The sequence below is a fragment of the Rhodococcus sp. BL-253-APC-6A1W genome, from assembly GCF_012843405.1.
Lineage (GTDB): Bacteria > Actinomycetota > Actinomycetes > Mycobacteriales > Mycobacteriaceae > Rhodococcus.
Genome location: NZ_JABAFB010000002.1, coordinates 287561 through 343922, shown reverse-complemented (window position 1 = coordinate 343922; position 56362 = coordinate 287561). Strand labels below are relative to the sequence as shown.

Here is a 56362-nt window from a genome sequence, read left to right as displayed (position 1 = left end):
GAATGTTCGAATACGAATTCGCGCTGGGCCACGTCTTCCCCGTGGTCGGCCGGTCGTGTGCAACGCGGCGGGCGGATGACAGGGGTGCAAGGTGGGCGAGGTAGCCGAATTTCCGATCGGTGACGAAGAAGCAGGGCTGGAGCGGGCGCAGCAGATAGAGACGCTGCGACGACGGATCGCCGCTGTCCCCTCGCGCGGTGAGGTCTCCCGCCCGACACCGGTGGCGGAGCCTGCCGAGGTCCCGTCCCGTGGAGTGCTTCCGGTACCCGGGCCGCTCGCCGAGTTGCTGCCGCACGGTGGTCTCGTCCGCGGCACCGTCGTCTCGGTTTCCGGTGCGGCCTCCCTGTTGCTGGGGGTGCTGGCCTCCGTGACCTCCTCCGGGGGGCACGCCGCGGTCATAGGTCAGCGGCGGCTGGGATTGCTCGCTGCGGCGGAAATGGGAGCGCATCTGCAACGCCTCGCGATGGTTCCGGATCCCGGGCCCGATCCCGTCGAGGTTGCGGCGGTGCTTCTCGATGGGATGGATCTCGTCGTCCTCGGGCTGGGCGGTGTCTCCGTCCCGCCGACCCGGGCACGTGCTGTCGCGGCCAGGGCCCGGAGCAAAGGGGCTGTCCTGATCGTCACCGACGGGAGATGGGAGGGGGCGCAGGTCCGGCTCGAGGCGCAGGTCAGTGGTTATGACGGAGTGGACGGGCCCGGCCTCGGGAGGCTGTGCGGAACGCGACTGTCGGTACGGGCGCACGGGCGGGCTTTTCCTCCACGCACCACCCAGATCGATGTGTGCGCCGAGCGCAGCAGAGTGCTGTGGGAGTCCGGTGGACCCCGTCGCATCGGTGACGGTGCCGGGCGGGTGGCGCAATGAACGTGCCCGCGCAAGCTCCGGCTCGGGTGGTCGCGGTGTGGTGCCCGGACTGGCCGGCGGTGGCGGCCGCGGCGTCCGCAGAGCTGCCCGCGACCACCCCGATCGCGGTGATCGCTGCCAATCGGGTGATTGCATGTTCTGCTACCGCACGCGCCGCAGGAGTACGACGCGGCCTGCGCCGTCGGGAAGCACAAGCACGATGCCCGGAACTGTATGTGGCACAGTCGGACCCCGATCGTGATGCAATCAGGTTCGAGTCGGTGGTGTCCGCGATCGATGCGGTCACCCCGGGGGTGGAGGTGCTGCGCCCCGGTCTGGTGGTGCTGGCTGCCCGCGGTGTCGTCCGATGGTTCGGCTCGGAGGAGACGGCAGCGGAAAGCTTGGTCGACGCCGTTGCCGCAGTCGGAGTCGAGTGCCAGGTCGGCATCGCCGACGAGTTGTCCACCGCGGTGCTCGCGGCCCGGCGCGGCACCCTCGTTCCCGTCGGTGCCGGTGCCGGATTCCTGGCGCCCCTGCCCATTTCGGAACTGGCGGTGGAACCGGCACTGGCAGCTCCCGAGCGTACGGAAACGGTGGACCTGCTGCGTCGGCTGGGAATGCGCACGATCGGAACGTTCGCCGCACTGACCCCGGCCGAAGTGGCCTCCAGGTTCGGTTCCGATGCGGTCGCCGCGCACCGGAGTGCGCGAGGCTTGCCGGAACGCCCACCGTCGGGCCGGGCGATCCCTCCCGACCTGGTGGTGGAATATCCGTGCGATCCGCCGATCGATCGGGTGGACGCGGCCGCGTTCGCCGGTCGCACGCTGGCCGGGCTACTGCATGTCCGCCTTGCCGCGGCGGGGGTGGCATGCACGCGATTGCTTGTCGCCGCGCGCACCGGAAACGGCGAGGAGCACTCCCGGACCTGGCGCTGCGCCGAACCGTTGACTCCGGACGGGACCGCCGATCGGGTGCGCTGGCAACTCGACGGATGGCTCACCGGCCGCAGCGTTTCCCGCCCCACCGCGGGGATCGTGATGCTGCGTCTGGAACCGGTGGAAGTGGTGGCCTCGGGTGCGTTGCAATTGGGATTGTGGGGTGGGGTAGGAGACGAGGACGAACGGGCCAGACGAGCGCTGGTCCGCGTCCAAGGGCTTCTCGGCGGCGATGCGGTGCAGGTGGGAGTGCTCAGCGGCGGTCGCGGACCGGGCGAACGCGTCGTCCTCGTGCCCGTGGGGGACGAAGCGGTGCCGGCGTCCGACCCGAACGCTCCCTGGCCCGGTCGGCTCCCCCCGCCCGCGCCCGCCATGGTCCTGCACGAACCGCCCGTCGTGGCACTGGACGACGAGTCCGGTGCGCCGGTGACCGTCACGGAGCGGGGTGTGCTCGACGGGCGGCCGGTCCGGTTGCGATGGGGAAGTCGCAGCTGGACGGTGATCGGATGGGCGGGCCCGTGGCCGGTGGACGAGTACTGGTGGGATCCGGCGTCGGCTCGGCACGTCGCCAGGCTCCAGGTGCTGCTCGACGGCTCGCGTGCACTGCTCGTCATCTACGGCGCGGACGGCTGGCGGGTGGAGGGCGTCTACGACTGAGTAGGCTCGGCGGTCGTGGACAGTCTCGTGCGTACGGCCGAACCGAACGGTGTCGTGGTCTCGTATCGCGAGACCGCGCCGACCGGTCGCGCGCACCCGGTGCCGGTCGTGCTGGTGCACGGACTCGGCGGTGACGGTCGCACGTGGGCGCGTTTCTCCCGGATTCTGGCAAAGGCGGGGCGACGTGTCGTCGCCGTCGACCTGCGCGGCCACGGCCGTAGTGGTCGCGCCCAGTCGTATCGGTTCGACGATTTCGCCGCAGATGTCGCGGGTGTGTGTACCCACCTGGGATTCGACACGATCGATCTGGTCGGCCACTCACTCGGGGGGCACACCGGCTCGTTGATCGCACAGCGGCACCCGGAGCTCATCCGGCGGCTGGTACTCGAGGAAGCCCCGTTGCCCTCGAGAGCGGGTGATCCGGTTCCGCAGATTCCGGCCGGCCGTCCGACGCCCGCCGAACTGTGGCATGCCACCAGCAGCATGATCCTCAATCCGCGCGCCCTCTTCACTTTCGATCGGTCCATGACCGAGACCGTGGTGAGCCAATTCCATACCCCGAATCCTTTGTGGTGGGAACAACTTTCACACGTCCGGTCGTCGACCCTGTTGCTGCGTGGCGTCCGCCGCGGCAGTATGGTCGACCCGACGCTGCTCGCTGCGGCGCTGTCGTCGCTACCGGACGGAACGGTGCAGGAGATCGGGTGCGGCCACAGCATCCACCGCGATCGCGCCGGAGATTTCGCGGCCGCGGTCCTGCCGTTCCTCATGGACTGACCTTCGGTCCCTACACTGGTACTCCGTGCGTATCGCGACCTTCAACATCAACGGAATCCGTGCGGCGCAGCGACGCGGATTCGAAGAGTGGCTACGTGAGCGCCAGCCCGACGTGGTTGCACTGCAAGAGGTGCGTGCTCCTGCTGCGGCGGTTCCGCCCGGAGTATTCGGCAAGTACCACTTCAGTTACGAAGAGGGTGTGCTCCCGGGCCGCAACGGTGTGGGGATCCTGACGATGCATCCTCCCGCGGCGGTGCGCACATGGAGCGGTAGGGCTTTGGTGCGGGCACCCGGTGAAGATCACAGCGAGCCGATCGAACTCGAGCGAGTGCCGTTGGCGCGCGGACTGAAAGAATTCGCAGACGAAGGCCGCTATATCGAAGTCGATCTCGCAGATGCGCCGATCACTGTCGCGTCGCTGTATCTGCCGAAAGGTGGCGTCCCGGCGCACCTGCAGAAGCCTGGCCGCATGCGAGACGAACCCGACGGCGGGCTCCGGTACGCGCGCAAGATGCGTTTTCTGGACGCATTCGCACGACAACTGGGGAGGTCGCGTCGCGCGGCACGCGCGCAGGGCAGAGAACTGCTGCTGATGGGCGACCTCAACATCGCACACACCCGCTACGACGTCCGGAACTGGCGGCGCAGCAATCAGGCCGAGGGGTTCCTCCCCGAGGAACGTGAATGGCTCGATTCACTACTCTCGCCGCGCACCCTCGTCGACGTCGTCCGCCGGCACTACCCGGGTGTCGACGGACCGTACTCGTGGTGGTCGTGGATCCCTGGATCGTTCTCACGCGATGTCGGGTGGCGGATCGACTACCACCTTGCGACCCCGGGCCTCGCCCGAACCGCCGTCGCTGCGGGCACCGATCGGGAACCCGCGGAGGATCGACGGATGAGTGATCACGCACCGGTCGTCGTGGATTACGACATCTGATCTATCAATCCGTTTCACGGACCATCGACGCGCTGAGGCCAGCCGGGAGCGGAAAGCTGGACAGCGGGAGGAGCGTCGAGAATATCGCCGTAGCGGAAATCGTCGTTGGTGGACGGATGGCGAGGAGATATGGCGCTGCCTCGGCGAAGGTGAATTCACGGAACAGTTGGGATTCTCCGAACGCCCGTACAACGAGAAGTTCTGGGCCTCCAGGCGATGCCAGGAACGTCGTCCACAGGACCGGAACGTCCTCGGTTGCCACCCATTCGTAGGGTGGGGTGGGGTGGCTCGACCACAGACGCGCTGTCGAAGTGTTTTGTCGGCGTGGTGCCGTACCCTGCCGAAAGTACTTGGGGTCGCGGCGATTGTCGCTGTTGTCCGCCGCATCGTCTCGGTTCGAAGAAGCAAATGAAGAGCAGTGATCACCGATAGGCAAACGAAGAAAGTGAGCCGTCATGCTTTACACATGGGTCAGGTCCGCTGGAGGCCCCTTTCTGGTCGCCCCCGAATCAGAACTTGGTCACTGGGGCGGCGTAGATGACGACATGGAGGGACCCGTAGAGACATGGGGCGACTACGGCCGAGCCTGCTCGGTTGAGCGATCCATCGGCCTGGTCACAATCGGCTCCCAGCAGGCATTGGTCCTTGCAGACGAACCGGCTCGCACGACGTATCTCCCCGCCGAGCGGACGTTCCTGCGATGCTTAGCCGCAGACTCCGAAGACGAACTCGTCGCCGCAGCGCGGCAAGCGTTACAAGAACACATCACATGGGAGCCAGACGAAGACCTCGTCTGGGAAATACGTGAGCCTGTTTTGCTATTCGACTCGGCCTGGGCGGGAACTGAGATAGAACTCGACAACAGGCTCCACATCGCCCTCGATCCAGGGCTTTACCGAGTCCGGGCAACCTACATCGAAACCGGGGGCAACTGGATGATCCTCGTTCAACTCCAGCCGACCGGCGACAAGCACCGAACGGCGGCGAGTATCGCTGTCGTCTGACCCATCGTCTCAGTCCGAAGAGTGAAATGACTGGTGGGGCCCCGTTGTGGGCTTTGCTTGTCAGGGACCATCGACGCGCTGTGGCCATCCGGGAACGGAAGGCTGGGCAACGGGAGGAGCGTCGAGAATATCGCCGTAGCGGAAGTTTCCGTTGCTGGGTGGGTACCCGCGATGACAGTAATCGAGAAGCGCGCGATCCTCGGGTCGACTAGCGGAGAAGAAGTCATTGTCCTTGCTCGTACTGAGACGTAACTCCCAGCCCTCGAAGACATTCCAGGGCGGGTGCACAGTGCGGACCGCGAGGTTCACCTGAGGAGCCGGAACATTCCAACCGGTGCGGGTAATGGCCAGAACGCGGGGACGGCTGCTCGTGTAGTTGCTCGTTTTCCAAGTGTCGCCGATGGGCACCGCCGTACCGGACTCGTCGGCGCAGTAGATGACCCGGTAGGACGGGCGGCCAAGTTTATCCGGGAGTGCGCGCGCCTCGATGACGTGGTTGTTCACCGTCCCTGTGCGGGGATAGGTTCGCCAATTATCGGCAATGGGATACGGCACTGCCTCGGCGAAGCCTTCGTAGGTTGATTCGAATCGGCCGGTGATTTCGTAGAACAGTTCGGATTCTCCGAACGCTCGAGCGACGAGGAGTTCGGGAGCGTCGAGGTCGATGCCAGGAACTGCGGTCCAACGGACGGACACGTCGTCGACTGCGACCCACTCGTGGGGTGGTGGCGTTTCGGTCACGGGCGTGTTATCGACGTGTTCTGTCTGCTGTGTGCCGCACCCTGCCGAGAGAACCAGCATGGTCGCGGCGAGTATTGCTAGTGCTGGGCGCATCTTCTCAGTTCGTCGAAGTGAAGTGAACGGTAGGGGCGACGTCGTGATAACTCCGTCGGTATTCGTCGGTGTAGCCATACAAACGGTCAGATCCGAACTCGGTCTTCACGGCATTCCTTACGAGTTCGTGCACGCTCTGAGGGCTTCGGTTCGACAGCGGATCGGGTTCGGGTGAGAGCGTACTGTTTTCTGCCAGCACGCCCGCCGCTGTCAGATCGTCTGTCGCGCTAGGACTCTGGGGCGTCCATCCCGTGCCGACCAGCAACCGTGCGATCCGAACATCGTTTTCTGCGGTTATCTGCGACTCGTTCATGGTGAACGCGAAATTTTCCGCCGGTGATTCCGGAATCGTGAAGGTGTCGCGAACACTCGGGTTGAGCATGTCCATGGTCATGCCGACCGTGAAGTTGGCGGGAACGAACGACGCGACCGCGTTGCGCATCATCGTGTAGCCGGTGTCGTAAGCCTGGTTGCGGCGTTCGGCAACCGTGTTCGCGATGTTCTCCTGGTCCCGCGACTGTTCGACGGCCGCGCCGTAGATGCCGGTATCGACCAGAGCCTGGATGTGGGCCGCATTTCCGGCGGCCGCCGTGTCGGGGGATATCTCACCCCACTTGTCGGGCTCGACGAGGCTGCGGACGAACGCGCGATCGTAGGTCTCGTGGAACGCGAGGGCACCTCCCATGAACGTGGTGTTCGCGTCGGTTCCCGTCGACATGAGGGCGAACACACGCTGAGCATGGGCGAAACGCTTGTCGCCGGCGTCACTGGATTCTGCTGCGCGGTAACCCCACTCGCGGCTATCGGTGTCGACGCCTGCGAGATGCGGGATGTACCCGACGAGGCCCTGGCTCGTCGCATGCAGCAGCGCAGGATTCACCTCGCCGAGGCTCGAGGTGTCGGGCCCGCTCATGTCCATGAAACGTGAGTAGTTCTCTCCGTGCGAAAGGTATTGCACGAGGCCGAGAGCCGCTCGATCCGCGCGGTCGCGGCGTTCGGTGTCGAGAGAGCCGGCATCACCGGGTCCCTGCACGGCGAGGCTCTCCTCCGTCATCCACGATGTCAACCGGCCGAGCGACGCGCCGTCGTCCTCCCACTCGTGCACGAACAACGGGGTGAGGACGGCGTCGCGTCGTGTCTCGGGACTGCCGTCGCCGTCGAGGTCGCCGGTGAGGATCCGCGCGTTGGTTTCGTTGTTCCGGGTGCCGACGTCGAGCATGGCTTCGCCGAGCCCGTTCGGGAACGCGTACGACGCGGAGGCGATTGCGGAACGGCCGGTGGAGTCGGAGAGGCCCACCTGTGTCGCTGCGGATTCGACGAGTTCGATTCCGAGTCGAGTGCCGGGGATACCGTCGGAGTCGGCTACGCGTCCCCAGAACTCGTTTTGGACGCCGAGGCGCTGGGCGTAGTGGCTGCCCGGATCCCGCAGCATCTCGGCGTGCGCGCGGGCGGCCGCGCCCGGATCGGTTTCCAGCCGGGATCGCTCGAACGGCGAGAGGGAGCGCAGGTAGTCGTCGAGAGTCGCCGGTGCGGAGTCGGCCGGATTCAACTGCACGAGGGCGCGCACGTCCGGCGGAAGTCTGTCCCAGCCGCCGCTGTGTCCGCCGTCGTCGACGATGCTCTCGTTCGACAGGGTGAGGATCCCGGCGCTCAGCGCCCGCCCCGCTGCAACAGCCTGCGGGCTGCCGTCCTCATCGAGCGCGTTCTGTAAGCGAAGGAATTGTCCGACTCCGCCCCGGTGATACAACTCTTCGAGGTATCGGATGGCCCCGGCGGGCAGGTGTGTGACCTGTCTGCCCGCCGCGAGATCGGCGAGGGAGTTGGTGTCGAGGCCGGCAGCGGTCAGGTTGGCCAGCAATCGCCCGACCTCGTCGCGGTCGAGTTTTCCGTCGTCGAGTATGGAACGGTCGCGGACCGCCTCGTCAGGGGAGAGCGGCGCAGGTTTCGGAGTGCTCGCTGCGAGATCCGCAACGATCTCCCGGAGGATGTGTGCGTAGTGATCGTCCAGTTCTCCGAGAGTGGCCAGTGCGCGTCGGATCGACTCGGCGTGCTCGGCGGCAGCGTCCTGGGTTGCAGCGGCCGAGTCGTCCGCGTGGCGGCGGGGTTTCACGCCGCTGTCGTCGACAGTGAAACCTGCCCGTTCGGCGTTCGCGATTGCATTGCGCACCGCCAGAACCGACCAGGTGAGCGCGGTATCGGCGCGGCGGAGTTGGTCCCCGACATGTCGCAGATGCTCGACGACCGCCACGACGGAGCGACGTTCCCTGTCCAGGTGTTTCTCCGCCGCGTCTGCTGCACGTCCATGCCAGGACTGCCACAGCGTGAGTGCGGTGTCCGTCAGAGCGCCGCGCTCGCTATCGAGGTGTGCGGCAACCGTGTCGACGGCTTGTGCTCTGTCGTGGAGGACGGCGGGCTTCCAGTTGCGAACATCGGTGATCGTGGGGATCACTCGGGAACTGCCCGCGCCAATCCGGCGGCGAAGTACTCGTCGGTGTTCTCGTAGTCCGCGGCGACCAGGTCGATGGTGTCGGACGTCGACCAGGCACGGTCGGCGAGGAGTGAGACCGAGCGTCGCGACGCGGACTCGACTGCTGCAAGTGCCTCGACGATCGCAGCACCGCCGGAAAATCCCTCGACGGACCCCGCCGAGATCGCGCGGGTGTCGATACGGGCGATACGCCCTGCAATTCCACGGAAAGCCGTTGACAAAGAGAATAATTCGTCGATATCGGCCCTGATCGTATCCGCCATCGTCCCCCCAGACGTTCGGTAGCGCGGACACCATAACGCACAAATCCGACACCCGGGAAGTGGGCGCTACCATCATGGGCATGGCACTGACCGAATCGGATCGTCGGCTCATCGGATCGTCGCTGTTGTTCCTGGCGTCCCAGGCAAACATGGGCCGCGTCCTCGGCCCCACCGCGCTTACCGTCGGCACGATTCAGGCCACCTTTTCGGCGGACAAGTATCGGAAGATCCTCGACAACCTGGGTCCGGACGAGATCAGCCGGTACCGGCAGCACTACTACTGGGACATGGTGCATCCGTTGACGTTCGCCATCGCGCTCCGGGACGGTGCCCGGGCCCTCGACCACCACCGCCCGCTGACACCCCGCACGCGCAGGCTTCTCGCTGCCGCGCCTGTGATCGCTGCGGCCGGGGATTACGCAGAGAACATCACCGGGCTGTACCTGCTCGACCATCGCAGTCGCATCGACGACACGACCGTTCGTGCCGCGACGACGATCAGCCTCACCAAATGGGTGCTGGCCCTCGGTTGCTTGGGCTACCTGACGCAAGGTTTCCTACGGGTGTGGGGGAGAGCCGGACTGCGGCGGATACGAGGAAAACGGCGCTGACCGGGGAAACTCGCGAGGGCGCCGATTCCGTGAATGATCCGAGCGGCGACAATGAACCGGTGACGATCGCTGCGACAACCTGCTCCGCGCTGTCCGCTCTCGACGAGCCGTTGCCCGGCACCGCCGCAACGGCGCCCGGGTACGTGTGCCTGGAGTTCCCCTCGGGCTGGGGGCGGGACGTTCTCGACGGCACGGCACTCGGCCCGGAACTCGCTGCCGAACTCTCGGCCCGCGCAGATGCGGCGGGGGTCCGGTTCATGTTCATCCGCCGCCCGGGGCGCGACGTGGTGCGTGCGACCCGGACGGTTCTGCTCGCACGCACCGAACCGGGCGCTACGTGGTGCGAGCGCCTCGAGATCACACACCCGGCAGAACTGCTCGACATCGTGCCGCAGGTGGTGGCCGGGCCCGCCCTCGGTCTCGGCACCCCGGTCGGCGAACCGGTCGTGCTCGTCTGCGCCCACGGCAAGCGGGACCAATGCTGCGCGGTGCTGGGCCGTCCGGTCGCTGCGGCGCTCGCCGCCGAATTCGGTGACGCGGTGTGGGAGTGCTCTCACACCGGAGGACATCGCTTCGCCCCGTCGATGATTCTCCTGCCGACCGGTTACACCTATGGGCGCCTCGATGCCGCACAGAGCGCAGACGCAGTGCGCGCCGCGACAGCCGGCCGGGTATATCTCCCGGGTCTTCGTGGACGCAGCACGTGGGATGCGTCGGGCCAGGTTGCAGAGATCGTGGTGCGCGCGCTCACCGGCGCCGACGAACTCGACGACTTCACCGTCGATGAGGCCGCTGTCCCGGTCGTGCGTCACCGCGACGGCCGGGCATGGCGAGTCGAGATGGACAAACGCGACCTACCGCCGCGGCCGGCGAGCTGCGGTGCCGCACCCAAACCGGTGTATCCGGTGGTGGCAACCCGGGTGACGCCGATCGTTGGAGGGTTCGACCGGAGCTGATCCCGGCCACGCGGGCGAGAACGTGCAGTCCGCGCCGGCATCTATCGAACTCACGCGAATGCGTAGCCAATCGGTTACGCTTTTCGGTGTGGAGGGAGCGCGAGCGATAGCGGACCCGGTACGCCGGGAGATTCTCGAGTTGCTTCGCGCTGCACCGCTGTCGGCCGGGGGGATCGCGCAGCGCTTTGCGATCAGCCGGCCCGCCGTCAGCAAACACCTCCGGGTCCTGATCGAGTGTGGCGTGGTCGAGGTGACCGTCGACGGTCGCCGGCGCATCTACACACTCCGTACGGAGCCGCTGGTGGAAGTTGCCGACTATCTCGACAGGCTCATCGGGCCTGCTCTGCCGCAACGGTTCGATGCCTTGGCCACCGAGGTTGCGAGAACCCGGCGTGAACGAAAAGCGGCATCGAACATGCCGAAGTTCGAGAACGGAAGGAAGAGAGCATGACAACTCCGAAACCGACCGGAAAGCTCGTGAACGGTTCCGAAGGGCTCGACCTCGTAGTGACGCGCACACTGCCCGGCTCTGTCTACGACGCCTGGGCAAGCATCACCGAACCCGAGCGCACCGCGCGGTGGGTCGGACGATGGGAAGGTACCGGCGCCGTCGGCGAAACGATCAGGGTGCAGATGGGTTTCGAGGAAGGTGCGCCCTGGGAGGACGTCGAGATCACCGAATGCGATGCCCCACATCGACTCGGCCTCCGGACGATCTCCGAGCAGGGCGCGTGGGACGTCTCGTTCGAACTGTCCGAAGACGGGGAGCGATCCGAGATCCGCTTCGTGCACCACCGCGTCGCGGCGGCAGAAGTCGGTGATGTCGGTCCTGGCTGGGAGTACTACCTGGACCAACTTGTGGCGTCGGTCTCCGGGGCACCGTTGCGGTCCTTCGACGACTACTTCCCCGCTCAGCGCGAGTACTTCGAGGAACAGACGCGATAACGCACGGAGGAGTGTCGGCGGGAGGCGCGGTGGGCTCGTCGGCCGCTCGTCTCTACCAGTGCACGCCCGGCAGCAGTCGTCCGATCCGCCGCAAGGTTGCGCCTCCGGTCAGTGCCGGAAGCACGCCGAAAGGCGCGGGTGGAGTCGGTTTCCGTTCTTCGGTCTCACCAACGGGTGTACCGGAATCCGATGACGCGTGATGCAACCGGGATCGGACGAGATTCGCGATCGACGGGGCGAAGAGGCTACCGAACTCGGCGAGGGTCGAGACCGGGACGTCGATGCGCGTGGGTCTTTCGATCAGGGCGCGCACGATCATCGCCGCCGCAGCCTCCGGGCTGGCTGCCGGTGCGTCGGTGTACTCGTCGGTGGGTGCGATCATCGGTGTGCGCACGAGCGGCATCCGGACTGTGGTGAAGGTGATTCCGTCGCTCAGGGTTTCTCCTGCGGCGACCTCCGCGAATGCTTCGAGGGCTGATTTGGAGGCCAGGTAGGCCGCGAACCGAGGCGTGCGGGCGGGCACACCCGCGCTGGTGATGTTCACGATGTGCCCGAAGCGTCGCCGGCGCATCTGCGGAAGGAGCGCGAGCACCAGACGCACTGCGCCGAAATAGTTGACCGCCATGGTTCGTTCGAAATCGTGCATCCGGTCCGTCGAGTCGTACAGCCCGCGACGGATCGATCGACCGGCATTGTTGACGAGCATGTCCACGTGCCCGTGGTCCGTGAGGATGGCCGCGACGGTGTGTTCGACGGAGTCGGGGTCGGTGAGATCGCAGGGGTAGGCGTGGCCCCGCCCGCCTCCGGCACAGATCTGCGCGACGACGGCGGCGAGTTCCTCGTCGCGGCGAGCCAGGAGAATCACCCGCGCCCCCTCCTGTGCCACTGCGAGTGCGGCGGCTCGGCCGATCCCCGACGAGGCGCCGGTGATGACTACATTCCGGCCGGCAAGCGGTCCGGGCCCGTCCCCGCGTCGCGCGCGGTTCGGATCCAGATTCTCTTCCCAGTACCGCCAGAGCGCCGGTGCGTACGTCGAGAGATCCGGAACCGTGATACCGCTGTCGCGCAACACTTCCCAGGTTCGCGCGTCGTCGAACACGGTCGGCAGGGCGAGATGGTCGAGCATCACCGGTGGGATTCCGAGACGGTGCAGTGCGAAACGGCGAACAGCGTCGAGCCCGGGCAAAGCTGTCGACGACAAGAGCGTGCGCACGAAACCGCCGGGAACGGTGGCGACCGGAAGCGGGGCTCCCGCCGCGGAAGCGAACGCGGCGAAGACTTCACGCAGCGGTTGCGGCCGGGGAGCGACGAGGTGGAAGACCCGGCCGTCGAGGTGCGGGCGATGCACGAGTTCGACGATCGCAGCGGCGACATAGTCCACGGGCACCAGGTTGGTGTCGCCCAGATCGGGTACGACGAGGGGCAACCCGGAGGGCAGCGCTCCGAGGCGCGCCACCGCGGGGAAGAAGAAGTACGGCCCGTCGATCTTGTCGATGGCACCGGTGACGGAATCGCCGACGATCGCGGACGGGCGGTACGTGCGCCAGCGGATGTCGCTTCGGCGCACCGCCTTCTCGGCCTCGAACTTGGTGCGGTGGTATGGCGTCGGGAAGTGCTGCCCGAGGTCGAAATCGTTCTCGGTGAAGGTCCCGCGGTGGTCGCCGGCGACCGCGATCGACGAGACGTGGTGCAACGTCGCGTCGAGTTGCCGTGCCAGCGCGATGACGGCGTGGGTGCCGTCGATATTGGTGGCGGTCTGCTCGTCACCGGCGGTCAGGTCGTAGATGGCGCCGAGGTGCAGAATGTGCTCGGCCTGCGGGATCGTCCCCGGTTCGAGGCCGAGCTCGCTCGCCGTCAGGTCTCCGATCAGGGCGTGCAGCCGCGCGCCACCCGGCAGGGAGTCGGCGAGCGCCTCGAGCTTGGTGACGGAGCCCCGCCGCACCAGCACATGCACTTCGGCGTCGGGCCGGGTGGCGAGCAGTCGTGCGAGGACCTGCCGACCGAGAAATCCTGTTCCACCCGTGACCAGGTAGGTTGCCATGCCCGAGAACTTACTCTGAGGTAAGTATCGCGGGCCGGAAATCGGGGTCGCGCCCTAGTGGCCCAGCCCGACCTTCTCGTGAATTCGCTTCATCCATGCCGGCGCCCACCAGTTCGCCTCACCCATCAGCTTCACCAGCGACGGCACCAGAAGCATCCGGATGATCGTCGCGTCGATGATGAGCGCGATGATCATGCCGATGCCCAGGAACCGCATGATCGACAGACCGGAGATCGTGAACGCACCGGTCACCACGATCAGCAGCAGGGCAGCCGCAGTGACGACCCGGCCGGTCCGCGCGGTGCCGTATTCCACGGCTTCGACCGTGGTGGCGCCCGCTGCGCGGGCCTCGACCATCCGGGACATGAGGAACACCTCGTAGTCCGTGGAGAGGCCGAACACGACCGCCAGGATCAGGACGACGAATGTCGGCTCGAGCGCACTGGGTACGACACCGATCCACGATGCGCCGTGCCCGAGCTGGAACACCCAAGTCAGCACGCCGAACGTGGCTGCCAGGCTCAATCCGGCCATCAGGACCGCCTTGATCGGCAGCACCACGGAGCCGAACGCGAGGAACAACAGCACCAGCGTCGAGGCCACCATGATCGCGATCATCCACGGCAGAGCGTCGGCGATCGCGGCATTGGCGTCGTCGACGAGCGCGCGTCCGCCACCGACGAGCACCTCCGTTCCGGCGGGTTCGGGCACGGCACGCAGTTCGTCGGTGATGGCACTCGCCCGGGGTGTGCCGTCGACCCCCTGCCCGTACAGCGCTTGCAACACTGCGACGTCGCCCTGGGAACCGACGGTGACGGTCTGCTCGATGCCGTCGAGGGCGGTCGCCGCGCGCGACACCTCACGAACTGCCTCGGCCGACGGGGTCTGTCCGTTGTCGCCGCGCACCACCAGGGTGGCGCCGTTCCCGCTGCTGGAGAAGTCGTCGAGAAGTTTCTGCGTTGCGGCCCGTGCGGGACTGTCTTCCGGGAGTGCCGTGTACTCGATCTCGCCGAAACCGGCCTTGAAGACCGGTGTGGCAAGCACGAGCAACCCAGCGGTGATGACGATCGCGATGGTCGCGGGTCGCCGCATCACGTTCCGCACCACACGACCCCAGAAGCGCACGGCGCGGGCCTCGCTGCGAGCGGACGCCTCCCTGTCCCAGGTCCAGGCGTTGATTCGGTGACCGAGCAGTGCGAGCACGGCCGGCACAGCGGTCAGGGACAGCAGGGCAGCGCTGAACACGGACGCCATCGCGCCCAGGCCGAGCGACCGCAGCACCGACTGCGGGAAGACGAGCATGCCCGCGAATGCGCAGATCAACAGGGCCGCGGAGAACATCACCGTGCGCCCCGCAGTGAACATGGTGCGTTTCGTGGCGGCGATGACCTCGGCTCCGGCGTTGAGTTCTTCGCGGAACCTACTGACGATGAACAGGCCGTAATCGATCGCCAGGCCGAGCCCGATCAACGAGGTGATGTTCAGCGCGTACGAGGACACGTCGGTGAACATCGTGAGGAATCGCAGCGTCGCGAGCGAGGAGAAGATCGCAAGGACACCGACGAACACCGGCACCGCTGCGGCGACCACCCCACCGAAGATGAACACCAGCAGGAGGAGTGTCACCGGAATCGCGATCGCCTCCGAGACGATCAGGTCGTGTTCGAGGGTTCCGGTGAATTCCACTCCGACGACGGTCCCGCCGGCGAACTGCGAATCGACTCCGGGAACCTCGAGCATCTCGAGGACCGCCGGGAAAGTAGCGTTCGTGACCCCCGATTCCTCTCCGAGGATGATCGAGGCCGCGACACTGCGCTGGTCTGTGGAGACCAGCAGCTGGTTCATCGGCGGCGGTGCCGTCCAGTAGGTCGAAATGGACGTGACCGTCACCTCGTCGGAGAACTTCCCGAGGGTTTGCTCGACGTCGTCTCGGATGTCGTCGATGGTCTGGCCTTCGGGAGCGGTGTACATCGCGATGATGTCTGCCGTCTGCGGACCGAAGGTGTCGTAGATGATCTTCTGGGCCTGCACGGATTCGCTGCCCGCCACGTAGTAGCCGGTGCCGGAGAGTTTTCCGAACACCCCCACTCCCCAGATTCCGGCAGCCAGGACCACCAACAGGACCGCGGCGAGAACCCACCGACTTCTGGTCACCACGATGTCGGCCCAGCGGTTCATGCACACTCCCGTTTCGGTTGCCTCGGTTACCGAACGGCAACTGTACTGGCGGGAGAATCGAGCGCCACAGCGATACCGGTCATAACGGAAATGGGAGCGCAATCCACCCGGCAGTCACAGCACGGGAGGGCGAAGAGAGAGGCGGACCGACGCGCCCGATGCCTCACGGCGTCTCGCGCAACGTGGCTCCAGCCGGACGGTATTCCACGAAGGCCGTTCATACTGGCTCCGGGGCGTACTGACGCGCCGATCCATGCGGTTCCAACACAGCCACCCCGGGATGTATTCCCCGGATATTTCCGCTGGTTATCAGCCGTGCGTGCCGTGCCCACCGGTGGATGAGTGATCGGTGACGCCGTCCACCCGGGCCGCATCGTCCGGACCCACGACGACGAACTGTCCCATCATCCCGCTGTCCTCGTGCCACAACAGGTGGCAGTGATACATGTAGGGCATCGCGGGGTTGCTGTGCTCACCGAACCGCACGAGAAGGCGCACCGTCGAGTTCGGGGGTACGAACACCGTGTCCTTGCGTCCGGCGAGGAGGGGACGGTCGTTTCGGGTGCCCGTCGCATCGACAACCTTGAATTGAACGTCGTGAATATGGAAGTTGTGGTGGGTGGACGACGCGTTGCGGACCTCCCACATCTCGGTGGCGCCGGCGGGAACCACGTCGTCGATGCGGGTCATGTCCACGGTCCTGCCGTTGATCATGTTCGTCCCGTTCAGATCGATGCGGCGGGTGGTGCTCGGCTCGCCGAACTCGTCGAATGTGGTGAGCCGGTCGGGCAGCGCCGTCGAAGGTGCGAGTTCCGGGGCCGCGCGCATCTCGAGGATGTCGAAGCTGTCGTCGCCGCCGGAGAAGCGGCTCTGGAAGAAATCGGAACCGAGCGCCGGCGGGGTGCTGCGCAGGACATCCCGAGACCCGGGCACAGGACGCACGACGATCTCGGCGCGCTCGCCGGGAGAGAGCTGAACGTTGCGTACGGGGGTGGGACGTTCGAGCAGGCCGCCGTCGGTGCCTACGAGAGCGAACTCCTGACCGGACTCGAACGAGAAGTCGAAAACCCGTGCGTTCGACGCATTGAGCAGTCGCAACCGCACTGCTTCGGTCGTGACATCGAGAAACGGCCCGGGCGTGCCGTTGACCAGGATCTCGTCTCCGACCGTCCCGGAGATCCCGAAAACGCCGGGGTTCTCGTCGAGCTGGTCACCGTCGAACTTCTTGTCCTGGACGATCAGCGGAATGTCGTCGACCCCATACGTCTGGGGCAGGGCCCGAGCGCCGGGGGTGGTCGGGTCGGCCGGATCATCCACCAGGAACATCCCCGCGAGGCCTCGGTACACGTGTTGCGCGGTGGCGCCGTGGAGGTGCGGGTGATACCAGAGCGAGGCAGCGGGCTGGTCGATGGTCCACGTCGGGGACCACGTGTCGCCGGCGTCCACAACCTGATGGGGGCCACCGTCCATCGCCGCGGGAAGACGCATGCCGTGCCAGTGCACGGTGCTGGTTTCGCCGAGCTGATTGGTGACATCGACGCGAACCTTGTCGCCGCGCGCGGCGCGGAGGGTCGGGCCGAGATAGGAGCCGTCGAAGCCCCACGTCCGAGTCGCCGGGCCGTGGCCGAGATCGCTCGTGCCACCCTGCAGCGTCAGATCGAATACGCGGGTGCCGTCGGCGGTCACGGTGCCGGTCTCCAGCGGAGGGATCTGCAGTGGCCGGTCGAAGTCGACCCGGCCGAGCGTGTCCACGTCGGCCGTCGTCCACGTATAGGCCACCACGGAGGCGCCGGTCGCAGCCGCCACCAGGACGAGGGCGAGTGCCGCCACGACCAGCCGCACCAGAAGTTTCATACTCACCATGCTCGTCCGCGGCACGACGCGGCACCTCCGGTGTGATACCCGATCTTGCCCTCGGGGGAGAACCCCGAAGATCACCCGCTGCGCAGGCGCAGCCGTCCGTTTTCCCGCGGCGGCACTAGGGTTTTCGTCATGCGAATTCATCTCGGCCCGGACCACGACGACTACCTCGCTGCGGCGATCACCGACGGTGGCGCCACGGTGTCGTCGCTCGAGGACGCCGACGCCGTCGTCTGGTACGGCAGTGCGGAGGACTTCCCCGCCCTGCCCGAACGGGTGCGCTGGGTGCAACTCGCCTACGCGGGCATCGAACCGTTCTTCCGTGCCGGCCTGGTAGACCGCACCAGGGTGTGGACGAACGCGTCCGGGGTCTATGCCGACAACGTGGCCGAGTACGCGGTCGGAGCCCTGCTGGTCGGCCTACGGCAATTCCACACCGCCGTCGCGGCGAACCGGTGGAGCAAAGATCGCATCGATCCCCTCGTCCGCCCGCTGCACGGATCGACCGTGGCGATCGTGGGATGCGGGGGAATCGGCCGGGCGATGATTCCGAGACTCCGTGCCTTCGGGGTGGAGGTCGTCGCGGTCACCCGTTCCGGACGTCCGGTCGACGGAGCGTCGGTGACGTTGCCGGCACACCGCACCTCTGAGGTGTGGACGATGGCCGACCACTTCGTCGTTGCGGCGCCCGCGACCGCCGACACCGACCGGATGGTCGGCGCTGCGGCGTTCGATGCCATGCCGGATACGGCGTGGCTGGTGAATGTGGCGCGCGGCAACCTGGTCGACACCGATGCGCTGGTCGATGCATTGCGCGCGGGCACGATCGCCGGGGCGGTGCTCGACGTGACCGAACCCGAACCGCTGCCGGACGGGCATCCGCTGTGGGCACTCGACAATTGCGTGATCACCCCGCACGTCGCGAACACTCGGAGCGGTTTGACCGCCACCTTTGCGCCGACGCTCCGTGAGAACGTGCGGAGGTTCATCGCCGGGGAGGACCTCGTCGCGCGCGTCGATCCGTCGGCAGGCTACTGAGCTCCCGTGTCGCGCAGGTCTTCGACGGTCTGACAGCATTCCGTTCTCACACGGAGCGTTCCGCAGCCTTCTTGATGGCGTCGAGCCGTCGGTCCCATCCCGAGCCCACCGCTTCCAGCGCCCTGCCCACCGCGCTCAGCCTGGAACCGGCTGCGGAGAAACGGAGTTCGCGGCCGACACGTTCGGACGTCACCAGACCGCAGTCTTCCAGTATCGACAAATGCTTGGCGATCGCTTGACGCGAGACCGTGAATTCCCCCGCCAGACCCGACGCGGACGCCGGGAATCGGGCGAGTCGTTGCAGCAGTTGCCACCTCGTGTCGTCCGCGAGTGCCGCGAATACGCGAGTCGGGTCGGTTACTGTGCCCGCGTCGGAGCCGCCGTCGTCGAACGTTCCCGTTTTACTGTGCGGCAACGATTTTCCTGCCCTCCAGGTGCTGTCGTGCGAGATCGAGTTCGATGGTCCACCCTTCGACGTTCCCCTCGTACTTCGCGCGACGCTCGGCGGCGTCTCCGGGAAGCGACTCGAAGCCGGTTTCCGTCACATGCAGGACGGTGGAGGAGTCGGAGACGGCATCGACCCGGAATTCGACGAGCGTGGACGGGCTGTCGGGGTCGGTGCTGTCGGCCAACCAGCGGAACGCCGCGTAGTGCGGTTTATCCAGCGCAACCGTGCGGAACAGGAAGGCGCCGTGGACGGGATCGTGGACGACGGTGAGGTCGCCGTCGCGTTCGAGTCGGTGTTCGGTGATCGTGTGGTCGTTGATGTACCACCCGGGTTCGGCTACGAGTTCCCAGACCCGTGCGGCCGGTGCTTCGATGGCGATCTGTCGTTCGATGCGGTCGAGTTCGTCGGTCATGACGTCTCCTCGTTCGATGCGATCGGGGTGCAACCCCATGGTTGCACCCCGATCGTCTATCGGCAACCCCTTGGTTGCAGTTGAGTCGACGCACCCCAACTCAGGACGCGGGAAGTACGTCGATGGTGCCCTGGCACACGGCGTTCTGTGGATTGACGAACCACCACCCCGCGCCGGTCTGGAGCGTGACGGTGAAGTTGATCGTTCCGGACCCGGTGAGGGTGCGGTTCACCGGGACGCTCGGCTTCTGTTTCCACGCCTCCTGATCGCTGACGCTCCGTCCGGACTGACCGGTGCTGGTGTTGTGCCAGTCGACCAGCACCTGCGTGCCGTACCAGTTCGGTCCGATACTCGGGATGAGACCACCAGGAGGAGTGGGCAAGTCGTTGTTGCCGCTGAGCAGGAGAGATGGCAAGAACTCGCCCTCGCCGCCGGGACGGGACGCCCCCGACGAGGCGGTGACGGTCCAGGTGAACGGCGGCGCCCAAAATAGCGGGTTGGCGCTTCCGCACGTCATGGTGGTGGAAGTCGGCGCGGCGTGTGCTGCCCCGACGTTTCCGACAGTCATCGCAACACCCAACCCCGCTGCCATGACTGCCGCCGCACCCACGCGGCGAAATGTTCGTTCGGCCATGTACATACTCCGTTCGATCGCAGGAAACAGAACACGCCATTCCTATCGAATATGCGAGGCGTCCGGTCGCATTCCGTACAAATCGACCTGCGCTGAACCGTGCGCGCGGGATTGTCGACGGGAGCGGCAGTCGCGTAACTTCGCGAAACCTGGCCCAGTTGTCCGGTGGGATCGGTCTTTTCGATCCGCACACTTTCTATGCCAGGATGGCCCCACCAATGCCACCGCAATCCTGCATGGGAGGGATCATCGCATGCCGACCATCGAAGAGCGCTTAGCGAGACTCGAAGCCCTCGAAGAGATCCGGATGCTGAAGCACCGCTACTTCCGCGCGAGTGATGCGAAGGATCCGGTGGCGATGCGTGCCTGTTTCGTCGCCGACGGCGCCGACATCTACTACGGGCCCGCGCTCGGGAGGTTCGACGACGCGGACGGACTGGTGGACGCGTATTCCCGGATCGCGCTTCGGCGCGTCGACGATCGCTACGTCATCCTCGATATGCATCACGGGATGCACCCCAGCATCCGACTCATCGGCCCGGGCGCGGCGACCGGCGCCTGGACACTGCGATTCCGGCAGGTGGACGTGCAGGCCCGGACCGAGCGGGTCACCGCGCTGGACTACGACGACGGCTATGTGGTCGAGGACGCCGAGTGGAAGATCGCGAAATGTCATGTGCGCGTCCTGTGGTCCATCGAACGCACCCTCGCCGACGACGTGAAAGTGATTGTGTGACATGACCGAAAGCGCACCGGAGCGGAAAGTAGCCCTTGTCACCGGCGGGAGTCGCAGCGTCGGTAAGGGGATCGCCTGCGCACTCGGTTCCGACGGGTGGACCGTCTATGTCACCGGTCGTGGGCCTGTCGGTGCCGGTGGACCGCTCGATCACACGGCCGACATCGTCACCGAGCGCGGCGGTCGCGGCATCGCGGTGCAGTGCGATCACCGTGACGACGGGCAGATCCACGACCTCTTCACCCGCATCACGGACGAGCAGAACGGCAGGCTCGACGCGCTCGTGAACAATGTGTGGGCGGCTCCGAAAGGCTTCGCAGGTTTCACCGAGCCGTTCTGGAAGCGACCCATCGACGACTGGGACAGCCTGATCGGTGTGGGTCTGCGCGCGCACTACGTTGCTTCGGTGGAGGCCGCCCGGATGATGGTGCCGCGCAGCAGCGGCATGATCGTCAACATCTCGTCGTTCGGCACTCGTGCTCACCTGCATTCGGTGCTGTACGGCATGTCGAAAGCCGGCCTCGACAAGATGGCCGCCGACATGGCCGTGGAACTGCACGGCACCGGGGTCACCACGCTGTCGCTCTGGCCGGGCCTGGTCGAGAACGAGGCCATGCAGGCGCGCGGGCTCGACAACTTTCAAGGCTTCCCGTTGGCCAACGCCGAGACACCCGAATTCATCGGCCGTGTCGTCGTCGCCCTGGCGGGCGATCGCGAGGTGAACGGCCGGAGTGGATCGACCCTCATCACCGCAGAGGTGGCGCTGGAGTACGGGGTCGTGGATATCGAAGGAAACCAACCGGATTCACATCGCGCCGTGTTCGGTGGCGGACCGGTATTCGGCAGTTGAACACGAAGTGCGTCACCCCGGCGTGCACGTCGCTCAGCGCGGTCGGCTTCAGTCCAGAGTCCAGACGGCGAGGGGAGTGGAGGCGTCGGTGCCGACGAGCACGATTTCGGTGAGGTTCGTGCCGGAGGGGATCTCGAAGAGGAGACTTCCGTGGCGTCTCTCGCCCGAGGACAGGGTCCCTGAGCCGAGATCGTCCTCGAGTCCCACGGTGGAGGCAACGTAGATGTCTCCCCCAGGGGTCCGAACCGAGAAGTACACGGTGCTGTAGGAGAACTCGCCCGATCGAGTATCGATCTCGACCCACACGGTGTAGCCGGCGCCGTGGAGGGGCACGGGCGTTGCCGGATATTTCTCTATTCGGGGGTATGGGAGGGCTGCGAAGTTGGACACGGTGACCCCTGCGGTGCCCGTGACCCCTTCGGTGGGTCCGTTCATCTCTTGGGAGACCGTGACAGTGCCCCCGATCGATACGGTCGGAACGCCGGAGTCGGGGAGGGGCTTCCGGTCGGCGCGATCTTCGATCGAGGGGGAGGACTGGGCCGGTGCGGATGACTCGGACCGAGTGTTTGCGCAGGCTGTGAGGGGTAGAAGTGCAACGAGCGTGGCGGCGACGACGAGGAGGTGCTTTCTCATTGTTCGGACCTTCTTTCCGGTTTACCTCAGCGCACGAGGACCACTGACCCGCGACTCCAGCGAGGACCACAGGCGAAATCGATATCCCGGTGCTTCCCCCCATTCTGGCCCTGATGTTCTCCGGACCGATAGGGGCTACGGCCGTAATTCTGGGCTTCGACGGTGGGCTCGCACCGTATCGATTGAGGAATTGCCCGCTCGACCCGGCGCCTTTCTGCGGGGCGGCTGGATAGTATCGCCGGGTGGCCGGATCGAAGAAAGCTGCCGTGCTGACCTCGCAGGACGAGGATTTCCCGCGCTGGTATCAGGACGTTCTGAACAAGGCCGAAATGGCCGACAACGGGCCGGTTCGCGGGACGATGGTGATCCGGCCGTATGCGTATGCCCTGTGGGAGCACATGCAGTCCGCAGTGGACGCGAGGATCAAGGCTGCCGATGCCGAGAACTGTCTATCTGCCGTTGCTGATTCCGCAGTCCTACCTCGAGCGAGAATCCGAGCACGTCGAAGCGTTCAGTCCGGAGCTTGCGGTGGTCACCCACGTGGGCGGTAAGGACCTCGCCGAACCCTTCAATTTGAGTCTGCGCCCGTCCGAGTGGGCGCCGAGGCACCGATCACTGCCATAATCGGGCGATGCCGAATCTCGAGATCTCGCCCGAGCTGGAGGCGGCCATCGCTGCCGGCTTCGACGCACGAGACCGCGCGAACATGGGGCCGACGATCGAGTATTTCGCGGCACTTCTCGAAGCCAACCCCGGAAATGCGGCAGTACCGTACGAACTTGCCGGGGCGTACGACACTGCGGGACAAGAGGGTAAGGCCGAGAGGTACTATCTGGAGGTTTTCGGTGCTGGGCTCTCCGGGGATCGACACCGGAGAGCGTTGCTCCAGTACGGCAGCACATTGCGAAACCTGGGACGGTTCGAGGAATCCCTGAGCGTGTTCGCCGACGCTCGACAACGCTGATTCCTTCCACGGTGCCGAACCCGTGTTGCGGGTGCTCGGGACACCTCGGTACCTGGGCGCCGATATCCGGCTCGCCCAGCTCTTCTACCTGGCGAACCTGGACGTCTTCCTGACTGCACTCGCAGCGGTCCTGCATGCGGCGGCCCTCATCGAGTCGGTCGGCGGTCCGGTCGACCACGCGCTCGAGGACCTGTACGAACACCTCACGCTGATACCGGACATGATCGGGCCGAGCGGCAAACTTGCCGCGGACCTGGCCACGAGCCGGCATCCGGGAGATCTGAGCACTGTCACCATGATGGGTGCCATCGCCGACCATCTGGTGCAGGCCAGTATCGATACCGGTTCTGCGCAAGAGCTGCCGGCAGCAGTCGAACACCTCTACGACGCCGCGATCGTCGCCGGGCACGGGAAAGACAACTGGACCGGCTTGTTCGAGGTGATCAAAGCCGGTCGTGAGACGCGCGGACGCTGATCCGGCCGCTCGGAGGGTTCGCACCGGCCATCTCGGTACCCGCGACGAGGCCGCCCGCTACCGACACGTAGGCACGAACAGCACCTGAATCACGCACGGGGTTGCACAACTATCGAACATACGTGCGATAATTGTGGTGAATACGTGCAGTTGGAGGTGCGGAATGGGATGGGGAAACGGCCCGCCGACCTGGTCGGAGATGGAGCGTGTCCTGTCCGGCAGGCCTCCGTCCGGCGCATCCCGCCGCGATCCCGTCCACCCCGGCGACGGCAACGACAGCCCGGCGTGGAGCCGCACCCGAGGCGAGTACGAAAGTCGGGCCCGGCCACCCGACGGCCCGGTGGTGCCGTATGCCGAGCTGCACACGCACTCGGCGTTCAGCTTCCTCGACGGTGCCTCGACCCCGGAGGAACTCGTCGAAGAAGCGGTGTGTCTCGGCCTCGAGGCTCTCGCGATCACCGATCACGACGGCCTGTACGGCGCCGTGCGCTTCGCCGAAGCCGCGCGGGAACTCGATATGCGGACGGTGTTCGGTGCGGAGTTGACGCTCGACGATGCGCATCTGCTGGTGCTCGCCCGCGGACAGGAAGGGTACCGCCGGTTGTCTCGGCAGATCGCCGATGCACACCTGGTCGGAGGGGAGAAGAACGAACCTCGTTACGACTACGACGCGCTCACCGATGCGGCGGGCGGCCACTGGCAGATCCTCACCGGGTGCCGTAACGGACACGTGCGCCGTGCCCTCGACAACGGTGGTCCGGGAGCCGCCGAAGCGGCTCTGCTCGATCTCGTCGACCGGTTCGGGCCCGACCGCGTCACCGTCGAACTCACGTGGCAGGGAACTCCCGACGATTACGAACGCAATGTCGCACTGTTCGGACTCGCGGAGCGCCACGGAATTTCGTCTGTCGCCGGTACCGCCGCACACTTCGCCCGGCCGGAGCGCCGACGACTCGCCATGGCCATGGCGGCCATATCCGATCGACAGAGCCTCGACGACGCAGCGAGTCGCCTCCCTCCCGCCGGTGGCGGCCATCTCCGCTCCGGAGCCGAGATGGCCCGGCTGTTCACGGCCTTTCCCGGTGCCGTGCACACCGCGGCGGAACTCGGCCGCGAATGTGCTTTCGACCTGCGGCTCATCGCCCCGAAGCTACCTCCGTTCGACGTGCCCGACGGGCACACGGAGTTCACGTGGCTGCGTGCCCTCACCTACGCGGGCGCACTCCGCCGGTACGGACCGGTCGAGCACAACCGGGATGCGTACCGGCAGATCGAGCACGAACTCGGCATCATCGGCAGTCTCGGCTTTCCCGGTTACTTCCTGGTCGTCCACGACATCGTCGAGTTCTGCAGGGACAACGACATCCTTTGCCAGGGAAGAGGTTCGGCTGCCAACTCTGCTGTCTGTTACGCCATCGGCATCACCAACGTCGACCCCGTGCGCAACCGACTACTGTTCGAACGGTTCCTGTCACCGGAGCGCGACGGACCTCCCGATATCGACCTCGACATCGAATCCGATCGGCGCGAAGAAGCAATCCAGCACGTCTATGCGAAATACGGCCGGACCCACGCCGCGCAGGTCGCCAACGTCATCACCTACCGCGGAAGGTCGGCGGTTCGCGACATGGCGCGCGCGCTCGGTTACTCGCAGGGGCAGCAGGATGCGTGGAGCAAACAGATCAGCAGATGGGGAGGGGTGAGCGTCGAAACCGACGCAGACATCCCCACTGCCGTTCTCGATCTCGCCGAGCAGATCGAAGGCCTGCCACGACATCTCGGAATCCATTCGGGCGGCATGGTGATCTGCGACCGGCCCGTCTCCGATGTGTGCCCTGTCGAATGGGCGCGAATGCCGGGCCGCACCGTCCTGCAATGGGACAAGGACGATTGTGCCGCCGCGGGACTCGTGAAGTTCGACCTACTCGGACTGGGAATGCTCTCCGCGCTGCATTACATGATCGATCTCGTCGCCGAACATGAAGGTGTCCGGGTCGATCTCGCGCAACTCGACCTGACCGAGGACGGCGTGTACGAAATGCTGCGCCGCGCCGACTCGGTGGGTGTGTTCCAGGTGGAGTCACGCGCGCAGATGGCAACCTTGCCGCGTCTGAAACCCCGGAACTTCTACGACCTCGTCATCGAAGTGGCGCTCATCCGGCCCGGACCCATCCAGGGCGGGTCCGTGCATCCGTACATCCGCCGTCGCAACGGACTCGAACCGGTCACCTACGACCATCCGTGTCTCGAGAAGTCGCTCGAACGCACCCTCGGTGTCCCGCTGTTCCAGGAACAGTTGATGCAGATGGCAGTCGATGCCGCCGGGTTCAGCGCAGCCGAGGCCGATCAGTTGCGACGGGCGATGGGATCGAAGCGATCGCCCGAGAAGATGGAGCGCCTGCGCGACCGCCTCTACGACGGGATGCGCGAGTTGCACGGCATCACCGGCGCCGTCGCCGACGGCATCTACGAGAAACTGCATGCGTTCGCGAATTTCGGTTTCCCCGAAAGCCATTCGCAGAGTTTCGCGTCGCTCGTCTTCTATTCCGCCTGGTTCAAACTGCATCATCCCGCCGCATTCTGTGCGGGTCTGCTCCGGGCGCAGCCGATGGGCTTCTACTCTCCGCAGTCGCTCGTCGCCGACGCACGCCGGCACGGGGTGATCGTGCACGGTCCCGACATCGGTGCGAGCCTCGCGCAGGCGACGGTGGAGAACGCGGGGAAGGAAGTGCGGCTCGGTCTTGCGTCGGTGCGGCACATCGGCGAGGACCTTGCCGAACGGATCGTCACCGAACGGCAGGAACACGGCCCGTACACCTCGTTCCTGGACCTCACCGCGCGTATCGAATTCACCACTGCGCAGGCCGAGGCACTCGCGACCGCCGGAGCGCTCGGCGGGTTCGGCGTCACCCGGCGTGAGGCGCTGTGGGCTGCTGCCCCCGCTGCCACTCAGCGCCCGGGGCGACTGCCCGGTGTGGGGGCGACCGCCGTGGCGCCGGCACTGCCGGGCATGAGCGCCCTCGAGCTGGCCGCCGCCGATGTCTGGGCCACGGGGGTGTCCCCGGACAGTTACCCGACGCAGTTCCTGCGTGCACGGCTCGACGCGCTCGGCGTGGTTCCGGCGTCGCGACTGCTCGACGTGCCGGACGGAACGAGGGTGCTCGTCGGAGGGGCGGTGACGCACCGGCAGCGACCCGCAACGGCCGCAGGCGTCACCTTCCTCAACCTGGAGGACGAAACCGGCATGGTGAACGTGGTGTGTTCGGTCGGGCTGTGGGCGCGGTACCGCACCCTCGCGCACACCGCCTCGGCGTTACTCGTCCGGGGACGGCTCCAGAACGCCGACGGGGTGGTGACGCTGCTCGCCGACCACCTGGAACCTCTGGACCTGCGGATGCCGGGCAAGTCGCGCGACTTTCACTGATACCCGCGACTGTCGGTGGTCTGCATCGGGTGCCTGGATGGTGGCGTGCGGGGTCGCGCTACCGTGGGACGTTCCCGATCGTGTGCCCCCGGAATCGTCAACCTGGTCGTGTGGCTCGTCACGCGACTGCGATGCTCGTCCGGAGTACCCGACGAAACCCTTGATCGAGAGGACCCACACCGATGCGTGAGGTCGACCTGGTTGCCTTCGAGACCGCACTCGCCGACGGAGCACCCGTCATCGATGTACGCGAACGCGACGAATACGCCCAGGTGCGCGTGCCCGGCGTGACCAACATCCCGCTCAGCGAGTTCGTCGCCCGGATCGACGAGATTCCCACGACCGGGACCGTGTACGTGATCTGCGCCGTCGGTGGACGCAGCCTCCAGGCTGCCAACTATCTCGCGGGCCGGGGAATCGACGCGGTGTCCGTCGCCGCAGGCACCGACGGGTGGGCGCGTTCGGGCAGGCCCACCGAGAGCGGCGAGTAGCGGCAGCGGCCGCGGGGCTGCAGCACTCAGTGAGCGGCAGCGGTGCCGAGGAGTGCTGCGGCTCCCGCGACCAACCCGTCGCGCCAATGAACGTTGTCGTGACCGCCGCAGAATTCGCGGTAGTCGACGTCGAAACCCTTTACGTGGAGCAGGCGCCGAACGTCGCGATTCTCTTCGATCAACCGCGTCTCCAGAACTCCGGCACGCATCCAGAATCGTGACTCGTGCGGCTCGAGGTCGTCGAGTTGCCGTTGTATGGACCGGGCTGTCGCGTCGGGTTGTCCCGGCATGCCCGGCCGCGGCCACCAGAACGAGCCGGACAAGCTCACGGCGCCACCGAAATGCCGCGGAGCCTGCAGTGCCGCATAGCTCGCTGCCAGTCCGCCGTAGCTCGACCCGCCCGCGAGGACGGAACGCGCGTCGCCGGTGGCATTCCACTCCGCTCGCAGGTAGGGGAGAAGCTCATCGGTCAATGCGCCGAGAAACTCTGCACTGCACGGAAGTTCACGGGATCGAACAACGGAATCGATACTGTCGATCATCACCACCAGCGGAACCCGGACGCCGCGTTCGGTGAAGAGGTCGAAGGCCGCCGCGATGGGAACCTCCACTGCCGCAACCTGGCCGTCGAACACCACGAACACCGGACGGTCGCGCTCGGGCAGTCCGGGCGGTTCGTAGATCCAGATCCGGCGTCGCACCCCGGCTATCGTTCGGAACTCTTCGGTCATCGTCCCGCGCGCCCTCATCGCGGAATGGTCCCACCAGAGTTGCGGCGGAGCGCTCGGCATCACGGCTTCCGAGCGAGCCCGGCCACCCATGAACGAGAAAGTGGGGAGGCGGCTGGCAGGGTCCGTCACCAGGCCGGCAAGAATTCCTCGCCACCATTCCCACTCGGTTTCACCCAGGGCCGGACGCGTGATCGGCTCGGTACGCGGTAGGAACCCGTAGCTTCCCCGCCATGCCTCGGGCAGCACCACGGGCAGCGTCCACAGGTCGCTGTCGCCGAGTCGGTGCAGTGCCTGGGACTCGGGATTGTGGCGATCGGTGATGCCGTGGGCATCCAGATAGACGTGACGAATACCGGAACCGGCGGGAACCCGGAAGACGAACGTCGCGGTGACGTGGCCCGCAGGACCGGGATCGATGAGCGGGGCACCTTCGCGGTGTAAACGGCGCTCGAGCAGATCCACGGCGTGGATGTCCCACCCGATTTCTCCGACACCACGCACAGGCACCCCTCTACTTAGGACATGCTTACCTAACAGTATGGTGCGTATCGTACCGCTATTGCTACGCAGGAGGATTCCGTTGTCCCCGAAAATGCCTCGTCGCCGAGCGTTCGCCACCCGATTCGTGGCGGCGCTCGGCGTACTCGCGGTCGGCACCGCGGCCGTCGCGTGTTCATCCGAGGAAGTTGCAGAAGAGGCGTCGCAGCCGTCGGTCGTGTCCGGCGAATGGCCACGCACCGTCGACACCGCCGACGGCCCCATCACTCTCGATGCACCGCCGGAGCGCATCGTGTCGACGAGCGTGACCCTCACCGGATCACTGCTCGCACTGGACGCCCCGCTGATCGGCACCGGCGCCCAGCCCACGAGCAACACCACCGACGAGCAGGGCCGGTTCAGTCAGTGGGCCGATGCCGCGGACGAGCGCGGGGTCGAAACCCTGTACCAGGGTGAGCCGAACATCGAGCGGATCACCGCTGCCGCACCGGATCTGATCGTCGTCTCGGCCGGCGGGGCCGATTCTGCCAAGGAGAGGTATGACGTCCTGTCGCAGATCGCGCCCACACTCGTGTTCGACTACACCGACAAATCCTGGCAGGAAATGACCACGGCTCTTGCCGCTGCGGTCGGCGCGGAGGAGCGCGCAGAAGAACTGATCTCCGAATTCGACACCAAGGTCGATGAAGCCCGCGCAGCGATCGCGCCGGCACTGTCGGACTCCTCCGAGGTCAACATCCTCACCTACAACTCCCCGCAAGATTCTCGGATTTTCACTGCAGTGTCCGCTCAGGGACAGCTCGCGGAACGGCTCGGCCTGACCACTGCGGCGCTGCCCGACGACATCGCGAACGCGGACAAGGGCGTCATGGCAGGTCGCGCCGACGTTGTACCCGTCGGCGTCGAGAACCTTTCGCGGGCACTGCCCGGCGCCATCACATTCGTCATCAGTGCGGAACACCCTGCCGCCGGCGCGATGCGGGCCGATCCGCTGCTCGCGGAGATTCCCTCGGTGCGTACCGGCAAGGTCTACGCGCTGGGCTACGACAGCTTCCGTCTCGACTACTACAGCGCGAACAATGTCGTCGACCGTATCGTGGATGCACTCGCATAGTCGTCACCGCGATCCGACGGCAGTGGCCGGGCATCCCAGCGACGCCCGGCCACTGCCGTGTCGAGAGGGAAGCGAATCAGACGGCGCCCTCGAAGCCGTTCTGGCGCCAGGCTTCGTAGCTGACCACCGCGGCGGCGTTCGACAGATTCAGCGAGCGCCGGCCCGGCAGCATCGGGATGCGGACCTGCGCGGTGACGTGCGGGTCGGACAAGACCTCTTCCGAGAGCCCCGTCGGCTCCGGTCCGAACAGCAGCACGTCGCCCGGCCGGTACTCGATCTCTGCGTAACCGGTGGTGCCGTGAGCGGTGAAGGCGTACACGCGCTCGGGGCGCAGTGCCTCCCACGCGGCAGCAAGATCGGCGTGAATCGTGACCGACGCGAGGTCGTGGTAGTCGAGACCCGCCCGGCGCAGTTTCGGCTCCGAGAGGTCGAACCCGAGTGGTTCCACGAGGTGCAGTTCGGCACCCGTCGCCGCAACCATTCGAATGGCGTTGCCGGTGTTGGGCGGAATGCGTGGTTCGTGGAACATCACTCTGAACATAACCAGAGAAAGATAGCACCACGACGGTAAACGCCCTGGGCCTGGGAGGTCGCGCCCCGATGGTGGCCGGGGTGCGACCGGCTCCGAGTCGCCCGCAGAAGACGGATGTTTCCGGACGGCGAGCACATGCGCTGCCGACTAGAAGGATCCCCCCAGCAGGAGGTGGATCACCGCGAACGGCATCCCGAGGAAAGCAATAGCGGTGAAGAGCGCGGACTGTATCGGCTCTCCTGCGACGTACCCGTCGCCGATCCATTGCAAGATTTCGACCGAGCCCATGGTGTGCCTCCTGTTTTCGGTTGTGTGTCAACGGGATTGTCGCGCGCACACGACAATCCGTTACTGATTGTGTATCGGCTTCGGCGAGGTTCGCGACGGCAGATGTGGCCCGGCGGTCTCGATGCCGCGGCAAGGTTGTGAAAAGTCTTCTACGTCAATGGGTTCGAATGACAGACTGCCGAGCTGTGTTGATGGTGGTGGACCGGTTGTGTCCATTTCGCGCACGCTCCGTCATCGAATGTTGTTGTGCGAAAGCAACATCTTGCGGTTTTGTTCCGATCCGTGTCGGCCGCGCAACAACCCCTTGGCGCGCACGCTGACAAGTGACACCGCGGTGGTGCCGGTGGATGTTCCGGAATGGAGTCGCCCGGGAGTATCCGGCCCGAGTTCTGCCGGGCCTGCTCACGCTGCAACAGCCCCGAGGCGGCAACGTGGGTGAGCCGGGCACCGCTCATGACATGACCCCGCCCCGGGCTCTACACGGCGGACGGCAACCGGAATCGGCAGACCGCGACCCGCGCACGCGGGCTGACGATCCGCGGCGCGCAGTCGCCTGGAACAATGGAACCGTGACTGCGACGATCCTGGACGGCAAAGCAACCCGCGACGAGATTTTCGAGGACCTGAAGGCACGAGTGGCCGTGCTGAGGGAGCAGGGCATCACGCCCGGCCTCGGCACCATCCTCGTGGGCGACGACCCGGGATCGGCAGCGTACGTGCGGGGCAAGCACAACGACTGCGCGAAGGTCGGCATCACGTCGATCCGCAAGGACCTGCCCGCCGACATCACCCAGGAACAGCTCGAGCAGGCGATCGACGAGCTCAATGCGGATCCGGCCTGCACCGGATACATCGTGCAGTTGCCGTTGCCCCGGCACCTCGACGAGAACGCTGCCCTCGAGCGGATCGACGCAGACAAGGACGCCGACGGGCTGCATCCGATCAATCTCGGTCGTCTGGTGCTCGGCAAAGAGGCGGCACTGCCCTGCACGCCGCGAGGAATCCTGCACCTCCTGCGGCGCTACGACGTGCCGATCGCGGGATCGCACGTGACGGTCGTGGGCCGCGGTGTCACCGTCGGCCGCCCGATCGGGCTGCTGTTCACGCGCCGCAGCGAGAACGCCACCGTCACGCTGTGCCACACCGGCACCCGGGACCTCGCCGCGGAGGTGCGCCGGGCCGACATCGTGATTGCGGCGGCCGGCGTACCCGGACTCGTCACCGCCGACATGGTCAAGCCGGGCGCGGCAGTCCTGGATGTGGGCGTCTCGCGCACTCCGGACGGGCTGCGCGGCGACGTCGCCGACGATGTGCGCGAGGTCGCGGGTTTCGTCTCCCCGAACCCCGGCGGCGTCGGACCGCTCACCCGCGCCTTCCTGCTCACCAACGTGGTGGAGCGGGCAGAGCAACTCGCGGCGCGCTGACCGGGCACGGGCACACAGTCATGGGCCGGGCCTTGCGGTTCGCACGTCTGAATCTGCCGCTCATTGCCGTCACTCTGGTGATCGCGATCGCGGTGGCGCTCGTTCTCGCGGACCGGTGGCGGCGCGGCGCGTTCGTCTTCGGGGGTGCCACGATCCTTGCGGGGCTGCTGCGGTGGGTTCTCGACGACAGTCGGGTCGGTGTACTCGCGGTGCGCAGCAAGGGCTTCGACGTGGGGGCGCTCCTCGTCGTCGGAGGGGTCATCGTCGCGCTCGCGGCGTCCATCGATCCGCTCGGCACCGGATAGCCGGCTGCGGGTGGGCCGGGCGGTATCCCGCCCGCAGCCCCCGGTTCAGAGGTGCAGATCCTGCTTACGGATCAGGGCGGTCGCGATGACGCTGACCGCGGCTGTCCCGACGAGGTAGGCGCATGCGATCCAGGGGCTGCCGCCGCCGACGGCGATGAGCGCGGTCAGGATCATGGGGGTGACGCCCGACGCGTAGATGCCGGAGAACTGGTAGACCACCGACAATCCCGTGTACCGGATTTCCGCGGGGTACAGGCTCGCATACAGAGTTCCCTGCGCGCCGTAGAAGAGGGCGTGGACGATGCCGAAGACCACGACCATGGCGACCGCGAACCAGACGAGGCTGTTCGTTCCGAAAAGCCCGAACGCGGGGAACACGGCGACGCCGTAGGCCGCGATGCCGATGAGGTAGATCCGTTTCGCGCCGAACCTGTCCACCAGCAGGCCCGACAGCGGCAGCAGCGCAGCCATCACGAGCGCGGCCACGGTGACCACCAGCAGCACCGGCACCTTCTCGAAGTTCAGATCCTTGGTGGCGTAGGCGATCGCGAACACGCCCCACGTGTTGAAGGCGGCACCTTCGCCCCATCTCGAGAGCAGACCCAGAACCGTGCCGCGGCGGACCGCCGGCCGGAAGACGTCCAACAGTGGCGCCGCCGACCTCTTCGCGAGGTCTTGGACCTCACGGAACGCGGGGGTCTCGTCGACCTTGAGCCGGACGACGAACCCCACGACGACGAGAACAAGACTGAGAAGGAAGGCGATGCGCCATCCGTACGCCAGGAACTGCTCGTCGTCGAAGATCACCTGTAGTGCTGCGAAGACCCCGGTGCCCAGTGCGAGACCCAGGGCCAGACCGACCTGCGGAATGCTCCCGAACAGGCCCCGCTTCTTTTCCGGACTGTGCTCCACGGCGAGCAGCACCGCGCCGGCCCATTCGCCGCCCAGGGCGAAGCCCTGCAGGATGCGCAGCACCAGCAGCAGGACCGGTGCGAGAACTCCCACCTGCTCGTGGGTCGGCAGAATTCCCATCAGGGCCGTGGCGATGCCCATGATGAACATCGTGAGCGCGAGTGTCTTCTTGCGGCCGATGCGGTCGCCGATATGGCCGAAGACGACGCCGCCGATCGGTCGCACCAGGAAGCCCACCGCGAAGGTGGCGAACGCGAGCATCGTTCCGACGAAGGAACTCTGGTCGGGGAAGAAAAGCTGGTTGAACACCAGGCTCGCGGCGGTGGCGTAGAGGAAGAAGTCGTACCACTCCACGGTGGTGCCGAGCAGACTGGCCGCGACGACGGTGCGCAGGCGTTTGCGGCGCTCCGGATCCGATTCGATCCCGGGCGCGGGAGTGGGCTGGGACAGCGTGGTCATGGGCTCGATCCGTCTGTAGAGGTCTGCAACCCGGCGACGCTAACCACCACCGGGACTGCACCGCACCGGTTCTGCTCACGCTGATTCCAACTGTCGCTCCACACCGCGGAGCCCTGATGTACTGAGCTCCGTTTCATGCCTGCCGTCGACCCGAGGATGTCGCGTGTCTTTGCATCTGCACTGGTTTCTGCCCACCTACGGGGACTCCCGGAATCTCATGGCAGGAGGTCACGGAAGCTCGATGGCGGGAGATCGTCCCGCAACCCTGCGCTATCTGAACCAGATCGGAGCCGCTGCCGAGTCCAGCGGGTTCGAATCGGTGCTCACGCCGACCGGAGCGTGGTGCGAAGACGCGTGGCTGACCACGGCGATGATGATCGACACCACGGACACTCTCAAGTTCCTCGTCGCGTTACGTCCCGGGCTCATCTCCCCGACCCTCGCCGCCCAGATGGCCGCGACTTTCCAATGGCAATCACAGGGCCGGCTGCTCCTCAACGTGGTCACCGGCGGTGAAGATCACGAGCAGCGCACCTTCGGCGACTTTCTCGACAAGAACCAGCGCTATGCGCGGTGCGGCGAGTATCTCGACGTTCTCCGCCGGCTGTGGGCGGGCAACGGACCGGTCGACTTCGACGGCGACTACATCAAGGTCGAGAACGCACAGCTTCAGCGCATTCCCGACCCGGCACCGCCGTTGTTCTTCGGCGGGTCTTCTCCCGCCGCGGGAACCGTCGCGTCGAGGTACTGCGACACCTACCTCACCTGGGGTGAGCCGCCGAGCGCGGTCGCCGACAAGATCGCCTGGATCCGTGGGCTGGCCGACATCCAGGGACGCACCCTCGACTACGGCATCCGGCTGCACGTCATCAGCCGGGACACGTCGGAACAGGCGTGGGCGGAGGCCGACCGGCTGCTCTCGCGACTCGATCCCGCGACGATCGAGAAGGCGCAGCAGAGTCTGGCCCGCTCGGGATCGGAAGGGCAACGGCGGATGGTGGAACTGCACGGGGGAGGGGCCGCCTACTCCGCGGGCCGCGACGCGCGCAGTCTCGAGGTGTCGCCGAACCTGTGGACCGGTGTCGGCTTGGTTCGGGGTGGCGCGGGCACGGCGCTGGTCGGCTCACACGAGGAGGTCGCCGATCGGATCGCCGAGTACGCGGCGGTCGGGCTCGACCACTTCGTGTTCTCCGGGTATCCCCACCTCGAAGAGGCATATCGGTTCGGTGAGGGTGTGCGGCCGATCCTCGAGCGACGCGGCCTGGTGGCGCCGCGCGAGGATCGGCCGGGCGATCTGTCGGGTTCGACGGCGTTCCTGCCGTCCGCCCGGTAGGGCCGCGGTCAGCCCTGCGCCAGCACCATCAATTCGTCGAGCAGTTTCGCCACGGCTTCCGCTTCGGTGAGGAAGCCGTCGTGGCCGTTGCGGGAGACGAGAACGCGCAGCCTGTCGGCTCCCGGGAGCCCGTCCGCGATCTCCTGCTGTAACCGCAGCGGATACAGGCGGTCCGAGTCGACGCCGGCGACGATGGTCTTCACGGGAGTGGAAGCAAGCGCAGCGTCGACTCCACCGCGGCCGCGGCCTACGTCGTGCCGGTTCATCACTTCGGACAGCACGACGTAGGTGCCCGGATCGAACCGTGCCACGAGCTTGTCGGCCTGATGCTCGAGGTACCCCTCCACCGAGTACCGCCCCCCGCGCCACGGGTCCTCGCCGTCCTGCGGGTGGTTCGCGAACCGGGCATCGAGTTCGAGTTCGGTGCGGTAGGTCAGGTGCGCGATCCGGCGGGCGATGCCGAGACCGGTCGCGGGGATGCGGCCGGTGCCGTAGTAGTCGCCTCCCTGCCAGTCCGGATCCGCGGTGATCGCGGCGATCTGCGTGCTCTGCATGCCGATCTGGTCGGCGGTCGCGCGTGCGCCGGTCGCGAGCACGAGCGCAGCGCGTACCCGGTCGGGGTGGGTGACGATCCACTCGAGTGTGCGCATACCGCCCATGGAGCCGCCGGTCACAGCGGCGAGAGTGTCGATGCCGAGCGCGTCGAGCAGTGCGGCTTCGGCGGCGACCTGATCGCGCACGGTGATCTGGGGGAACCGTGAACCCCAGGCCGTGCCGTCGGGTGCGAGGCTTCCCGGGCCGGTGGTGCCGCGGCAGCCGCCGAGCACGTTGGTGGAGATCACGCACCACCGATCGGTGTCGAGCGGGGCTCCGGGACCGACCATTCCCGACCACCAGCCCGGCGACGGATGATCCGGACCGGCCTGGCCGGTCACATGCGAATCACCTGTCAGGGCGTGCTCGATGAGAACGACATTGTCGCGGGCAGCAGAGAGCGCACCCCATCGCTGAACCGCGATCGTGACGTCCGGAAGCGACTCGCCGCTCTCGAGCTTCAGGGAGCCGATGCGGATCTTTTGCAGGCGTCCGTCGGCGGGCGGCAGTTCGACGTGCGCCGGCTGCGTGTCCGTGTCTGTGGTCAAGGCGTGACCGCCTCGGCGTGGGGAGAGAACGAGGCGCCACGGGCAAGCGTGATCGACTCGACGGCCCGGCCGCTCGGGGGGAAGATGTACTGGGTGTCGCTCATCATGTCCTTCGAACCCTGGGGGAGGGCGCGGAGCAGGAGCTGTTCGCTCGTCATCTCACCCTCCCGAAACCGGCTTGCCGTCGGCCTTCCGACGACCGTGTCCTCACCCGGAGCACCCCACCCTGGCTGGAGGGTTGCCGGCCAGCAAGCCGGGGCTTCGCGCTGGCACTCATGACCTCGCCGAAAGTCTAGCGACTCTCGCGCGCGAAGGGGCATGGGGTCCCGCAGCGGCTGTGACCAGCGGCAAGGTTACCGGTCGGTAGTAGTCGAGGGCGGTATTGCCGCTTTGCGGACGCGTCGGATAGCAGTACGCTTGTCTTGTTTGGTCGCTGTCAGTACGCGGGACAGGGCCATGCTCGCTCGTACCGAGCCGATGGCGACTGCGCTCACAAAGCACAGTCGATTGGGGACCAAGTAAACGTCCTAGGAGGACAAGAAGCGCACATGTCCAAGATCAAAGTTGAGGGTAAAGTCGTCGAACTCGACGGCGACGAGATGACCCGCATTATCTGGCAGTTCATCAAAGACAAGCTGATCCATCCGTACCTGGACGTGGATCTCGAATATTACGACCTCGGTGTGGAGCACCGCGATGCCACCGACGATCAGGTGACCATCGACGCGGCCAACGCCATCAAGAAGCACAACGTCGGCGTCAAGTGCGCGACGATCACGCCGGACGAGGCGCGGGTCGAAGAATTCGGCCTGAAGAAGATGTGGCGTTCGCCCAACGGCACCATCCGTAACATCCTCGGCGGCACCATTTTCCGCGCGCCGATCATCATCTCGAACGTGCCGCGCCTGGTGCCGGGCTGGACCAAGCCCGTCATCGTCGGCCGCCACGCATTCGGTGATCAGTACCGCGCCACCGACTTCAAGGTCGACCGTCCGGGCACCGTGACGATCACCTTCACCCCGGAGGACGGCAGCGAGCCGATCCAGCACGAGGTGTGCCAGATCCCCGACGACGGCGGCGTCGTCATGGGTATGTACAACTACAAGAAGTCCATCCAGGACTTCGCGCGCGCATCACTGTCGTATGGTCTGCAGCGCAACTACCCCGTGTACCTGTCGACGAAGAACACGATCCTCAAGGCCTACGACGGCATGTTCAAGGACGAGTTCCAGCGCATCTACGAGGAAGAGTTCAAGGCAGAGTTCGACGCCGCGGGCCTGACCTACGAGCACCGCCTCATCGACGACATGGTCGCCTCCTCGCTCAAGTGGGAGGGTGGGTACGTCTGGGCCTGCAAGAACTACGACGGCGACGTCCAGTCCGACACCGTCGCGCAGGGCTACGGCTCGCTCGGCCTGATGACGTCGGTCCTGATGACCCCGGACGGAAAGACCGTCGAGGCGGAGGCCGCACACGGCACCGTGACCCGCCACTTCCGCCAGCATCAGCAGGGCAAGCCGACGTCGACCAACCCGATCGCGTCGATCTTCGCTTGGACCCGCGGTCTCGAGCACCGTGGCAAGCTCGACAACACCCCCGAGGTGATCGAGTTCGCACAGCAGCTCGAGGACGTCGTCATCAAGACCGTCGAGAACGGCCAGATGACCAAGGACCTCGCTCTGCTGGTCGGCCCCGAGCAGGCGTGGCTCACCACCGAGGAGTTCCTCGGCGCGCTCGACGAGAACCTGCAGAAGGCTCGCGCCTGACCCTGCTCTCCGGTTAGGCAGCACAGACACGGGACGCCCTTCGGGGCGTCCCGTGTCGTGTCGGGCAGGCTGTTCCTGCCGCCCGTGTGTTCGGGTCGTAGGGTTCGTCGGGGCGTGGCGGGAGCCACGAACGAGGACGCCGTGCGTCGGACTCGTCCGACATGTCGGATACGGTGACCGCCGTGTCGCTCATCATCACCACCGTGAATGTCAACGGCGTCCGCGCTGCCGCCGGCAAAGGCCTGCTGGACTGGCTTTCCGGGACGGTAGCCGACGTCGTGTGCCTGCAGGAGGTGCGCGCCACCGAGCAGCAGTTCCACGCCGCGATCGCGCCCGCGCTGGAATCCGGCTGGCACTGTGTCGGAGCCGAATCGTCGGCCAAGGGACGCGCGGGTGTGGCGATTCTGTCCCGCATCCCCGCCGACGCGGTGCGCGTGGGGTTCGACGCCGAGGAGTTCTCGGCGGCGGGCAGGTACATCGAAGCGGATTTCGGTGCCGTGACCGTGGGCAGCCTCTACCTGCCCACCGGGGAGGCGCAGACACCCAAGCAGGACGACAAGGAGCGCTTCATGAAGGGCTTCGGGGCGTACCTGGCGGAGCGGTCGGCTGCGGTGACGGCCCAGGGCAGGGACATGGTCGTGTGCGGCGACTGGAACATCGCCCCCACGGAGCGCGACATCAAGAACTGGAAGGGCAACGTCAAGAAATCGGGCTTCCTTCCGGGCGAGCGAGCCTGGGTGGCCGAGCTGCTCGATGCCGGGTGGCGGGATGTGGTCCGCGACGTGCACGGCGACGTGCCCGGGCCGTATTCGTGGTGGTCGTACCGCGGTAAAGCCTTCGACACCGACGCGGGGTGGCGGATCGACTATCACCTCGTGACCGCGGCCCTGGCCGCGCGCGTGACCGATGCCCGAGTGGAACGTGCCGCAACATACGCCGACCGCTGGTCGGATCACGCACCCGTGACGGTGACCTTCTCCTGACGCTCTCCGACGAACCCTCGACGCTCGGCTGACGCACCCCTGACGCATCGCAGAAGCGCAGGCGGACCTCGGTGGCATCACCGAAACCGATTCGTGAAATTATCGAGACATGTCCAGCACCGCAGTTTCGAACACCACGAAGCCGAAGGCACGCCCGCGCGTGCTGTCCGGCATCCAGCCCACCTCGGATTCGTTCCACCTCGGGAACTTTCTCGGTGCGCTGGCGCAGTGGGTTCCCGCGCAGGACGAGAACGACGCGTTCTACTTCATCCCGGATCTGCACGCGATCACCGTTCCCTACGAACCCAAGCTTCTCCGCAAGCGCGTCCTCGTCTCCGCCGCACAGTTGCTCGCCATCGGGATCGACCCGGAGAAGTCCGTGCTGTTCGTGCAGAGCCAGGTGCCCGAGCACGCCGAACTGTCGTGGGTTCTGAGCTGTATCACCGGGTTCGGTGAAGCCTCGAGAATGACGCAGTTCAAGGACAAGGCTGCCAAGCAGGGCACCGACCACGCGGGCGTCGGGTTGTTCACGTACCCGATTCTGATGGCCGCCGACATCCTGCTCTACCGCGCCAGCCACGTTCCGGTGGGCGAGGATCAGCGCCAGCACCTCGAACTCACCCGCGACCTCGCTCAGCGGTTCAACTCCCGTTTCGGCAAGACCTTCGTCGTACCCGAGCCGATGATCGTCAAGGAAACCGCCAAGATCTACGACCTGCAGGACCCGACCTCGAAGATGAGCAAGTCCGCCGCGACCGACGCCGGCCTGATCAATCTTCTCGACGATCCGAAGGTGTCCGCGAAGAAGATCCGCTCGGCGGTGACCGACAACGAGCGCGAAATCCGGTTCGACCGGGAGACCAAGCCGGGTGTCTCGAACCTGCTCACGATCCAATCGGCCCTGTCCGGGCGGAGCATCGACGACCTCGTCGCGGGTTACGAGGGCAAGGGTTACGGCGATCTCAAGGCCGACACCGCCGAGGTGCTCACCGAGTTCGTCACCCCCATTCGCGCGCGCGTGGACGAGTACCTGAGCGACGAGGCGGAACTGCTCCGCATCCTCGATCACGGCGCGGATCGTGCGCGAGAGGTTGCGTCCCGCACGCTGGCTCAGGTCTATGACAGGGTGGGATTCCTGCCCCGAAAGTAGATGAAGGAGTGCCTTGATGGCCGGCGAGCCGGACGGCGACAAGAAGCCGAGTTTTCTCGAGCGCCAGCGCGCCGCACATCCTTCGTTCGACCGGCTGATGCGGGCAGCCGACCGTTATCAGAGCCAGAAAGGTGACTACTACGCCGCCGGACTGACGTATTTCACGGTGCTCGCGATCGTCCCGATCATCATGGTCGGGTTCTCTCTCGTCGGTTTCGTGCTCGCCGGGCGTCCCGAGTTGCTCGACGACGTTCGCGACGTCATCGCTCAGAACATCCCGGGAGAACTCGGCGGCACAGTCCAGGACCTGATCGACTCCGCGATCAACGCGCGCAGCACGGTGGGTCTCATCGGCTCACTTACCGCGGTGTACGCCGGGCTCGCGTGGATGGCGAATCTCCGGGACGCCCTGACGGCGATGTGGGACTACGCCCGGGACAAACCGAACTTCGTGATCGTCAAGCTCAAGGACGGTGCGGCGCTTCTCGGTCTGGCCCTGGCGATGGTGGTGTCGCTGGGCTTGTCCGCGGTCAGCAGCGGCCCGATCATGCGCCGGGTGGTCGAGGTGCTCAACCTGCAGAACATCGTCGGTATCGGAGTGGCGCTGCGCATCGCGGCGCTGCTCTTCTCGATCGCCGCGACCGCGGCTGTGTTCACCTGGGTGATCGCGCGGCTCCCGCGCGAACCCGTTGCCTTCCGCAGCGCGATCTTCGCCGGAACGCTCGCCGGAATCGGATTCGAGATTCTCAAGCAGGCCGGTTCGCTGTATCTCGAGAGGGTGCTGGTCGGGCCGGCGGGCGTCGCGTTCGGCCCCATCCTCGGTCTGCTCGTGTTCGCCAACCTCACCGCGCGGCTGGTGTTGTTCTGTACGGCCCTCGCGGCATCGTCGCGCGCGAATCTCGCGCTGGCACACCGTCCCCCGCCCGAGTCCGCATTCATCTCGCCGCGACTCGAGGTCCGCGAGGGGCTCGATGCGCGACGCGGTGTGGCGATCTTCGGAGCCGGCGTCCTCGGTGGTGTTCTCGCGGCGGCGCGCCTGCGCCGCAAGTGATCCCGGAGACGCGCGTGCGTCGCACGTGAGGGTGCGGGCGCGTCTGTGACACATGGGCAGACGGCAGCGCGGGCCCGTCCCCGAGGGGCCGGACCCGCGCTGCGCGGTGTGTGCGTGTCAGCGAGCGAACATCAGCGCGCGCTTGACTTCCTGGATCGCCTTCGTCACCTGGATGCCACGAGGGCAGGCGTCGGTGCAGTTGAAGGTGGTGCGGCAACGCCACACACCTTCCTTGTCGTTGAGGATGTCCAGACGCTCGGCAGCACCTTCGTCACGCGAGTCGAAGATGAAGCGGTGAGCGTTGACGATGGCAGCGGGACCGAAGTAGCTGCCGTCGCTCCAGTACACCGGGCACGACGTGGTGCAGCAGGCGCAGAGGATGCACTTGGTGGTGTCGTCGAACCGCGCACGGTCGGCCTGCGACTGGATGCGCTCGCGGGTCGGCTCGTTGCCCGTCGTGATGAGGAACGGCTTCACGGCGCGGAACGCGTCGAAGAAGGGTTCCATGTCGACGATCAGATCCTTCTCGACCGGCAGGCCGCGGATGGGCTCGACGGTGATGGTGACCGGCTTGCCGTCCTTGGGGAGCATGTCCTTCATCAGGATCTTGCACGCCAGGCGGTTGACGCCGTTGATCCGCATCGCGTCGGAGCCGCAGACGCCGTGTGCGCAGCTACGACGGAACGTCAGGGTGCCGTCGAGGTAGCCCTTCACGTACAGCAGCAGGTTGAGCATCCGGTCCGTGGGGAGCGCAGGCACCTGGAACGAATCCCAGTGCTGGCCCTTGTCGTCCTCCGGGTTGAACCGTGCGATCTTGAGCGTGACCATCACGGCGCCCTCGGGAACGGGAGGCAGATCCGCGGCGGCGGTGTCGTTGATTCTTTCGACAGTTGTCATCAGTACTTCCGCTCCATCGGCTCGTACCGTGTCTGGACCACTGGCTTGTAGTCCAGGCGGATATCGGAGATAAGGTCCTCACCTACTTTGTACGCCATCGTGTGCTTCATGTAATTGGCGTCGTCGCGGTTCGGGTAGTCCTCGCGAGCGTGACCGCCGCGGGACTCCTTGCGGTTGAGAGCACCGACCACGGTGACCTCGGCCATTTCCAGAAGGAAGCCGAGTTCGACCGCCTCGAGCAGGTCGCTGTTGTAGCGCTTGCCCTTGTCGTGGACGGTGATTTCCTTGTAGCGCTTCTTCAGCTCGTGGATGTCGTCGAGCGCCCGGGTGAGGGTTTCCTCGGTGCGGAACACCGACGCGTTGTTGTCCATCGTCTGCTGCAGGTCGCTGCGGATGTCGACGACGCGTTCCTTGCCGCCGGCGTGCAGGATCCGGTCGAGCCACTCGTCGACGTACTTCGTCGGGGCCTCGGGCAGCTCGGCGAACTCGTGGCTGTTCGCGTACTCGGCAGCTGCGATACCGGCGCGACGGCCGAACACGTTGATGTCGAGCAGGGAGTTGGTGCCGAGACGGTTGGCGCCGTGGACGGACACGCAGGCGCATTCGCCGGCGGCGTAGAGGCCCTTGACGACGTCGGTGCTGTTGCGCAGAACCTCACCGTCGACGTTGGTGGGGATGCCGCCCATCACGTAGTGGCACGTCGGGTACACGGGGACCAGTTCGGTGACCGGGTCGACGCCGAGGTAGGTCCGCGCGAACTCGGTGATGTCGGGGAGCTTCTCCTCGAGAACGTCCTCACCGAGGTGGGTCACGTCGATGTAGACGTAATCCTTGTTCGGTCCGGCACCGCGACCCTCGAGCACCTCGAGGACCATCGACCGGGCGACGATGTCGCGGGGCGCGAGGTCCTTGATGGTGGGCGCGTAGCGCTCCATGAACCGCTCACCGTCGGCGTTGCGGAGGATGCCGCCCTCGCCTCGGACTGCTTCCGAGATAAGGATGCCCAGGCCCGCGAGGCCCGTCGGATGGAACTGGTGGAACTCCATGTCCTCGAGCGGCAGGCCCTTGCGGAAGATGATGCCCATGCCGTCACCGGTGAGGGTGTGCGCGTTGGAGGTCGTCTTGTACATCCGGCCCGAGCCGCCCGTGGCGAACACGATCGACTTGGCGTGGAAAACGTGGATCTCGCCGGTGGACATCTCGTACGCGATCACGCCGGTCGCGACGGGGCCGTCCGGTGTCTCCGTGAGGGCGATGTCGAGCGCGTAGAACTCGTTGTAGAACTCGACGTCGTGCTTGACGCAGTTCTGGTAGAGCGTCTGGAGGATCATGTGGCCGGTGCGGTCGGCGGCGTAGCAGGCGCGGCGAACCGGAGCCTTGCCGTGATCGCGCGTGTGGCCACCGAACCGGCGCTGGTCGATCTTGCCTTCGGGGGTGCGGTTGAAGGGCAGACCCATCTTTTCCAGGTCGAGCACCGCGTCGATGGCTTCCTTCGCCATGATCTCGACCGCGTCCTGGTCGGCGAGGTAGTCGCCGCCCTTGACGGTGTCGAAGGTGTGCCATTCCCAGTTGTCTTCCTCGACGTTCGCGAGGGCTGCGCACATGCCGCCCTGGGCTGCGCCGGTGTGGCTGCGCGTCGGGTAGAGCTTGGTGAGTACCGCGGTGCGGGCGCGGGGACCGGCTTCGATGGCCGCGCGCATGCCGGCGCCGCCGGCGCCGACGATGACTACGTCGTAACGATGTTCCTGCATGGAGTTCTAGCTCCCCTAGCTCGCGGTGATGTTGGGGTCGAAGGTGAAGATCACGTAGGTACCCAGGCCCATGATCAGGATCATCGACACGAGCAGAATCGTGTTGAGCCAGAAACGGGTGGAGTCCTTGCGTGCGTAGTCCGCGATGACGGTGCGCAGGCCGTTACCGCCGTGCAACTGCGCAAGCCAGAGCATCGACAGATCCCAGATCTGCCAGAACGGGCTGGACCAGCGACCCGCGACGAACGCGAAGTTGATGCGGTGCACGCCGTCGTCGAGCATCAGCATGATGAACAGGTGACCGAGCACCAGAATGATCAGGGCGAGGCCGGAGAGGCGCATGAACAGCCACGCGTAGAGCTCGAAGTTGTTGTTCGAGACGCGACGCGGCGAGCGCGGATTGTCCAGGCTCGCGGGGCGGTCGTGCGAGGTGCCCAGGGTCTTTGCTTCGGTCATGTCAGTGCCCCGCAAACATGTTGTAGAAGATGCGTCCGGCCGCGGGGATCATCACCACGAACCAAATCGCGAGAATGGTCCAGAGCATCACTCGCTGGTACTTCGGGCCCTTGGACCAGAAGTCGATGAGCATGACCCGCAGACCGTTCAGCGCGTGGTAGAGCACCATCGCGACGAGACCGAGTTCCATGAGACCGACGATGGGGTTCTTGTAGGTCTCGATGACGCTGTCATAGGTCTCGGGATTGACCCGGACGAGTGCCGTGTCCAGGACGTGGACGAATAGGAAGAAGAAGGTCGCCACGCCGGTGATCCGGTGTAGAACCCAGGACCACATGCCGGGGTCCCCCCGGTAAAGCGACCGTGTGCGCCCCGCCTGTGCGGGGGCGGCTTCAGTCGTGCTGCTCATCGAGTGCTGTGCCTCCAACGTCAATGGTGGACGCGTCGAGCCGTTCATTACTGTCGGGGAATACCGCAGCACGGGCTCGACGAACCGGAACCGACTTGGTTCGACTCTAAACCCAACGCAAACCCGGGAACTAATCTCATCCCCGATTCGTACGGCCCCCAAATAACAAGTTAGGTATGCCTTTCCAACTGTGACGGCGACCGGTGGGGGTACCGCAACGTTGCCTGTACCACCGTGACAGGATGATCAACCATGCCGGACATCGACTGGAAAATGTTGCGCGCCAAAGCACATGACGTTATGACCCGTGCCTATGCGCCCTATTCGAACTTTCCCGTCGGGGCGGCGGGCCTTACGGTCGATGGTCGCATAGTCACCGGGTGCAATGTGGAAAATGTCTCACATGGGCTGGGACTTTGTGCCGAAACTGTACTCGTCGGTAACTTGTTTTCCGAAGGTGGCGGGCGTCTTCTCGCCGTGACCGTGTGCGACGCGCGAGGCGAAATTCTGGCGCCGTGCGGACGCTGTCGCCAACTCCTCCTCGAACACGGCGGACCCGGTCTCGTCGTCGACTCCGCTCCGCATCCGCGGACCATGTCCGAATTGCTTCCCGATGCCTTCGGTCCCGAGCAACTCGCGGCCGTGCGGGTCGAGCGAGGCCGCGATGCCTGACATCATCGGCATCATCCACCGCAAGCGTGACGGACACGAGCTTTCCGGCACCGAGATCGACTGGGTGATCGAAGCGTTCACCCACGGCATCGTCGAGGACGCGCAGATGTCCGCGCTCGCGATGGCGATCTGGTTCCGCGGGATGACCCGCGCGGAGATCGCCCGGTGGACCACCGCGATGACCGACTCCGGACGTCGGCTCGACTTCACCGGACTCGGCCTGCGCACCGTCGACAAGCATTCGACCGGCGGGGTCGGCGACAAGATCACCTTGCCGCTCGCTCCGCTTGTCGCCGCGTGCGGCGTCGCCGTTCCGCAGCTGTCCGGCCGGGGTCTCGGCCACACCGGCGGCACCCTCGACAAGCTCGAGGCGATTCCGGGGTGGCGCGCCGATCTGAGCACCGTCGAGATGGCCGAGATACTGACCGACCCCGCCGTCGGAGCGGTCGTGTGCGCCGCGGGCGCCGACCTCGCTCCCGCCGACCGCAAGCTCTACGCGCTGCGCGACGTCACCGGGACGGTCGAATCGATCCCGCTCATCGCCAGTTCGATCATGAGCAAGAAGATCGCGGAAGGCGCCGGCGCCCTCGTGCTCGACGTCAAGGTCGGCACCGGTGCCTTCATGACCGAACTCGGCGAGGCACGCGAACTCGCACAGATCATGGTCGAGCTCGGTAGCGACGCCGATCTCCCGACCACCGCGTTGATCACCCGGATGGACACTCCGCTCGGACGTACCGCGGGCAACGCCCTCGAAGTGCGCGAGGCGGTCGAGGTACTCGCCGGGGGAGGGCCCGGCGACGTCGTGGAACTCACCCTCGCCCTGGCTCGGGAGATGCTGGCAGCCGCAGGGATCGACGATGTGGACCCGGCCGAGCGGTTGCGCGACGGCAGCGCGATGGACCGGTGGCGGTCGATGATCGCGGCGCAAGGCGGCGATCCGGACGCACCCTTGCCGACCGCGACGCACACCGAGACGCTGTATGCCGACGCAGACGGTGTGCTCGCCGAGCTCGACGCTCTCGCCGTCGGGAAGGCGGCGTGGCGGCTCGGCGCCGGACGAGAACACCAGGGCCAGGCCGTGCAGCCGGGCGCGGGAGTCGAACTGCACGCCGTCGTCGGCGACACCGTCCGCAAGGGACAACCCGTCGCGACGCTCCACACCGACACGCCCGGGCGGTTTCCCGCCGCGCTGGGTGCGTTGCGTGGCGGGCTCAGCGTCTCCGAGACGGCGCCGCCGCCGCGCCCGCTGATCGTCGAGCGGATCACGCCGTAGCGGACTACCGTCCCGAAACATGAGTGACGAGTCGGTGGTTCCCGGAATGTTCGACGGCAGGGCCGAGTCGGTGAAGCTCGCGCCGAAAGTGCTCCTGCACGACCACCTGGACGGCGGGCTGCGTCCCGGGACGGTTCTCGAACTCGCCGACGCGTGCGGCTGGTCGCTTCCCGCCGACACCGAAGACGACCTTGCCCGCTGGTTCCGGGAGTCGGCCGACAGCGGCACCCTCGTCCGGTACCTCGAGACGTTCGAGCACACCGTCGCGGTGATGCAGACGCCGGAAGGTCTCGAGCGGGTGGCACGGGAATGCGTGATGGACCTGGCGGACGACGGGGTCGTGTACGCCGAGGTCAGGTTCGCGCCCGAACAACACCTCGAGCGCGGACTGACGCTCGACGAGGTGGTCGAGCATGTCCTCGAAGGCTTCCGCGCCGGCGAGTCGGAGGCGCGTGCCGCCGGGCGCCCCATCATCGTCGGGTGTCTGCTCACGGCGATGCGCCATGCCGCGCGATCCCGGGAGATCGCAGAACTCGCGGTCCGGTTCCGTGACCGGGGAGTGGTGGGTTTCGACATCGCCGGCGCGGAGGCCGGTAATCCGCCCAGCCGCCACCTCGATGCCTTCGAATACACGCGAGCAGCCAACGCGCACTTCACTATTCATGCGGGCGAGGCATTCGGTCTGCCGTCCATCCACGAGGCCGTAGCTTTCTGCGGTGCCGACCGGCTCGGTCACGGCGTCCGCATCCTCGACGACATCGTGCTGGGCGAGAACGGCGAGCCACGGCTCGGGCTGCTGGCGAGCTACGTCCGCGACAAGCGCATCCCGCTCGAGCTGTGCCCGAGTTCCAACGTGCAGACCGGGGCCGTGCTGACACTCGCGGAACATCCGTTCGACCTGCTCGCGCGGTTGCGTTTCCGCGTCACCGTCAACACCGACAATCGGTTGATGAGCGACACCACCATGACCAAGGAGATGGTGCAGCTCGCCGACACGTTCGGGTACGGCTGGGCCGACCTCGAGCGTTTCACGATCAACGCGATGAAGTCGGCGTTCCTGCCGTTCGATCAGCGGCTCGCCCTGATCGACGACGTCATCAAACCGGGTTACGCCGTCCTGATCGGCTGAGCGGGCCGAAGCGGTGCGAACGCGTCAGTTCTTGTTCAGCCGTGCTTCGAACTCGCGCTCGAGTTCACGCCACGCGAGAGCTTCGGCGTCGAACGGTGCGCTCGGAGCGAGGCGGCCCGGGTCGGGTTCGAGAACGTAGTTGACGAACCATCCCAGCTCCGTGGATGCCGCGAGGGCCGCTTCGGTGCTGTCGTCGTTCGCGTAACCGGCGGCGTCGGTGAACAACTCGACGGCGAGCTCGAGTTGTTCCGGGTCGACGGCGGCGATGCCCTCGGCGATGTCGTCGGCGATGCCCGTGAGCACGTAGACGTTGTCGTCGATGGCAGCGACCTCGAGCGACCCGTCGACCGCAGCGATCCGGATCTCCTCGTACGTTTCGAGCTGGGACATGTCGTGGTCGTGGTTGTCGGCGAGATACCGCGCGAGAACGCGCTCGGACGGGAAGACGAAGATCCGTCCCTCCTGCCCGAGGAACACCGCGTCGTCGTCGAGGTAGCAACGCAGGGTGAACCACGTACCGTCCGACGTGATGATCTTGATGGGGTCGATGCCGACGGAGGCCCAGAAGTCGTCTTCGTCGTCGTCGAGGAACTCGTACTCGTCGTTGTCGACCTCGTCCTGGACCGTGTCGTCGGCTTCCAGTTCGTTCTCGTCCGAGGCCACCAGTTCCGACTCGATCTCGGCCACGACCGCCTCGTCCACCGCGGGCGTGGTCACCACGGCGTCGAGTGCGTCGATCACCGCGTCCCAGTCTTCGGCGATCGCGGTGCCGATGCTGTTCCACAGCTCGTGTCCCTCGCGGCCCGCGACGGCCGACGCGCCGTGGCGGAGCAGGGTATCGACTTCGGTCCGCTCGAAGAACTTGGTGACGACATCGAGTTCGCACACGTCGCCGAGGATGCTGACGATGTCGAACGTGTCCTGCAGTTCGGAGATCGACTCGGCGTCGGGATCGGCGGCCGCGAGTTCCGGTACGCCGATCAGGTCGTACGAGTGCGCGTCGTCGGGTTCGAACTCGACAGCGGCGAGCTTGGCGACCACGGGCCACGCGGGATGCTCCACGAGATCGTTGTCGCCACCGGAGCGGACGAACGCCACCATCGCGGCCACGCTCGGGAATCCGTACAGGTCGTCGCCGTGGCCGAGAAACGCCTCCCATTCGTCGTCGCCCTCACGCCAGCGCGGTGCCCACAGGGTCACGAGGTCGCCGTCGGTGAGACCGAGCTCTATCGGGACGATGTCTCCAGCCATGGCGCGAAGCCTAGCCATGTCGCCGCCGAGAATATAGCCGGGGTGGCAAGCAGCACGTCATCGAAGCGCACCCCGAAGGTCGTCGACGAGTGCGACCCGCTGTGCGGCGGCTGCCTCGGCCGCCGCATGGACTGTCGTGAGGATCGATGCCGCGAGCTCTCGCGCGTCCATGCGGCATGCTGCTTCCTCTAGCCGAAGATCCGCGAGGGCGCCCGTCCCGTCGACGCGCGCGGCGATCCGGCCGTCCGGACTCTGCGCGGTCGCCCGGATGCCGTGTATCCCTTCCAAGGTGCTCTCGAGAGCGTCGAGTTTCGTGCGGACGCGATCGACGATCGCCGTCACCTGCTGTTCACTCATCGGTGGTCCCCCTTGTTCTCGTCGGATTCGGGCGTGCGGCTTCCGGCTCGGTCACGACCGGTGGGCGGCCCGCGCGTCGCCGTACGAAAAATGCCGCATCCGGTCGAGCACTTCGCGTGGGACGCCCTGTTCGTGCAGTTCTCGGTGACGGAGCGTCGCGGCTTCCTGTGCGGCGACGCGATTCAGGGCGAGGATCTCGTCGGCGAGCGCACCCGCGCCGTAGCGAAGTTCGCGGGGATCGATGCGCAGCTCGACCGGGAGGCCGTCGTCGGTGGTCCGCACCGAGATCGTGCCCGCGCGATTGTGGGCGATCGCGGTGATCGGGGCGGTCGGCGGAACGGGAGTCGTGAGATCCATATCCGGTTGGACGCAGGGACTGCCCGGGTGGTTCCCGGCCCGGACGATTCCGGTCGGCCGGCGTACACCGTTCACGCAGTCGTCGGCCGGTAGAACCCCTGGAACGCCATGCCGCCGTTGCCGGTGCGGATCGGGGTGACCGCGACGGGATCGCCTGCTTCCACCATCATTCCGTTGCCGACCACCATCGCGACGTGCCCGTCCCAGACCGCGAGGTCGCCCGGCAGGACCGATCCCGGATCGACGCGTTGCCCGACGTCCTGCTCCTGCGCCAAGCGTGGGATCTCCACGCCCGCTTCGGCGTAGGCGTACTGCGTCAAACCGCTGCAGTCCAGTCCGCTGCCGGGCGACGTGCCGCCCCACAGGTACGGCGTGCCCTGCTGCTCGAGCGCGCGGCGGACGGCCGTCGCCGCGGCGGCATTGGGGGCGGTGCTGACGCTGCCGTCGGGAAGGACCACCTCGGTTCCGGTGTCCCCGGATCGGCTTCCCACCATCGCGTGCGCGGCGGGGTCGGCCGCGGACGGCGCGTCCACCGGGGTGTGCTCGGGGAGCAGCGCGGTCAGCCGGTCGGTGAGATCCGCGAGGGTCGACACGACCCGGGTGAGCACCCGCAGACCCTCGGCGATGTGCTCGACCGCGACGGTGAGCAGCATCAGCTGACCGTGCGGCAGACCCGCCACGGGTGCCGCCCGATTCGCGAACGCGAGGAACGAGTCGACGAGCCGTTGGAGTTCGGCGGTGCCGGTCGCGACGGTGACCGTCGCCTCCAGCGCGACGGCCGCGATGCCGAGTCCACGGTCGGCGGCCACCAGGACATCGGACACCACCCGTTCGGCGCCGGCGACGGCATTCTCCGCGGCGGGCCCTGTCCACGCCCACGCAAGCTCGGCGACGGCGTCCCGCCCGGCCGCATGAACCTCCTCCGCGAGTTGTGCTCCTACCCGTAGGAGGGCGCCCGGATCCGGTGCCGGGGCAGAAGCGGAACCGAAGGCGTCGAGCAACTCCCTCAGGGGCGCTGTCAGCAGGTCGCCGCCGACGGCCGCGATCACGCGTCGTCCTGCACGGCCAGCAGTCGACGCGCCACCGCGTCGACCGAACGCTCGTATGCCGCCGCCGACGCCGTTGCTGCCGCACTCATCCCGGCGAGGGCGCCGCCGAGGCGATCGAGGTCGCGTCCGTGGGCGTCGTGCGTCGCAACGAGCGCGGCGAAGAACGTCGCACCCACGGGGCCGAGCACCGGACCGAGCAGGGCGGGGTCACCGTCCCGGGTGTGTGCTGCCGCACTGTGCATGCGTTCGGCCAGTGCGGCAGCCCGGTGCCCGAACGCCGCGATCGTCGCGGTGTCGGCGCGGACCGCCACCACGGTTCCTTCGTGCGGTCCGCCGCCGAATTGCCGGTCCCTGTCGAGTTCTTCCGACACTCGTCCCCCCGTGGTCGATTGCGGTGTCCACCGTCACGTCGAGTGCGGCGCGAGGTGGACATTCCTCATCGGGGTTCGACGCATAGCGGACGGGTCCGGTTCCCTCGTACCTGCACGTGTCGTGAGCGCTCTATCCTTTTCTGCATGGACATGCTCGTTGTCGACCACCCGCTCGCTGCTTCTCTCCTCACCATTCTTCGCGACGAACGCAGCGACAACGCTGCATTCCGAGACGCGTTGAGCCGGCTCACCCAGATGCTCGTCTACGAGGCGGTGCGCGACGCGCCGGTCGAGAAGTTCGAGGTCAAGTCGCCGGTGGCGGTCACCGAGGGCGTGCGGTTGCAACAGCCGCCGTTGCTCGTCCCCGTCCTGCGCGCCGGACTCGGCATGGTCGACCAGGCCCACGCCCTGATCCCTCAGGCTCGGGTGGGATTCGTGGGTCTCGCCCGCGACGAGAAAACCTTCGAGCCGGTGCCGTATCTCGAGTCGCTGCCCGAGAACCTGTCCGGGTTGCCCGTGTTCGTGCTCGATCCGATGCTCGCGACGGGAGGTTCGATGGTGCACACCCTCGACCTGCTCGTGGCGCGCGGCGCCACCGACATCACCGCGGTGTGTGTCGTCGCGGCACCGCAGGGGGTCGATGCGCTGGCAGCGTCCGGTCATCCGGTCCGCCTGGTGACCGCGTCGGTCGACGAGGGTCTCAACGACAACAAGTACATCGTGCCGGGTCTCGGCGATGCCGGAGATCGCCAGTACGGTCCCCGGTAGTCCGGGGAAGTCGCATCCCGAGCCGGTCGGTCAGAGCACCGAGTCGCCGAGCGCGGAGGCCCACTCGCGGAGGGCTCCGAGAGTTGTCTCCGCGGTGGAGCGGTCGATGTCGGTGACGACCTCGAGGTAGAACTTCAGCTTCGGTTCGGTGCCGGACGGCCGCACCACCACGCGCACGGTCGGGCCCTCGAACACGAGAGCGTCGGTGTTCAGCGGTCCGTCGGCCGCAGCCAGGTCGGTGACCGTCACCGCCTCGCCCGCGAGCGTGCGCGGTGGCGACGACCTCAGATGCGCCATGATCTCGTCGATGCGGCTCAGATCGTCGACGCGCAGCGAGACCTGATCGCCCATGTGGATACCGAACTCGCGGTACAGGTCGTCGAGGGTATCGAGAAGCGTGCGCCCCGACGCTTTCAGAGCCGCAACGTAGTCCGCGACCACGACGGCGGTGCCGATGCCGTCCTTGTCGCGCACCGCGTCGGGGTCGACGCAGTGACCGATCGCCTCCTCGTATGCGTAGACCAATCCGTCTCCGGCGCGGGCGAGCCACTTGAAGCCGGTCAGGGTCTGGGCGAACCGGGCGCCGCGCGCCGCGGCGAGCTTGCCGAGCAGCGTGGAGGACACGATGGTCGTGGCGACGAGCGGGTCGGGCGGAGCCGATTCCAGGATGCGCTCGCCGAGCAGCACCCCGGTCTCGTCACCGCGCAGCATCCGCCACCCGTCCGCGGTGGGTACTCCGACCGCACAGCGGTCGGCGTCGGGATCGAGGGCGAGGGCCACGTCGGCACCGACGGCGGAGGCGAGTGCCAGCAGCGCGTCGGACGCACCGGGCTCCTCGGGGTTGGGGAAGGCGACCGTGGGAAAGGCGGGGTCGGGGGTGAACTGGGACGCGACGACATGCACGTCGTCGAACCCCGCGGCGCGCAGCGCAGCGACGGCGGTCTCCCCGCCGACACCGTGCAGCGGGGTCAGGGCGATCCGCACATCACGCCGGGATGAGCGCGGCAACGTCGCCACTCGTGCGAGATACCGCTCGAGAAGTTCGTCACCCGAGGTGACGACGGTGGTGCGCGGAATCTGTGCCGCGTCCGGTGCTGCATCGATCGCGGCTTCGATCTCGCGGTCGGCGGGTGCGGCCAACTGTGCGCCACCCGAGAGATACACCTTGTAGCCGTTGTCGCCGGCGGGGTTGTGCGACGCCGTGATCTGAACTCCCGCAACGGCTCCGAGGTCACGTACCGCGAACGCGGTGACGGGAGTGGGAAGCGGGCGGGGCAGTGCCACCACGTCGAACCCGGCCGCCGCGAGGACTTCCGCCGCGGCAGCGAAGAAGTCCGCCGAGCCGGTCCGGGCGTCGCGCCCGACGACGACGGTGCCGCCGCCGTGGCCACGGTCGGTCAGCCAGCGTGCGAGCCCCGCCGTGGCACGAACGACCACGGGCACGTTCATCCGGTCGGGCCCGTCGCCCACCGGGCCGCGCAGCCCGGCGGTGCCGAAACGCAACGTCACAGCCGCGCTGCCAGGTCGCGGAGCAGATCGCCCATCCGGGTGGCTGCGTCGCGACCCGCCGCGAGGACTTCCGCGTGGTCGAGGTGCGCGCCGGTGATGCCGGCGGCGGCGTTGGTGACGAGGGAGACGCCGAGCACCCGCGCACCGGCGGCGCGCGCGGCGATCGTCTCGTGCACGGTGGACATGCCCACTAGATCTGCGCCGAGGGTGCGCAGCATCCGGATCTCCGCGGGCGTCTCGTAGTGGGGGCCGGGCAGTCCCGCGTAGACGCCCTCGGCGAGGCTGGGGTCGATCTCGCGCGCCAGTGCACGTAGATCTGCGGAATACGCGTCGACGAGGTCCACGAACTGCGCACCTCGCAACGGCGACCGGCCGGTGAGATTGAGGTGGTCGGAGATCAGCACCGGCTGACCTACCGCGAAATCGGGATCGATACCGCCGGCGGCGTTGGTGAGGATCACGGTGTGCGCGCCCGCAGCGACGGCCGTGCGGACGGGATGGACCACACGGGTGAGGTCGTGACCTTCGTAGGCGTGGCTGCGGCCCGCCAGAACGAGAACCGCGTTGTCGCCTGCCCGCACCGAGTGCACGGTGCCGGGATGTCCGGCTGCGGTGGGCGGTGCAAAGCCGGGGAGTTCGCTCATCGGCACGGTGGCGACGGGCGTGCCGAACCTCTCGACGGCCGCGCGCCACCCCGAGCCCAGGACGACGGCGACGCCGTGCGCAGGCACCGACGAACGTTCGGCGATGACGGCGGCGGCAGCGATCGCTTCGGCTGCGGGATCGAGAATGACGTCCGGGTGTCCCATGACACGGACCCTAACGTCCCGGCCGTGGTTACTTGCGAGTAACCACGGGCGTTATCCTGGCTCGCATGCCCTATCTCGAACGCGACGGCGACGTCTTCGTACTGCACCTCGGCGACCGCGACGCGGAAGCGACGGACAACCGTTTCCACCCGGATCGGCTCGCGGCGATCGGCGCGCTGCTCGACGAGGTCGAAGCGCACGACGGCCCCGCGGCCCTCGTCACCGCAGCGACGGGCAAGTTCTGGAGCAACGGACTCGACACCGACTGGGTGTTCGCGAACCTGACGGAACTGCCCGGGTACCTCGATACCGTGCACGACCTCTACGTGCGGATACTGACCTTCCCCGCCGCCACGGTCGCTGCCGTGCAGGGCCACGCGTTCGGTGCCGGAGCCATGCTTGCGCTGGCCCATGATTTCCGTGTCATGCGAGCGGACCGGGGATTCTGGTGCCTGCCCGAGGTGCAGCTGAACATGCCGTTCACGGTGGGGATGTCGGCGCTGGTCCGGTCCCGGCTGCCGATCCAGACCGCGGTGGAGGCCATCACGACCGGTCGCCGTTACGGGGGCACCGACGCCGTGGCGTCCGGCATCGTCGAGCAGACCGTCGACGGTGACGCGGTACTCGCCGCGGCCGTCGAACGCGCCGCCGCGCTCACCGGCACCCGGGGCAAGAACCTCACGACCATCAAGCGTGGTCTGCACGCCCCTCTGATCGCTGCTCTCGAGATACGGACGGACGCGTCGAACTTCGTGCTCGGCTGACGCTGCTGCCCGATCCGTCGGGTCGGTCCGGCATGACAGACTGGACAGCGTGACGACACTTGCCGACAGCGCGATCGAGGCTGCTTCAGACACCTTGGTCGCGCTGTCGCATTCGATTCACGCCGAACCGGAACTCGCCTTCGAGGAGTACCGCAGCGCCGCGAAGATCATCGACGTGCTGCGCGGCTGCGGTTTCGAGGTGCGCACCGGCATCGCCGACCTGCCGACCGCCTTCGATGCCCGGTTCGGCAGCGGTGACCTGGTGCTCGCGTTCTGCGCCGAGTACGACGCGCTGCCCGGCATCGGACACGCGTGCGGGCACAACATCATTGCTGCGGCCGCGGTCGGCGCGGGCATCGGTCTGGCCGCGCTCGCGGACGAACTCGGCGTCACGGTCCGCGTGATCGGTACGCCCGCCGAGGAAACGGGCGGCGGCAAGGTTCTCATGCTCGAACGCGGAGTATTCGACGACGTCGGCGCGGCGATGATGGTGCATCCCGGACCGATCGACATCACCGGTGCGACCTCGCTCGCACTCTCCGACATCGCCGTCGATTACCTGGGCCGCGAGGCCCACGCCTCCGCGGCCCCGGAACACGGGCGCAACGCCGCGGACGCCGCCACCGTCGCGCAGGTCGCCGTCGGCCTGCTGCGGCAGCACCTGCACCCGGGCCAGCAGATCCACGGCATCGTCGGCTACGGCGGCGCCGCCCCCAACATCGTGCCCGGCCACACCGAGCTTCTCTACTACCTGCGCGCGACCTCGGCCGAACTGCTCGACGACCTCGGCCGGCGTGCGGAGGGCTGTTTCGCAGCCGGCGCGATCGCGACGGGCTGCACACACCGGATCAGGACGGTGTCGCCGCCCTACACGGAGCTCACACCCGACCCGTGGCTGGTGCAGGCATATCGTGAGGAGATCATCGGGCTCGGCCGCGCGCCGTTGCCCGCCGAAGAGGAAGGATCGCGCCCGCTGGGCAGCACCGACATGGGAAACGTGACGAACGTGGTGCCAGGAATTCATCCGGTCATCGGATTGGACTCCGGTGGTGCCGTGACGCATCAGGAAGCGTTCGCCGCGGCATGCGTCACCGACTCGGCCGACCGCGCAGTTCTCGACGGTGCGCGCGCTCTCGCAGCGACCGCTGCGCGCGCTGCCGCCGATCCCGTCCAGCGCGCCCGGTTGCTCGAGGGAGTCGAGCGCCGATGAATCCGTACGTGGAGAAGTGGCTCGGAGCGCACACCGAAGATCTCAGTGCCTGGCGCAGGCATCTGCATGCCAATCCGGAACTCGCACGTCAGGAGTACGCCACGACGGAGTTCGTCGCGCGGCACCTGGCTGCCGCGGGACTCGTGCCGAAGGTGCTGCCGCGCGGAACAGGCCTCATCTGCGACCTGGGCCCCACCGGCGGTC

The 56362-nt window shown here is 66.7% G+C and carries 59 protein-coding genes and 1 riboswitch (1 of these 60 only partly in view); of the genes, 32 read left to right on the top strand and 27 right to left on the bottom strand.

The window, feature by feature from the left end; genetic code table 11:
• Nucleotides 1-91: 91 nt before the first annotated feature.
• The 5 genes from HF877_RS04175 (at nt 92) to HF877_RS04155 (ending at nt 5154) form a co-directional block, all read left to right on the top strand.
• Nucleotides 92-862, top strand: coding sequence for a hypothetical protein (locus tag HF877_RS04175; RefSeq protein WP_169619914.1), 771 nt, complete (start codon nt 92-94; stop codon nt 860-862).
• A complete protein-coding gene (locus tag HF877_RS04170) occupies nt 859-2433 on the top strand; it encodes a DNA polymerase Y family protein (RefSeq protein ID WP_169619913.1) in 1575 nt (524 codons plus the stop codon). Before HF877_RS04175 ends, HF877_RS04170 begins: the two co-directional genes overlap by 4 nt.
• 15 nt (nt 2434-2448) lie before the next feature.
• The gene (locus HF877_RS04165; RefSeq protein WP_169619912.1) at nt 2449-3210 is read left to right on the top strand and encodes an alpha/beta fold hydrolase; all 762 of its coding nucleotides are present in this window, start codon (nt 2449-2451) and stop codon (nt 3208-3210) included.
• 25 nt (nt 3211-3235) lie between these two features.
• The gene (locus tag HF877_RS04160) at nt 3236-4150 is read left to right on the top strand and encodes an exodeoxyribonuclease III (protein WP_169619911.1); all 915 of its coding nucleotides are present in this window, start codon (nt 3236-3238) and stop codon (nt 4148-4150) included.
• A 455-nt stretch (nt 4151-4605) separates the two neighbouring features.
• Nucleotides 4606-5154, top strand: a complete 549-nt coding sequence (locus tag HF877_RS04155) for an Imm21 family immunity protein (RefSeq protein WP_169619910.1) — start codon at nt 4606-4608, stop codon at nt 5152-5154.
• A gap of 60 nt (nt 5155-5214) precedes the next feature.
• Here the strand turns inward: HF877_RS04155 and HF877_RS04150 are convergent, their stop codons facing one another.
• The 3 genes from HF877_RS04150 to HF877_RS04140 form a co-directional block, all read right to left on the bottom strand.
• Nucleotides 5215-5895 carry a hypothetical protein gene (locus HF877_RS04150; RefSeq protein WP_169619909.1) on the bottom strand — a complete coding sequence of 227 codons (681 nt, stop codon included), beginning with the start codon at nt 5893-5895 and terminating at the stop codon, nt 5215-5217.
• 97 nt (nt 5896-5992) lie between these two features.
• Complete coding sequence (locus HF877_RS04145; RefSeq protein WP_169619908.1) at nt 5993-8437, bottom strand: hypothetical protein; 2445 nt, start codon at nt 8435-8437, stop codon at nt 5993-5995.
• Nucleotides 8434-8697, bottom strand: a complete 264-nt coding sequence (locus HF877_RS04140) for a hypothetical protein (protein WP_169619907.1) — start codon at nt 8695-8697, stop codon at nt 8434-8436. The genes HF877_RS04145 and HF877_RS04140 overlap by 4 nt, the downstream gene beginning before the upstream one ends.
• Before the next feature lie 122 nt (nt 8698-8819).
• Here HF877_RS04140 and HF877_RS04135 point away from each other — a divergent pair, with 122 nt between their 5' ends.
• The 4 genes from HF877_RS04135 (at nt 8820) to HF877_RS04120 (ending at nt 11251) form a co-directional block, all read left to right on the top strand.
• Nucleotides 8820-9350 (top strand): hypothetical protein, encoded by a 531-nt coding sequence (locus tag HF877_RS04135; RefSeq protein WP_169619906.1) that lies wholly within the window; start codon nt 8820-8822, stop codon nt 9348-9350.
• A gap of 59 nt (nt 9351-9409) precedes the next feature.
• Nucleotides 9410-10306, top strand: coding sequence for a sucrase ferredoxin (locus tag HF877_RS04130; RefSeq protein ID WP_346765056.1), 897 nt, complete (start codon nt 9410-9412; stop codon nt 10304-10306).
• Between the two features lie 88 nt (nt 10307-10394).
• The gene (locus tag HF877_RS04125; protein WP_296551385.1) at nt 10395-10757 is read left to right on the top strand and encodes a metalloregulator ArsR/SmtB family transcription factor; all 363 of its coding nucleotides are present in this window, start codon (nt 10395-10397) and stop codon (nt 10755-10757) included.
• Nucleotides 10754-11251, top strand: coding sequence for an SRPBCC family protein (locus HF877_RS04120; RefSeq protein WP_169619903.1), 498 nt, complete (start codon nt 10754-10756; stop codon nt 11249-11251). The genes HF877_RS04125 and HF877_RS04120 overlap by 4 nt, the downstream gene beginning before the upstream one ends.
• Before the next feature lie 52 nt (nt 11252-11303).
• On the opposite strand, the gene HF877_RS04115 is transcribed toward HF877_RS04120, so the two are convergent.
• From HF877_RS04115 to HF877_RS04105, 3 genes are all read right to left on the bottom strand, one after another.
• Complete coding sequence (locus HF877_RS04115) at nt 11304-13292, bottom strand: SDR family oxidoreductase (RefSeq protein ID WP_169619902.1); 1989 nt, start codon at nt 13290-13292, stop codon at nt 11304-11306.
• 54 nt (nt 13293-13346) lie between these two features.
• Nucleotides 13347-15470 carry an MMPL family transporter gene (locus HF877_RS04110; protein ID WP_169619901.1) on the bottom strand — a complete coding sequence of 708 codons (2124 nt, stop codon included), beginning with the start codon at nt 15468-15470 and terminating at the stop codon, nt 13347-13349.
• Between the two features lie 309 nt (nt 15471-15779).
• Complete coding sequence (locus HF877_RS04105; RefSeq protein WP_169620008.1) at nt 15780-17333, bottom strand: multicopper oxidase domain-containing protein; 1554 nt, start codon at nt 17331-17333, stop codon at nt 15780-15782.
• Nucleotides 17334-17462: 129 nt separating this feature from the next.
• On the opposite strand from HF877_RS04105, the gene HF877_RS04100 reads away from it, so the two are divergent.
• Nucleotides 17463-18368, top strand: a complete 906-nt coding sequence (locus HF877_RS04100; protein ID WP_169619900.1) for a D-isomer specific 2-hydroxyacid dehydrogenase family protein — start codon at nt 17463-17465, stop codon at nt 18366-18368.
• A gap of 46 nt (nt 18369-18414) precedes the next feature.
• Here HF877_RS04100 and HF877_RS04095 read toward each other — a convergent pair whose 3' ends face one another.
• The 3 genes from HF877_RS04095 to HF877_RS04085 all read right to left on the bottom strand — a co-directional run bounded on the left by HF877_RS04095 (nt 18415) and on the right by HF877_RS04085 (nt 19862).
• A complete protein-coding gene (locus HF877_RS04095) occupies nt 18415-18783 on the bottom strand; it encodes a metalloregulator ArsR/SmtB family transcription factor (RefSeq protein WP_169619899.1) in 369 nt (122 codons plus the stop codon).
• Entirely contained in the window at nt 18770-19228 is a 459-nt protein-coding gene (locus tag HF877_RS04090) for an ATPase (RefSeq protein WP_169619898.1), read from the bottom strand. The genes HF877_RS04095 and HF877_RS04090 overlap by 14 nt, the downstream gene beginning before the upstream one ends.
• A 100-nt stretch (nt 19229-19328) precedes the next feature.
• Nucleotides 19329-19862: a hypothetical protein gene (locus HF877_RS04085; protein WP_169619897.1), complete on the bottom strand. Its 534-nt coding sequence runs from the start codon at nt 19860-19862 to the stop codon at nt 19329-19331.
• A 253-nt stretch (nt 19863-20115) separates the two neighbouring features.
• On the opposite strand from HF877_RS04085, the gene HF877_RS04080 reads away from it, so the two are divergent.
• Together HF877_RS04080 and HF877_RS04075 are read left to right on the top strand one after the other, a co-directional pair.
• Nucleotides 20116-20598: a nuclear transport factor 2 family protein gene (locus tag HF877_RS04080; protein WP_169619896.1), complete on the top strand. Its 483-nt coding sequence runs from the start codon at nt 20116-20118 to the stop codon at nt 20596-20598.
• A gap of 1 nt (nt 20599) precedes the next feature.
• The gene (locus HF877_RS04075) at nt 20600-21448 is read left to right on the top strand and encodes an SDR family NAD(P)-dependent oxidoreductase (protein ID WP_169619895.1); all 849 of its coding nucleotides are present in this window, start codon (nt 20600-20602) and stop codon (nt 21446-21448) included.
• A 48-nt stretch (nt 21449-21496) separates the two neighbouring features.
• Here HF877_RS04075 and HF877_RS04070 read toward each other — a convergent pair whose 3' ends face one another.
• The gene (locus HF877_RS04070) at nt 21497-21883 is read right to left on the bottom strand and encodes a hypothetical protein (protein WP_169619894.1); all 387 of its coding nucleotides are present in this window, start codon (nt 21881-21883) and stop codon (nt 21497-21499) included.
• 633 nt (nt 21884-22516) lie between these two features.
• Here HF877_RS04070 and HF877_RS21150 point away from each other — a divergent pair.
• The 5 genes from HF877_RS21150 (at nt 22517) to HF877_RS04045 (ending at nt 27435) form a co-directional block, all read left to right on the top strand.
• A complete protein-coding gene (locus HF877_RS21150; RefSeq protein WP_206036547.1) occupies nt 22517-22705 on the top strand; it encodes a hypothetical protein in 189 nt (62 codons plus the stop codon).
• A 7-nt stretch (nt 22706-22712) separates the two neighbouring features.
• Nucleotides 22713-23045: a tetratricopeptide repeat protein gene (locus HF877_RS04060; RefSeq protein ID WP_169619893.1), complete on the top strand. Its 333-nt coding sequence runs from the start codon at nt 22713-22715 to the stop codon at nt 23043-23045.
• A gap of 22 nt (nt 23046-23067) precedes the next feature.
• Nucleotides 23068-23520, top strand: coding sequence for a hypothetical protein (locus tag HF877_RS04055; RefSeq protein WP_169619892.1), 453 nt, complete (start codon nt 23068-23070; stop codon nt 23518-23520).
• 163 nt (nt 23521-23683) lie between these two features.
• On the top strand, nt 23684-26944 hold the full coding sequence (locus tag HF877_RS04050; RefSeq protein WP_169619891.1) for an error-prone DNA polymerase: 3261 nt from the start codon (nt 23684-23686) through the stop codon (nt 26942-26944).
• Nucleotides 26945-27126: 182 nt separating this feature from the next.
• Nucleotides 27127-27435, top strand: a complete 309-nt coding sequence (locus tag HF877_RS04045; protein ID WP_169619890.1) for a rhodanese-like domain-containing protein — start codon at nt 27127-27129, stop codon at nt 27433-27435.
• 26 nt (nt 27436-27461) lie between these two features.
• Here the strand turns inward: HF877_RS04045 and fes are convergent, their stop codons facing one another.
• Nucleotides 27462-28667, bottom strand: a complete 1206-nt coding sequence (fes, locus tag HF877_RS04040) for an enterochelin esterase (protein ID WP_346765055.1) — start codon at nt 28665-28667, stop codon at nt 27462-27464.
• A gap of 79 nt (nt 28668-28746) precedes the next feature.
• On the opposite strand from fes, the gene fepB reads away from it, so the two are divergent.
• The gene (fepB, locus tag HF877_RS04035) at nt 28747-29778 is read left to right on the top strand and encodes a Fe2+-enterobactin ABC transporter substrate-binding protein (RefSeq protein WP_240951971.1); all 1032 of its coding nucleotides are present in this window, start codon (nt 28747-28749) and stop codon (nt 29776-29778) included.
• A 76-nt stretch (nt 29779-29854) separates the two neighbouring features.
• On the opposite strand, the gene HF877_RS04030 is transcribed toward fepB, so the two are convergent.
• Together HF877_RS04030 and HF877_RS04025 are read right to left on the bottom strand one after the other, a co-directional pair.
• Nucleotides 29855-30319, bottom strand: coding sequence for a tRNA (cytidine(34)-2'-O)-methyltransferase (locus tag HF877_RS04030; protein ID WP_169619888.1), 465 nt, complete (start codon nt 30317-30319; stop codon nt 29855-29857).
• 138 nt (nt 30320-30457) lie between these two features.
• Entirely contained in the window at nt 30458-30598 is a 141-nt protein-coding gene (locus HF877_RS04025) for a hypothetical protein (protein WP_169619887.1), read from the bottom strand.
• 569 nt (nt 30599-31167) lie between these two features.
• Here HF877_RS04025 and HF877_RS04020 point away from each other — a divergent pair.
• Nucleotides 31168-32022 carry a bifunctional methylenetetrahydrofolate dehydrogenase/methenyltetrahydrofolate cyclohydrolase gene (locus HF877_RS04020; protein WP_169619886.1) on the top strand — a complete coding sequence of 285 codons (855 nt, stop codon included), beginning with the start codon at nt 31168-31170 and terminating at the stop codon, nt 32020-32022.
• Nucleotides 32023-32042: 20 nt separating this feature from the next.
• On the top strand, nt 32043-32327 hold the full coding sequence (locus HF877_RS04015; RefSeq protein ID WP_169619885.1) for a DUF3017 domain-containing protein: 285 nt from the start codon (nt 32043-32045) through the stop codon (nt 32325-32327).
• A gap of 45 nt (nt 32328-32372) precedes the next feature.
• On the opposite strand, the gene HF877_RS04010 is transcribed toward HF877_RS04015, so the two are convergent.
• Nucleotides 32373-33698 carry an MFS transporter gene (locus HF877_RS04010; RefSeq protein WP_169619884.1) on the bottom strand — a complete coding sequence of 442 codons (1326 nt, stop codon included), beginning with the start codon at nt 33696-33698 and terminating at the stop codon, nt 32373-32375.
• Nucleotides 33699-33861: 163 nt separating this feature from the next.
• Here HF877_RS04010 and HF877_RS04005 point away from each other — a divergent pair, with 163 nt between their 5' ends.
• Nucleotides 33862-35031: an LLM class flavin-dependent oxidoreductase gene (locus HF877_RS04005; protein WP_169619883.1), complete on the top strand. Its 1170-nt coding sequence runs from the start codon at nt 33862-33864 to the stop codon at nt 35029-35031.
• A gap of 8 nt (nt 35032-35039) precedes the next feature.
• On the opposite strand, the gene HF877_RS04000 is transcribed toward HF877_RS04005, so the two are convergent.
• Nucleotides 35040-36173: a homoserine O-acetyltransferase gene (locus HF877_RS04000; protein WP_240951970.1), complete on the bottom strand. Its 1134-nt coding sequence runs from the start codon at nt 36171-36173 to the stop codon at nt 35040-35042.
• A complete protein-coding gene (locus HF877_RS03995; protein ID WP_169619882.1) occupies nt 36170-36331 on the bottom strand; it encodes a hypothetical protein in 162 nt (53 codons plus the stop codon). The genes HF877_RS04000 and HF877_RS03995 overlap by 4 nt, the downstream gene beginning before the upstream one ends.
• An 11-nt stretch (nt 36332-36342) precedes the next feature.
• Nucleotides 36343-36454: riboswitch (SAM riboswitch) on the bottom strand.
• Between the two features lie 267 nt (nt 36455-36721).
• Between HF877_RS03995 and HF877_RS03990 the strand changes: the two genes are divergently transcribed.
• From HF877_RS03990 to yhjD, 4 genes are all read left to right on the top strand, one after another.
• Nucleotides 36722-37939: an NADP-dependent isocitrate dehydrogenase gene (locus HF877_RS03990; protein WP_169619881.1), complete on the top strand. Its 1218-nt coding sequence runs from the start codon at nt 36722-36724 to the stop codon at nt 37937-37939.
• A 173-nt stretch (nt 37940-38112) separates the two neighbouring features.
• Nucleotides 38113-38922 (top strand): exodeoxyribonuclease III, encoded by an 810-nt coding sequence (locus HF877_RS03985; protein WP_346765059.1) that lies wholly within the window; start codon nt 38113-38115, stop codon nt 38920-38922.
• A 109-nt stretch (nt 38923-39031) separates the two neighbouring features.
• Nucleotides 39032-40072, top strand: coding sequence for a tryptophan--tRNA ligase (trpS, locus tag HF877_RS03980; protein WP_169619879.1), 1041 nt, complete (start codon nt 39032-39034; stop codon nt 40070-40072).
• A gap of 16 nt (nt 40073-40088) precedes the next feature.
• Nucleotides 40089-41123: an inner membrane protein YhjD gene (gene yhjD / locus HF877_RS03975; protein ID WP_169619878.1), complete on the top strand. Its 1035-nt coding sequence runs from the start codon at nt 40089-40091 to the stop codon at nt 41121-41123.
• Between the two features lie 117 nt (nt 41124-41240).
• On the opposite strand, the gene HF877_RS03970 is transcribed toward yhjD, so the two are convergent.
• The 4 genes from HF877_RS03970 to sdhC are packed head-to-tail and all read right to left on the bottom strand — an operon-like array spanning nt 41241 to nt 44636.
• A complete protein-coding gene (locus tag HF877_RS03970; RefSeq protein ID WP_169619877.1) occupies nt 41241-42020 on the bottom strand; it encodes a succinate dehydrogenase iron-sulfur subunit in 780 nt (259 codons plus the stop codon).
• The gene (sdhA, locus tag HF877_RS03965) at nt 42020-43771 is read right to left on the bottom strand and encodes a succinate dehydrogenase flavoprotein subunit (protein ID WP_169619876.1); all 1752 of its coding nucleotides are present in this window, start codon (nt 43769-43771) and stop codon (nt 42020-42022) included. The genes HF877_RS03970 and sdhA overlap by 1 nt, the downstream gene beginning before the upstream one ends.
• A gap of 15 nt (nt 43772-43786) precedes the next feature.
• Nucleotides 43787-44227, bottom strand: coding sequence for a succinate dehydrogenase hydrophobic membrane anchor subunit (locus tag HF877_RS03960; protein ID WP_169619875.1), 441 nt, complete (start codon nt 44225-44227; stop codon nt 43787-43789).
• Nucleotide 44228: 1 nt separating this feature from the next.
• Entirely contained in the window at nt 44229-44636 is a 408-nt protein-coding gene (gene sdhC, locus HF877_RS03955; RefSeq protein WP_169619874.1) for a succinate dehydrogenase, cytochrome b556 subunit, read from the bottom strand.
• Nucleotides 44637-44888: 252 nt separating this feature from the next.
• On the opposite strand from sdhC, the gene HF877_RS03950 reads away from it, so the two are divergent.
• The 3 genes from HF877_RS03950 to HF877_RS03940 are packed head-to-tail and all read left to right on the top strand — an operon-like array spanning nt 44889 to nt 47713.
• Nucleotides 44889-45308: a cytidine deaminase gene (locus HF877_RS03950; RefSeq protein WP_169619873.1), complete on the top strand. Its 420-nt coding sequence runs from the start codon at nt 44889-44891 to the stop codon at nt 45306-45308.
• Nucleotides 45301-46584, top strand: a complete 1284-nt coding sequence (locus tag HF877_RS03945) for a thymidine phosphorylase (RefSeq protein WP_169619872.1) — start codon at nt 45301-45303, stop codon at nt 46582-46584. The genes HF877_RS03950 and HF877_RS03945 overlap by 8 nt, the downstream gene beginning before the upstream one ends.
• A 46-nt stretch (nt 46585-46630) precedes the next feature.
• Nucleotides 46631-47713 (top strand): adenosine deaminase, encoded by a 1083-nt coding sequence (locus HF877_RS03940; RefSeq protein WP_169620005.1) that lies wholly within the window; start codon nt 46631-46633, stop codon nt 47711-47713.
• A 24-nt stretch (nt 47714-47737) separates the two neighbouring features.
• Here HF877_RS03940 and HF877_RS03935 read toward each other — a convergent pair whose 3' ends face one another.
• From HF877_RS03935 to HF877_RS03915, 5 genes are all read right to left on the bottom strand, one after another.
• Nucleotides 47738-48964 carry a primosomal protein gene (locus tag HF877_RS03935; protein ID WP_169619871.1) on the bottom strand — a complete coding sequence of 409 codons (1227 nt, stop codon included), beginning with the start codon at nt 48962-48964 and terminating at the stop codon, nt 47738-47740.
• A gap of 57 nt (nt 48965-49021) precedes the next feature.
• On the bottom strand, nt 49022-49321 hold the full coding sequence (locus tag HF877_RS03930; RefSeq protein WP_169619870.1) for a YbaB/EbfC family nucleoid-associated protein: 300 nt from the start codon (nt 49319-49321) through the stop codon (nt 49022-49024).
• A gap of 51 nt (nt 49322-49372) precedes the next feature.
• The gene (locus HF877_RS03925) at nt 49373-49678 is read right to left on the bottom strand and encodes a hypothetical protein (RefSeq protein ID WP_169619869.1); all 306 of its coding nucleotides are present in this window, start codon (nt 49676-49678) and stop codon (nt 49373-49375) included.
• A 71-nt stretch (nt 49679-49749) separates the two neighbouring features.
• Nucleotides 49750-50727 carry a C40 family peptidase gene (locus HF877_RS03920; protein ID WP_169619868.1) on the bottom strand — a complete coding sequence of 326 codons (978 nt, stop codon included), beginning with the start codon at nt 50725-50727 and terminating at the stop codon, nt 49750-49752.
• Entirely contained in the window at nt 50724-51098 is a 375-nt protein-coding gene (locus HF877_RS03915) for a type VII secretion target (protein WP_296548988.1), read from the bottom strand. Before HF877_RS03915 ends, HF877_RS03920 begins: the two co-directional genes overlap by 4 nt.
• A gap of 144 nt (nt 51099-51242) precedes the next feature.
• Here HF877_RS03915 and upp point away from each other — a divergent pair, with 144 nt between their 5' ends.
• Complete coding sequence (gene upp, locus HF877_RS03910; protein ID WP_169619867.1) at nt 51243-51866, top strand: uracil phosphoribosyltransferase; 624 nt, start codon at nt 51243-51245, stop codon at nt 51864-51866.
• A gap of 30 nt (nt 51867-51896) precedes the next feature.
• Here the strand turns inward: upp and HF877_RS03905 are convergent, their stop codons facing one another.
• A complete protein-coding gene (locus tag HF877_RS03905) occupies nt 51897-53375 on the bottom strand; it encodes a phospho-sugar mutase (protein ID WP_169619866.1) in 1479 nt (492 codons plus the stop codon).
• Entirely contained in the window at nt 53372-54184 is an 813-nt protein-coding gene (locus HF877_RS03900) for a purine-nucleoside phosphorylase (protein WP_169619865.1), read from the bottom strand. Before HF877_RS03900 ends, HF877_RS03905 begins: the two co-directional genes overlap by 4 nt.
• Nucleotides 54185-54249: 65 nt before the next feature.
• On the opposite strand from HF877_RS03900, the gene HF877_RS03895 reads away from it, so the two are divergent.
• The 3 genes in view from HF877_RS03895 to HF877_RS03885 are tightly spaced (at most 49 nt apart) and all read left to right on the top strand, a layout consistent with a single transcriptional unit that may run on beyond the window.
• Nucleotides 54250-54948 carry an enoyl-CoA hydratase/isomerase family protein gene (locus HF877_RS03895; protein WP_169619864.1) on the top strand — a complete coding sequence of 233 codons (699 nt, stop codon included), beginning with the start codon at nt 54250-54252 and terminating at the stop codon, nt 54946-54948.
• A 49-nt stretch (nt 54949-54997) separates the two neighbouring features.
• Nucleotides 54998-56158 carry a M20 family metallopeptidase gene (locus HF877_RS03890; RefSeq protein ID WP_169619863.1) on the top strand — a complete coding sequence of 387 codons (1161 nt, stop codon included), beginning with the start codon at nt 54998-55000 and terminating at the stop codon, nt 56156-56158.
• A protein-coding gene (locus tag HF877_RS03885; protein WP_169619862.1) for a M20 family metallopeptidase crosses the window boundary here: on the top strand, nt 56155-56362 show its start. It continues 950 nt past the right edge of the window; 208 of the gene's 1158 nt are visible here — the first part of the coding sequence; it begins with the start codon at nt 56155-56157; the stop codon falls past the right edge of the window. The genes HF877_RS03890 and HF877_RS03885 overlap by 4 nt, the downstream gene beginning before the upstream one ends.

Bases quoted from the DNA above. Each gene is read 5' to 3' on its own strand.
- HF877_RS04170 (WP_169619913.1), top strand. From the start codon at position 859: ATGAACGTGCCCGCGCAAGCTCCGGCTCGGGTGGTCGCGGTGTGGTGC.
- HF877_RS04155 (WP_169619910.1), top strand. From the start codon at position 4,606: ATGCTTTACACATGGGTCAGGTCCGCTGGAGGCCCCTTTCTGGTCGCC.
- HF877_RS04135 (WP_169619906.1), top strand. From the start codon at position 8,820: ATGGCACTGACCGAATCGGATCGTCGGCTCATCGGATCGTCGCTGTTG.
- HF877_RS04120 (WP_169619903.1), top strand. From the start codon at position 10,754: ATGACAACTCCGAAACCGACCGGAAAGCTCGTGAACGGTTCCGAAGGG.
- HF877_RS04115 (WP_169619902.1), bottom strand. From the start codon at position 13,292: ATGGCAACCTACCTGGTCACGGGTGGAACAGGATTTCTCGGTCGGCAG.
- HF877_RS04110 (WP_169619901.1), bottom strand. From the start codon at position 15,470: ATGAACCGCTGGGCCGACATCGTGGTGACCAGAAGTCGGTGGGTTCTC.
- HF877_RS04105 (WP_169620008.1), bottom strand. From the start codon at position 17,333: ATGGTGAGTATGAAACTTCTGGTGCGGCTGGTCGTGGCGGCACTCGCC.
- HF877_RS04100 (WP_169619900.1), top strand. From the start codon at position 17,463: ATGCGAATTCATCTCGGCCCGGACCACGACGACTACCTCGCTGCGGCG.
- HF877_RS04090 (WP_169619898.1), bottom strand. From the start codon at position 19,228: ATGACCGACGAACTCGACCGCATCGAACGACAGATCGCCATCGAAGCA.
- HF877_RS04085 (WP_169619897.1), bottom strand. From the start codon at position 19,862: ATGGCCGAACGAACATTTCGCCGCGTGGGTGCGGCGGCAGTCATGGCA.
- HF877_RS04080 (WP_169619896.1), top strand. From the start codon at position 20,116: ATGCCGACCATCGAAGAGCGCTTAGCGAGACTCGAAGCCCTCGAAGAG.
- HF877_RS04075 (WP_169619895.1), top strand. From the start codon at position 20,600: ATGACCGAAAGCGCACCGGAGCGGAAAGTAGCCCTTGTCACCGGCGGG.
- HF877_RS04070 (WP_169619894.1), bottom strand. From the start codon at position 21,883: ATGAACGGACCCACCGAAGGGGTCACGGGCACCGCAGGGGTCACCGTG.
- HF877_RS21150 (WP_206036547.1), top strand. From the start codon at position 22,517: ATGCCGAGAACTGTCTATCTGCCGTTGCTGATTCCGCAGTCCTACCTC.
- HF877_RS04060 (WP_169619893.1), top strand. From the start codon at position 22,713: ATGCCGAATCTCGAGATCTCGCCCGAGCTGGAGGCGGCCATCGCTGCC.
- HF877_RS04050 (WP_169619891.1), top strand. From the start codon at position 23,684: ATGGGATGGGGAAACGGCCCGCCGACCTGGTCGGAGATGGAGCGTGTC.
- HF877_RS04045 (WP_169619890.1), top strand. From the start codon at position 27,127: ATGCGTGAGGTCGACCTGGTTGCCTTCGAGACCGCACTCGCCGACGGA.
- HF877_RS04030 (WP_169619888.1), bottom strand. From the start codon at position 30,319: ATGTTCAGAGTGATGTTCCACGAACCACGCATTCCGCCCAACACCGGC.
- HF877_RS04025 (WP_169619887.1), bottom strand. From the start codon at position 30,598: ATGGGCTCGGTCGAAATCTTGCAATGGATCGGCGACGGGTACGTCGCA.
- HF877_RS04015 (WP_169619885.1), top strand. From the start codon at position 32,043: ATGGGCCGGGCCTTGCGGTTCGCACGTCTGAATCTGCCGCTCATTGCC.
- HF877_RS04010 (WP_169619884.1), bottom strand. From the start codon at position 33,698: ATGACCACGCTGTCCCAGCCCACTCCCGCGCCCGGGATCGAATCGGAT.
- HF877_RS03995 (WP_169619882.1), bottom strand. From the start codon at position 36,331: ATGACGAGCGAACAGCTCCTGCTCCGCGCCCTCCCCCAGGGTTCGAAG.
- HF877_RS03990 (WP_169619881.1), top strand. From the start codon at position 36,722: ATGTCCAAGATCAAAGTTGAGGGTAAAGTCGTCGAACTCGACGGCGAC.
- trpS (WP_169619879.1), top strand. From the start codon at position 39,032: ATGTCCAGCACCGCAGTTTCGAACACCACGAAGCCGAAGGCACGCCCG.
- yhjD (WP_169619878.1), top strand. From the start codon at position 40,089: ATGGCCGGCGAGCCGGACGGCGACAAGAAGCCGAGTTTTCTCGAGCGC.
- HF877_RS03970 (WP_169619877.1), bottom strand. From the start codon at position 42,020: ATGACAACTGTCGAAAGAATCAACGACACCGCCGCCGCGGATCTGCCT.
- sdhA (WP_169619876.1), bottom strand. From the start codon at position 43,771: ATGCAGGAACATCGTTACGACGTAGTCATCGTCGGCGCCGGCGGCGCC.
- HF877_RS03960 (WP_169619875.1), bottom strand. From the start codon at position 44,227: ATGACCGAAGCAAAGACCCTGGGCACCTCGCACGACCGCCCCGCGAGC.
- sdhC (WP_169619874.1), bottom strand. From the start codon at position 44,636: ATGAGCAGCACGACTGAAGCCGCCCCCGCACAGGCGGGGCGCACACGG.
- HF877_RS03950 (WP_169619873.1), top strand. From the start codon at position 44,889: ATGCCGGACATCGACTGGAAAATGTTGCGCGCCAAAGCACATGACGTT.
- HF877_RS03945 (WP_169619872.1), top strand. From the start codon at position 45,301: ATGCCTGACATCATCGGCATCATCCACCGCAAGCGTGACGGACACGAG.
- HF877_RS03940 (WP_169620005.1), top strand. From the start codon at position 46,631: ATGTTCGACGGCAGGGCCGAGTCGGTGAAGCTCGCGCCGAAAGTGCTC.
- HF877_RS03935 (WP_169619871.1), bottom strand. From the start codon at position 48,964: ATGGCTGGAGACATCGTCCCGATAGAGCTCGGTCTCACCGACGGCGAC.
- HF877_RS03930 (WP_169619870.1), bottom strand. From the start codon at position 49,321: ATGAGTGAACAGCAGGTGACGGCGATCGTCGATCGCGTCCGCACGAAA.
- HF877_RS03925 (WP_169619869.1), bottom strand. From the start codon at position 49,678: ATGGATCTCACGACTCCCGTTCCGCCGACCGCCCCGATCACCGCGATC.
- upp (WP_169619867.1), top strand. From the start codon at position 51,243: ATGGACATGCTCGTTGTCGACCACCCGCTCGCTGCTTCTCTCCTCACC.
- HF877_RS03900 (WP_169619865.1), bottom strand. From the start codon at position 54,184: ATGGGACACCCGGACGTCATTCTCGATCCCGCAGCCGAAGCGATCGCT.
- HF877_RS03895 (WP_169619864.1), top strand. From the start codon at position 54,250: ATGCCCTATCTCGAACGCGACGGCGACGTCTTCGTACTGCACCTCGGC.